This window comes from Streptomyces tendae (assembly GCF_014650435.1).
In the GTDB taxonomy this organism is placed as follows: domain Bacteria; phylum Actinomycetota; class Actinomycetes; order Streptomycetales; family Streptomycetaceae; genus Streptomyces; species Streptomyces tendae.
Genome location: NZ_BMUY01000002.1, coordinates 1 through 56,560, shown reverse-complemented (window position 1 = coordinate 56,560; position 56,560 = coordinate 1). Strand labels below are relative to the sequence as shown.

The 56,560-nt window shown below is 72.6% G+C and carries 52 protein-coding genes and 1 pseudogene (1 of these 53 cut by a window edge); 34 read left to right on the top strand and 19 right to left on the bottom strand.

All coding sequences use genetic code 11. The features are described 5' to 3' along the window. The 3 genes in view from IE258_RS05035 to IE258_RS05025 are tightly spaced (at most 56 nt apart) and all read left to right on the top strand, a layout consistent with a single transcriptional unit that may run on beyond the window. Positions 1-322, top strand: partial view of a sensor histidine kinase gene (locus IE258_RS05035; RefSeq protein WP_159327278.1) — the 3' portion only. It extends 884 nt beyond the left edge of the window; the window shows 322 of its 1,206 coding nt (coding positions 885-1,206); the start codon falls outside the window, past its left edge; the stop codon is at positions 320-322. Between the two features lie 56 nt (positions 323-378). Continuing rightward, on the top strand, positions 379-1,053 hold the full coding sequence (locus IE258_RS05030; RefSeq protein ID WP_003975444.1) for a response regulator: 675 nt from the start codon (positions 379-381) through the stop codon (positions 1,051-1,053). A 52-nt stretch (positions 1,054-1,105) separates the two neighbouring features. Continuing rightward, positions 1,106-1,738, top strand: a complete 633-nt coding sequence (locus tag IE258_RS05025) for an AAA family ATPase (RefSeq protein ID WP_189739453.1) — start codon at positions 1,106-1,108, stop codon at positions 1,736-1,738. 19 nt (positions 1,739-1,757) lie between these two features. On the opposite strand, the gene IE258_RS05020 is transcribed toward IE258_RS05025, so the two are convergent. Continuing rightward, positions 1,758-2,864 carry a DUF5937 family protein gene (locus IE258_RS05020; protein ID WP_189739450.1) on the bottom strand — a complete coding sequence of 369 codons (1,107 nt, stop codon included), beginning with the start codon at positions 2,862-2,864 and terminating at the stop codon, positions 1,758-1,760. Positions 2,865-3,022: 158 nt separating this feature from the next. Between IE258_RS05020 and IE258_RS05015 the strand changes: the two genes are divergently transcribed. Further along, complete coding sequence (locus IE258_RS05015; protein WP_189739447.1) at positions 3,023-3,238, top strand: hypothetical protein; 216 nt, start codon at positions 3,023-3,025, stop codon at positions 3,236-3,238. 480 nt (positions 3,239-3,718) lie between these two features. Here IE258_RS05015 and IE258_RS05010 read toward each other — a convergent pair whose 3' ends face one another. After that, positions 3,719-4,921, bottom strand: a complete 1,203-nt coding sequence (locus IE258_RS05010) for a threonine aldolase family protein (protein WP_189739444.1) — start codon at positions 4,919-4,921, stop codon at positions 3,719-3,721. 198 nt (positions 4,922-5,119) lie between these two features. Between IE258_RS05010 and IE258_RS05005 the strand changes: the two genes are divergently transcribed. The 10 genes from IE258_RS05005 (at position 5,120) to IE258_RS04960 (ending at position 13,572) form a co-directional block, all read left to right on the top strand. Beyond that, on the top strand, positions 5,120-6,094 hold the full coding sequence (locus tag IE258_RS05005) for a Rossmann-like and DUF2520 domain-containing protein (RefSeq protein WP_189739441.1): 975 nt from the start codon (positions 5,120-5,122) through the stop codon (positions 6,092-6,094). After that, positions 6,091-7,101 carry a pantoate--beta-alanine ligase gene (gene panC, locus IE258_RS05000; RefSeq protein WP_189739438.1) on the top strand — a complete coding sequence of 337 codons (1,011 nt, stop codon included), beginning with the start codon at positions 6,091-6,093 and terminating at the stop codon, positions 7,099-7,101. Before IE258_RS05005 ends, panC begins: the two co-directional genes overlap by 4 nt. After that, a complete protein-coding gene (locus IE258_RS04995; RefSeq protein ID WP_189739435.1) occupies positions 7,098-8,831 on the top strand; it encodes an L-aspartate oxidase in 1,734 nt (577 codons plus the stop codon). The genes panC and IE258_RS04995 overlap by 4 nt, the downstream gene beginning before the upstream one ends. A gap of 4 nt (positions 8,832-8,835) precedes the next feature. Continuing rightward, complete coding sequence (gene nadC, locus IE258_RS04990) at positions 8,836-9,825, top strand: carboxylating nicotinate-nucleotide diphosphorylase (protein WP_189739432.1); 990 nt, start codon at positions 8,836-8,838, stop codon at positions 9,823-9,825. Between the two features lie 5 nt (positions 9,826-9,830). After that, positions 9,831-10,628 (top strand): type III pantothenate kinase, encoded by a 798-nt coding sequence (locus IE258_RS04985; RefSeq protein ID WP_003975453.1) that lies wholly within the window; start codon positions 9,831-9,833, stop codon positions 10,626-10,628. A gap of 444 nt (positions 10,629-11,072) precedes the next feature. Then, complete coding sequence (locus tag IE258_RS04980; protein ID WP_229891935.1) at positions 11,073-11,660, top strand: hypothetical protein; 588 nt, start codon at positions 11,073-11,075, stop codon at positions 11,658-11,660. Positions 11,661-11,683: 23 nt separating this feature from the next. Then, positions 11,684-11,863 carry a hypothetical protein gene (locus tag IE258_RS04975; protein ID WP_127896852.1) on the top strand — a complete coding sequence of 60 codons (180 nt, stop codon included), beginning with the start codon at positions 11,684-11,686 and terminating at the stop codon, positions 11,861-11,863. A gap of 181 nt (positions 11,864-12,044) precedes the next feature. Beyond that, positions 12,045-12,443, top strand: a complete 399-nt coding sequence (locus IE258_RS04970) for a BlaI/MecI/CopY family transcriptional regulator (RefSeq protein WP_076974913.1) — start codon at positions 12,045-12,047, stop codon at positions 12,441-12,443. A gap of 9 nt (positions 12,444-12,452) precedes the next feature. Beyond that, entirely contained in the window at positions 12,453-12,962 is a 510-nt protein-coding gene (locus IE258_RS04965) for an amino-acid N-acetyltransferase (protein ID WP_061443278.1), read from the top strand. Positions 12,963-13,236: 274 nt separating this feature from the next. Then, entirely contained in the window at positions 13,237-13,572 is a 336-nt protein-coding gene (locus IE258_RS04960; protein ID WP_003975458.1) for a histone-like nucleoid-structuring protein Lsr2, read from the top strand. Here IE258_RS04960 and IE258_RS04955 read toward each other — a convergent pair whose 3' ends face one another. Further along, entirely contained in the window at positions 13,573-14,349 is a 777-nt protein-coding gene (locus tag IE258_RS04955) for an SCO3374 family protein (RefSeq protein WP_189739429.1), read from the bottom strand. A 441-nt stretch (positions 14,350-14,790) separates the two neighbouring features. Between IE258_RS04955 and IE258_RS04950 the strand changes: the two genes are divergently transcribed. Further along, complete coding sequence (locus IE258_RS04950; protein ID WP_127893381.1) at positions 14,791-17,316, top strand: ATP-dependent Clp protease ATP-binding subunit; 2,526 nt, start codon at positions 14,791-14,793, stop codon at positions 17,314-17,316. 135 nt (positions 17,317-17,451) lie between these two features. On the opposite strand, the gene IE258_RS04945 is transcribed toward IE258_RS04950, so the two are convergent. Then, a complete protein-coding gene (locus tag IE258_RS04945) occupies positions 17,452-20,040 on the bottom strand; it encodes an NACHT domain-containing protein (protein WP_189739426.1) in 2,589 nt (862 codons plus the stop codon). A gap of 15 nt (positions 20,041-20,055) precedes the next feature. Next, complete coding sequence (locus IE258_RS04940) at positions 20,056-22,647, bottom strand: NACHT domain-containing protein (RefSeq protein ID WP_189739424.1); 2,592 nt, start codon at positions 22,645-22,647, stop codon at positions 20,056-20,058. A gap of 398 nt (positions 22,648-23,045) precedes the next feature. Between IE258_RS04940 and IE258_RS04935 the strand changes: the two genes are divergently transcribed. After that, positions 23,046-23,732: a M23 family metallopeptidase gene (locus tag IE258_RS04935; RefSeq protein ID WP_189739421.1), complete on the top strand. Its 687-nt coding sequence runs from the start codon at positions 23,046-23,048 to the stop codon at positions 23,730-23,732. A 197-nt stretch (positions 23,733-23,929) separates the two neighbouring features. On the opposite strand, the gene IE258_RS04930 is transcribed toward IE258_RS04935, so the two are convergent. Then, on the bottom strand, positions 23,930-24,517 hold the full coding sequence (locus IE258_RS04930; protein WP_229891933.1) for a TetR/AcrR family transcriptional regulator: 588 nt from the start codon (positions 24,515-24,517) through the stop codon (positions 23,930-23,932). A gap of 159 nt (positions 24,518-24,676) precedes the next feature. Between IE258_RS04930 and IE258_RS04925 the strand changes: the two genes are divergently transcribed. Further along, entirely contained in the window at positions 24,677-26,272 is a 1,596-nt protein-coding gene (locus IE258_RS04925; protein WP_189739414.1) for an MDR family MFS transporter, read from the top strand. Between the two features lie 149 nt (positions 26,273-26,421). On the opposite strand, the pseudogene IE258_RS04920 reads toward IE258_RS04925, so the two are convergent. Further along, positions 26,422-26,697: pseudogene (locus tag IE258_RS04920) on the bottom strand (ATP-binding protein); the annotation flags it as partial. A gap of 158 nt (positions 26,698-26,855) precedes the next feature. Between IE258_RS04920 and IE258_RS04915 the strand changes: the two are divergent. Then, positions 26,856-27,704, top strand: coding sequence for a helix-turn-helix domain-containing protein (locus tag IE258_RS04915; protein WP_189739411.1), 849 nt, complete (start codon positions 26,856-26,858; stop codon positions 27,702-27,704). Further along, positions 27,664-27,861 (top strand): DUF397 domain-containing protein, encoded by a 198-nt coding sequence (locus IE258_RS04910; protein ID WP_189739407.1) that lies wholly within the window; start codon positions 27,664-27,666, stop codon positions 27,859-27,861. The genes IE258_RS04915 and IE258_RS04910 overlap by 41 nt, the downstream gene beginning before the upstream one ends. Positions 27,862-27,872: 11 nt before the next feature. Here the strand turns inward: IE258_RS04910 and IE258_RS04905 are convergent, their stop codons facing one another. Next, positions 27,873-28,325 carry a hypothetical protein gene (locus tag IE258_RS04905; RefSeq protein WP_189739403.1) on the bottom strand — a complete coding sequence of 151 codons (453 nt, stop codon included), beginning with the start codon at positions 28,323-28,325 and terminating at the stop codon, positions 27,873-27,875. A 31-nt stretch (positions 28,326-28,356) separates the two neighbouring features. After that, a complete protein-coding gene (locus IE258_RS04900; RefSeq protein ID WP_189739400.1) occupies positions 28,357-28,974 on the bottom strand; it encodes a LysE family translocator in 618 nt (205 codons plus the stop codon). 116 nt (positions 28,975-29,090) lie between these two features. Here IE258_RS04900 and IE258_RS04895 point away from each other — a divergent pair, with 116 nt between their 5' ends. Both IE258_RS04895 and IE258_RS04890 read left to right on the top strand, forming a co-directional pair. After that, a complete protein-coding gene (locus tag IE258_RS04895; protein ID WP_127895377.1) occupies positions 29,091-29,543 on the top strand; it encodes an Lrp/AsnC family transcriptional regulator in 453 nt (150 codons plus the stop codon). An 84-nt stretch (positions 29,544-29,627) separates the two neighbouring features. Continuing rightward, positions 29,628-30,461 carry an aminoglycoside phosphotransferase family protein gene (locus tag IE258_RS04890; protein WP_189739397.1) on the top strand — a complete coding sequence of 278 codons (834 nt, stop codon included), beginning with the start codon at positions 29,628-29,630 and terminating at the stop codon, positions 30,459-30,461. Positions 30,462-30,471: 10 nt separating this feature from the next. Here the strand turns inward: IE258_RS04890 and cseC are convergent, their stop codons facing one another. The 5 genes from cseC to IE258_RS04865 all read right to left on the bottom strand — a co-directional run bounded on the left by cseC (position 30,472) and on the right by IE258_RS04865 (position 35,330). After that, positions 30,472-32,043: a two-component system sensor histidine kinase CseC gene (cseC, locus tag IE258_RS04885; RefSeq protein ID WP_189739394.1), complete on the bottom strand. Its 1,572-nt coding sequence runs from the start codon at positions 32,041-32,043 to the stop codon at positions 30,472-30,474. 16 nt (positions 32,044-32,059) lie between these two features. Next, complete coding sequence (cseB, locus tag IE258_RS04880; RefSeq protein WP_159327300.1) at positions 32,060-32,764, bottom strand: two-component system response regulator CseB; 705 nt, start codon at positions 32,762-32,764, stop codon at positions 32,060-32,062. Between the two features lie 134 nt (positions 32,765-32,898). Beyond that, positions 32,899-33,582, bottom strand: a complete 684-nt coding sequence (locus tag IE258_RS04875) for a hypothetical protein (RefSeq protein WP_189739391.1) — start codon at positions 33,580-33,582, stop codon at positions 32,899-32,901. Beyond that, entirely contained in the window at positions 33,570-34,103 is a 534-nt protein-coding gene (locus IE258_RS04870; protein ID WP_189739388.1) for a SigE family RNA polymerase sigma factor, read from the bottom strand. The genes IE258_RS04875 and IE258_RS04870 overlap by 13 nt, the downstream gene beginning before the upstream one ends. A gap of 300 nt (positions 34,104-34,403) precedes the next feature. Continuing rightward, positions 34,404-35,330, bottom strand: coding sequence for an HhH-GPD family protein (locus tag IE258_RS04865; RefSeq protein ID WP_189739384.1), 927 nt, complete (start codon positions 35,328-35,330; stop codon positions 34,404-34,406). A 152-nt stretch (positions 35,331-35,482) separates the two neighbouring features. Here IE258_RS04865 and IE258_RS04860 point away from each other — a divergent pair, with 152 nt between their 5' ends. Continuing rightward, on the top strand, positions 35,483-36,331 hold the full coding sequence (locus tag IE258_RS04860; protein ID WP_189739382.1) for a hypothetical protein: 849 nt from the start codon (positions 35,483-35,485) through the stop codon (positions 36,329-36,331). 39 nt (positions 36,332-36,370) lie between these two features. Here the strand turns inward: IE258_RS04860 and disA are convergent, their stop codons facing one another. After that, the gene (gene disA / locus IE258_RS04855) at positions 36,371-37,495 is read right to left on the bottom strand and encodes a DNA integrity scanning diadenylate cyclase DisA (protein WP_030404779.1); all 1,125 of its coding nucleotides are present in this window, start codon (positions 37,493-37,495) and stop codon (positions 36,371-36,373) included. Positions 37,496-37,576: 81 nt separating this feature from the next. After that, the gene (gene radA / locus IE258_RS04850; protein ID WP_159327304.1) at positions 37,577-38,986 is read right to left on the bottom strand and encodes a DNA repair protein RadA; all 1,410 of its coding nucleotides are present in this window, start codon (positions 38,984-38,986) and stop codon (positions 37,577-37,579) included. Between the two features lie 548 nt (positions 38,987-39,534). Between radA and IE258_RS04845 the strand changes: the two genes are divergently transcribed. Continuing rightward, entirely contained in the window at positions 39,535-41,346 is a 1,812-nt protein-coding gene (locus IE258_RS04845; protein ID WP_189739378.1) for a BACON domain-containing protein, read from the top strand. A 26-nt stretch (positions 41,347-41,372) separates the two neighbouring features. Here IE258_RS04845 and IE258_RS04840 read toward each other — a convergent pair whose 3' ends face one another. Then, positions 41,373-42,206 carry a DUF3109 family protein gene (locus tag IE258_RS04840; RefSeq protein ID WP_189739374.1) on the bottom strand — a complete coding sequence of 278 codons (834 nt, stop codon included), beginning with the start codon at positions 42,204-42,206 and terminating at the stop codon, positions 41,373-41,375. Between the two features lie 71 nt (positions 42,207-42,277). On the opposite strand from IE258_RS04840, the gene IE258_RS04835 reads away from it, so the two are divergent. From IE258_RS04835 to ilvD, 4 genes are all read left to right on the top strand, one after another. Beyond that, positions 42,278-43,210, top strand: a complete 933-nt coding sequence (locus IE258_RS04835) for a Ppx/GppA family phosphatase (RefSeq protein ID WP_189739371.1) — start codon at positions 42,278-42,280, stop codon at positions 43,208-43,210. Between the two features lie 175 nt (positions 43,211-43,385). After that, a complete protein-coding gene (locus tag IE258_RS04830) occupies positions 43,386-44,255 on the top strand; it encodes a sugar phosphate isomerase/epimerase family protein (RefSeq protein ID WP_189739369.1) in 870 nt (289 codons plus the stop codon). Next, the gene (locus IE258_RS04825; RefSeq protein ID WP_159327309.1) at positions 44,252-44,863 is read left to right on the top strand and encodes a TetR/AcrR family transcriptional regulator; all 612 of its coding nucleotides are present in this window, start codon (positions 44,252-44,254) and stop codon (positions 44,861-44,863) included. Before IE258_RS04830 ends, IE258_RS04825 begins: the two co-directional genes overlap by 4 nt. A gap of 122 nt (positions 44,864-44,985) precedes the next feature. Continuing rightward, entirely contained in the window at positions 44,986-46,839 is a 1,854-nt protein-coding gene (ilvD, locus tag IE258_RS04820) for a dihydroxy-acid dehydratase (protein ID WP_189739366.1), read from the top strand. A gap of 26 nt (positions 46,840-46,865) precedes the next feature. On the opposite strand, the gene IE258_RS04815 is transcribed toward ilvD, so the two are convergent. Next, positions 46,866-49,019 carry a serine/threonine-protein kinase gene (locus IE258_RS04815; RefSeq protein ID WP_189739362.1) on the bottom strand — a complete coding sequence of 718 codons (2,154 nt, stop codon included), beginning with the start codon at positions 49,017-49,019 and terminating at the stop codon, positions 46,866-46,868. Positions 49,020-49,204: 185 nt separating this feature from the next. On the opposite strand from IE258_RS04815, the gene IE258_RS04810 reads away from it, so the two are divergent. From IE258_RS04810 to proC, 7 genes are all read left to right on the top strand, one after another. Further along, positions 49,205-49,534 (top strand): SH3 domain-containing protein, encoded by a 330-nt coding sequence (locus IE258_RS04810; RefSeq protein ID WP_189739359.1) that lies wholly within the window; start codon positions 49,205-49,207, stop codon positions 49,532-49,534. Between the two features lie 150 nt (positions 49,535-49,684). After that, positions 49,685-50,371, top strand: a complete 687-nt coding sequence (locus tag IE258_RS04805; protein ID WP_189739356.1) for a DUF4232 domain-containing protein — start codon at positions 49,685-49,687, stop codon at positions 50,369-50,371. Between the two features lie 41 nt (positions 50,372-50,412). Next, the gene (locus tag IE258_RS04800) at positions 50,413-50,916 is read left to right on the top strand and encodes an EamA/RhaT family transporter (RefSeq protein WP_189739353.1); all 504 of its coding nucleotides are present in this window, start codon (positions 50,413-50,415) and stop codon (positions 50,914-50,916) included. A 132-nt stretch (positions 50,917-51,048) separates the two neighbouring features. Then, entirely contained in the window at positions 51,049-51,873 is an 825-nt protein-coding gene (locus IE258_RS04795; protein ID WP_189739350.1) for a class I SAM-dependent methyltransferase, read from the top strand. Between the two features lie 151 nt (positions 51,874-52,024). Continuing rightward, the gene (locus tag IE258_RS04790) at positions 52,025-52,849 is read left to right on the top strand and encodes an ABC transporter ATP-binding protein (protein ID WP_189739348.1); all 825 of its coding nucleotides are present in this window, start codon (positions 52,025-52,027) and stop codon (positions 52,847-52,849) included. Then, positions 52,846-53,646, top strand: coding sequence for an ABC transporter permease (locus IE258_RS04785; protein ID WP_189739344.1), 801 nt, complete (start codon positions 52,846-52,848; stop codon positions 53,644-53,646). Before IE258_RS04790 ends, IE258_RS04785 begins: the two co-directional genes overlap by 4 nt. Before the next feature lie 233 nt (positions 53,647-53,879). Further along, the gene (gene proC / locus IE258_RS04780; RefSeq protein WP_189739341.1) at positions 53,880-54,692 is read left to right on the top strand and encodes a pyrroline-5-carboxylate reductase; all 813 of its coding nucleotides are present in this window, start codon (positions 53,880-53,882) and stop codon (positions 54,690-54,692) included. A gap of 191 nt (positions 54,693-54,883) precedes the next feature. Here proC and trpS read toward each other — a convergent pair whose 3' ends face one another. Further along, complete coding sequence (gene trpS, locus IE258_RS04775; protein WP_189739337.1) at positions 54,884-55,894, bottom strand: tryptophan--tRNA ligase; 1,011 nt, start codon at positions 55,892-55,894, stop codon at positions 54,884-54,886. Positions 55,895-56,560 lie beyond the last annotated feature (666 nt).

Sequence of the window (56,560 nt, the reverse complement as noted above, 5' to 3'; positions counted from 1 at the left end):
GCAGCTGCCCAGCGGCGTGGAGCTGACCGCGTACCGCATCGTGCAGGAGGCGCTGACCAACACGCGCAAGCACGGCGGCGAGAACGCGGGCGCGAGCGTGCGCCTGGTCTACTTCGACGACGGACTCGGGCTGCTCATCGAGGACGACGGCAAGGGCGCCCCGCACGAGCTCTACGAGGAGGGCGGCTTCGACGGCCAGGGCCACGGGCTGATCGGCATGCGCGAGCGGATCGGCATGGTCGGCGGAACCCTGGACGCCGGCCCGCGTCCGGGCGGAGGATTCCGCATCAGTGCGCTGCTGCCGCTGAAACCGGCACCCTGACCACCGCGCCCTCACGCACGTACGGCGTTGACACCTGTAAGGAAGAAGAGGCCCCGATGGCGATCCGTGTGATGCTCGTCGACGACCAGGTGCTGCTGCGCACCGGGTTCCGGATGGTGCTGGCGGCCCAGCCGGACATGGAGGTCGTCGCGGAGGCGGGCGACGGCGTCGAGGCGCTCCAGGTGCTGCGCTCGACCGCCGTGGACGTCGTCCTGATGGACGTCCGCATGCCCAAGCTCGACGGCGTGGAGACCACCAGCCGGATCTGCGTGGACCCAAACGCGCCGAAGGTACTGATCCTGACCACCTTCGACCTCGACGAGTACGCGTTCTCGGCGCTGAAGGCGGGCGCCTCCGGCTTCATGCTCAAGGACGTGCCGCCCGGCGAGCTGCTCGCCGCCATCCGCTCCGTGCACAGCGGCGACGCGGTGGTCGCACCGTCCACCACCCGGCGGCTCCTGGACCGGTTCGCGCCGATGCTGCCGGCCACCGGGCAGGAGCCCCGGCAGAAGGAGCTCCAGCGGCTCACCGAGCGGGAGCGCGAGGTCATGGTGCTGGTGGCGCAGGGCATGTCCAACGGCGAGATCGCGGCTCGGCTCGTGCTGTCGGAGGCGACCGTGAAGACCCATGTGGGCCGCATCCTGACCAAGCTGGGCCTGCGCGACCGCGTGCAGGTGGTGGTCCTCGCCTACGAGACCGGGCTGGTGCGGGCCGGCGGCGGACAGGGCTGACGGACCTGTGCGCAGTGCCCCGCGTCGGGCCGCTCGTCGGTAGGGTCTGCGCATGCTCCTGTGGATCAACGGCCCCTTCGGGGGCGGAAAAACACAGACCGCGCACGAGATACGGCGCAGACTCCCCGGCAGTGTCGTCTGCGACCCCGAACACGCGGGCTTCGGGCTGCGCCGCATGCTGCCACCCGAACTGCGGGACAACTTCCAGGACCTGGCCTCCTGGCGGCAGGGCGTCGTGGAGGTGCTGGACCTGGCCCTGACCAAGCACGACGGCGTGGTGATCGCGCCGATGACCGTCACCGACCCGGAGTACTTCGCCGAGACCGTCGGCCGGCTGCGCGAACTGGGCCACGACGTCCACCACTTCAGCCTCCTCGCCGAACGCGAGACCGTCCTGCGGCGGCTGCGCGAGCGCGGCCTCGGCCACGCCCTGCGGTACGTGACGGGGAAGGGGAGCGGGCCGCGCCGGGAGAGCTGGGCCGTGCGGCAGCTCGACCACTGCCTGGAGCGGCTGGCCGAACCGGAGTTCGCCGAGCACCTGTGGACGGACCACACGACCGTCCCGAAGACCGCCGACCGCATCGCCGTACTCGCGGGACTCACCCTGAAGCCCAACAACGAGGGCGCGCTGCGCACCCGGATGCGGCAGGCGGGCGTCGGGATCCGGCACATCAGGGTCGACTGACGCCGGCCCCGGACCGGCGTCAGCGCAGGATCCCCTCCAGGAAGTCGCTGCCCAGCCGGGCCACCACCGTGACGTCCAGCTGGTGCAGGACGTACCGGCCGCGGCGCCGGGTGGTGATCAGCCCGGCCTTCTTCAGCACGCCCAGGTGCCGGGATATCTCCGGCGCCGTCATGCCGTGCACCTGGGCCAGCTCGCCCGTGGTGTACGCACTGCGGGCCAGATACCGGCAGATCCGCATCCGGACGGGGTGGGACAGCGCGGTCATCCGCATCGTGAGCTGCTCGACCGAGGGTGGTGAGGCCAGCTCGGGGGAGCCGACCGGGTAGTGCAGCACCGGCTGCCAGCCGTGCCGGTGCAGGACCATCAGATGCGGCCAGCCCAGGCTGGTCGGGACCAGCAGCAGGCCGCCGTCCGCCGTCGCGGAACGCCCGTCGCCCAGTTTGTCGACGGTGATCCTGGCGGCCCCCTCGTCCAGCGTCACCGCCGGGGAGACGGCGGCCAGCGCCTCGGCGAGGCCCTTGTGGCGCAGCAGGTCCGTCTTGCGCCGGGCGTCCGCCGCCAGTTGGTGGCGCAGCCGGGACCAGGCCTCCGCGAAGAACGCCTCGTCGCAGTCCCGGGCGAACTGCCGCAGCCAGTCGCGGATCCGCGGCGGATCGGCCAGCAGCCGCTCGCTGAAGCGCAGCTGCTGCGGTCCCCGCGCGGCGGCCAGGTCCAGCGCGCGCCGGCGCGCCTCGGGGTCGTCGAGCGCCGAGGCGCCCGCGGTGCTGTACGGCAGCGCGCAGGTGAATTCCAGGGCCGCGTCGACGAACTGCTCGTCGGACAGCTTGTCGAGCAGGTCCAGGTCGTCGGCGAGGGAGGCGCCGGGCAGGGTGCTGCGGCCCGGCACCCCGGCGAACGGCATGAACAGGTCCGAGAAGGTCGTCCGCCACAGGAAGTCGGCCTCGCACATCCGGTCGGCCAGGTGCGAGTCGAGCCGGGCGGTCACGCCCGTCACCCAGCCCTGGAGCCCCGGGTGGTGCCCCGGCTCGGACAGCGCGTGCAGCGCCATGCCCAGCTCGGCCAGGGGCGAGGGCACGACGGCGACCCGCTCCGGCCGCAGCCCCGTGATGTCGATGCGCACGCTCATGCCCCCATGGTGCACGCCACCACCGACAACGCCGCCGCCGATTGACCGCCGCCGTCAATCGGCGCGACCGCGGGGCGGGGACCGGCGCAGTCTGGGGTCACCGGGGCAGCCGCGGAGCCCGTACCCACATCTACGTCTCCTCAAGAGGGCGATCCGCCATGAGCATCACGCAGCAGTACCTCCTCGACACCTACCGGGCCCGGCAGCTCGGCGAGCCCGGGCCGCCCGCGCCCGGCGCCCACGACTGGCAGGTCGTCCGCGAGTGGCACGACCGCCGCCAGTTCCAGGCCGTGCTCGCCGGCCGCCCCGCCCGGGGCCGGGTACGGCGGGCCCTGCGCCGCTGGTGGTCCCGGTGGCCGCGCGCCCTGAACTGACCCGGCCGAGCGGCCCCCGCCCGCCCGGCCCGCCCGGCCCGGCCGCCGGCGGGAGGCGGGAGGCGGGAGGCCGGGCTCCGCGTCCGGCCGTCCGGCTGTCAGCGGGAGGCCGGGTTCCGTGCTGGGCCGTCCCGGCCGTCAGCGGGAGGCTGGGTCCGCGTCCGGCCGTCCGGCCGTCAGCGGCAGTTCAGGCACCGTGCTCGGCCGTCCCGCCGTCGGCGGGAGGCCGGGTTCCGCGCCTGACAGTCACGCCGTCAGCGGGAGTTCACGTCCCGTGCTCGGCCGTCCGGCCGTCAGCGGGAGGTCGGGCTCCGCGGTCGGCCGTCACGGCGTCAGCGGGAGGCTGGGTTCCGCGTCCGGCCGTCCGGCCGTCAGCGGCCGTTCAGGTCCCGTGCCTGGCCGTCCCGCCGTCAGCGGAGGTTCAGGTCCCGTGCCCGGCAGTCACGCCGCCGGCGGGAGGCCGGGTCCCGTGCCCGGCCGTCATGCCGTCAGTCGGGCGGCGAAGTCCGTGACCGCGGCTCGCACGTCGTCGGCCGTCCACTCCAGGCCCGACTCGCCCACCGAGACCTCGGTGAGGGCGATCCCGGGACCGGCCGCGTCCCAGGGCTGGGAGAACAGCATCGTCCCGGTCTCCTCGGCCTGTCGCAGCGCGGCCTCGCTCGCGGCCTCGGGGGTGCACGGCAGCCAGACCTGGAACTCGTGCGTGTGCGGCATCTCCGGGTGCACCCGCGCCCACGGCAGACCGGCCGCCGCGAGCCCCTCGCGCAGCGCGTCGGCCACCACGCGCGCGTGGGTCACGCACGCGGGCAGCCGGGGCAGCTCGCGCTCCAGGCCGGCCAGGGCGGACAGCACCGTGGGGAACTGCTGGAACACCTGGCCGCCGTACCGGTGCCGCCATGCCTTCGCCTCCTCGACCAGCGTCCGGGGGCCGGCTACGGCGGCGCCGCCGTAGCCCTTGAGGGACTTGTAGAACGAGACGTACACGCTGTCCGCCAGGCTCGCGATCTCGGCCAGCGGGCGGCCGAAGTGGACGGTGCACTCCCACAGGCGGGCCCCGTCGAAGTGCACCACCGCGTCGCGCTCCCGAGCGGCCTCGACCACCTCGGTGAGCTCCTCCCAGGTGGGCAGGAGATATCCGGCCTCCCTGAGCGGCAGCTCCAGCATCAGCGCCCCGAACGGCTCCTCGAAGCCGCGCACCTCGTCGGCGGTGGGCTGGCGGGGCTCGTCGGTCAGCCGTACCGGACGCAGCCCGGCGACCCGGCTGAAGGCGTTCCGCTCGTGCACCTCGGGATGGCCGAGCCCGTGCAGGGCGACGACCGGGTTGCCGGTGCGGCCCGCCCAGCAGCGCAGGGCCACCTGCTGGGCCATGGTCCCGGTCGGGAAGAAGGCGGCGGCCTCCATGCCGAGCAGGGCGGCGGTCCGCTCCTCCAGGGCCGCCACGACGCCGTTGCCGTAGAGGTCGGACGGCTCGTCGAGGTCGTACAGCTCCTCGACCCCGTCCAGCAGGGCGAGGCGCTCCCGCAGGGTAGTGACGAAGCCCGGGCGGGCGAGCGCGCGCCGGGCGCCGCGGAGAGCGGCCACGCGCCGCTCGCGCGTCCGCGCGTCCCGCGCGCGCCGTCCGTCCTGCCCCTCCTCCTGCTGCTGCTCCTCCTGCTGTTCTTCCTGCGCTGCCGTATCGCTCATGCGGGGATCATGTCGCGCGGGCCGGGCGCGCGGCACCCGGTTTCCGCACCCGTTCCGGCCCGCGCCCCGTGTGTGCTCCGGCGCCGCACGGAAACCCACAGCCTGTGGACAACCGGACGTCGCCCGGACCGATCGCGTTAACATGACGAGAAATCGTCCGGTACCCCGAGCGGACTGGAACGGGAAGGCCGTCGTCGCGTGAACACAACCCCACAGCCAGACCCCAAGGACCGCCCCGCGCGGCTCACCGTAGGCGTCGTCGGCGCCGGACGGGTGGGCCCCGCGCTGGCCGCGTCCCTCCAACTCGCCGGGCACCGTCCGGTGGCCGTCTCCGGGGTCTCCGACGCCTCCAGGCGGCGTGCCGCGGCCCTCCTCCCCGACGTGCCGCTCACGACGCCCGCGGAAGTCCTCCAGCGCGCCGAACTGGTCCTGCTGACCGTCCCCGACGACGCCCTGCCCGGCCTGGTGACCGGGCTCGCCGAGACCGGTGCCGTGCGGCCGGGCCAGCTGCTGGTGCACACCTCCGGGCGGTACGGCGCGAAGGTCCTGGAGCCCGCGCTGCGGGCCGGCGCCCTGCCGCTGGCCCTGCACCCGGCGATGACCTTCACCGGCACCCCGGTGGACGTCCAGCGCCTGGCCGGCTGCTCCTTCGGCGTCACCGCGCCCGAGGAGTTGCGCCTGGCCGCCGAGGCCCTGGTCATCGAGATGGGCGGCGAGCCGGAGTGGATCGCCGAGGACAGGCGCCCGCTGTACCACGCGGCGCTGGCCCTGGGCTCCAACCACCTGATCACCCTGGTGGCGCAGTCGATGGAGCTGCTGCGCACGGCCGGCGTGGCGGCCCCCGACCGGATGCTCGGCCCGCTGCTCGGCGCCTCCCTCGACAACGCCCTGCGCTCCGGCGACGCGGCCCTCACCGGCCCCGTCGCGCGCGGGGACGCGGGCACGGTCGCCGCACACATCGTGGAGCTGCGCGCCCACGCCCCGCAGGCCGTCGCCGGCTACCTGGCGATGGCCCGCGCGACCGCCGACCGCGCCCTGGACCACGGGCTGCTGAAGGCCGAACTCGCCGAGGACCTGCTCGTGGTCCTCGCCGACGGCGCCGCGTCAGCCACCGGCGGCACGGACACGGACGGAAGGCCCGGCACCGAAGGCCCCGACGAAGGCGCCCGATGACCCCCACCCCGCCCGTCCTGCTGCGCACCGCCGACGAGCTGCACGCGCGCGTACGGCACGGCCGCCGGGCCGTCGTGATGACCATGGGCGCCCTGCACGAGGGCCACGCCACCCTGATCCGCACGGCACGCGACCTCGCGGGCCCCGACGGCGAGGTCGTCGCCACGGTCTTCGTGAACCCGCTCCAGTTCGGCGCCGGCGAGGACCTCGACCGCTACCCGCGCACCCTGGACGCCGACCTGAAGATCGCCGGGCGGGCGGGTGCCGACGCCGTCTTCGCCCCCGCCGTCGACGAGGTCTACCCGGGAGGCGAACCCCAGGTGCGCATCACCGCCGGCCCCATGGGAGAACGCCTGGAGGGCGCCTCCCGCCCCGGCCACTTCGACGGCATGCTCACCGTCGTCGCCAAGCTGCTCCACCTCACCCGCCCCGACCTCGCCCTCTACGGTCAGAAGGACGCCCAGCAGCTCGCGCTGATCCGCCGCATGGTCCGCGACCTGAACTTCGGCGTGGAGATCGTCGGCGTCCCGACCGTGCGCGAGGAGGACGGCCTGGCCCTGTCCAGCCGCAACCGCTACCTCTCCACGGCGGAACGCCGCACCGCCCTCGCCCTCTCCCAGGCGCTCTTCGCCGGCCAGGACCGGCACGCCGCCCAGGAGGCGCTCTGCGCGCGGGCCCGCGAAGTACCCGCGACCAGGGCGCGCGCCGAGGCGCTGGGCGCCCTGGGCGAGTCCCGCGCGGCGGCCGACGCCCACGCCGTCGCCACGTCCGCCCCCGGCAGCGCCACGGCCGTCCGGGACGCCGCCCGCCTGGTCCTGGACGACGCCGCCCGCGCCACCCCGCCCCTGGAGCTGGACTACCTCGCCCTGGTCGACCCGTCCGACTTCACCGAGATCGGTGACGACCACACCGGCGAGGCGGTCCTCGCCGTCGCCGCCCGGGTCGGCGCGACCCGCCTGATCGACAACGTCCACCTCACCTTCGGACCGTTCGGAGCCGCCTCGTGACCAGCACAGGCATACGACTGCACGCCCCCGCGCCCGGCTGGGCCGTCGACGCCGACGTGGTGGTCGTCGGCTCCGGTGTCGCGGGCCTCACCGCGGCCCTGCGCTGCGAGGCCGCCGGGCTGCGGACCGTCGTCGTCACCAAGGCCCGCCTGGACGACGGCTCCACCCGCTGGGCGCAGGGCGGCGTCGCCGCGGCCCTCGGCGAGGGCGACACCCCCGACCAGCACCTGGACGACACCCTGGTCGCCGGAGCCGGCCTGTGCGACGCGGAAGCGGTCCGCATCCTGGTCACCGAGGGCCCCGACGCCGTACGCCGCCTCATCGCCACCGGCGCCCACTTCGACGAGTCCACCGAGGGCGGCCTGGCCCTCACCCGCGAGGGCGGCCACCACCGCCGCCGCATCGCCCACGCGGGCGGCGACGCCACGGGCGCCGAGATCTCCCGCGCCCTGGTCGAGGCGGTCCGCACGCGCGGCATCCGCACGGTCGAGAACGCCCTCGTCCTCGACCTCCTCACGGACGCCGAAGGCCGCACGGCGGGCGTCACCCTGCACGTCATGGGCGAGGGCCAGCACGACGGCGTCGGGGCGGTGCACGCCCCCGCGGTCGTCCTCGCCACCGGCGGCATGGGCCAGGTCTTCTCGGCGACCACGAACCCGGCCGTCTCCACCGGCGACGGTGTGGCCCTCGCCCTCCGCGCGGGCGCCGAGGTCAGCGACCTCGAGTTCGTGCAGTTCCACCCCACCGTCCTCTTCCTCGGCCCGGACGCCGAGGGCCAGCAGCCCCTGGTCTCCGAGGCGGTGCGCGGCGAGGGCGCCCACCTGGTGGACGCGGACGGCGTGCGCTTCATGCTGGGGCAGCACGAACTCGCCGAACTCGCCCCGCGCGACGTCGTCGCCAAGGGCATCACGCGCCGCATGCAGGAGCGGGACGCCGACCACATGTACCTGGACGCCCGCCACTTCGGCAGGACGATGTGGGAACACCGCTTCCCCACGATCCTCGCCGCCTGCCGCGCCCACGGCATCGACCCGGTCACCGAGCCGATCCCCATCGCCCCGGCCGCCCACCACGCCTCGGGCGGCGTCCGCACCGACGACCACGGCCGTACGACGGTCCCCGGTCTGTACGCCTGCGGAGAGGCCGCCTGCACCGGCGTGCACGGCGCCAACCGCCTGGCCTCCAACTCCCTCCTGGAGGGACTGGTCTACGCCGAGCGCATCGCCGCCGACATAGCGGCGGGCCACACGGCAGGCACCCTCCACGCGCGCGTGCCGGCCCCCCTCCCGCACCCGTACCACCCGGAGCACCCCCTCCTGCCGCCCGAGGCCCGCCTCACCATCCAGCGGATCATGACGGACGGCGCCGGCATCCTGCGCTCGGCCGACTCCCTCACCCGCGCGGCCGACCTGCTGGACGGCCTGCACACCGAGGCCCGCGAGGCCCTGCACGAGAACGGCAAGACGTCCGAGCCGGGCGTCGACACCTGGGAGGCCACCAACCTCCTGTGCGTGGCCCGGGTCCTGGTGGCCGCGGCGGCCCGGCGCGAGGAGACCCGCGGCTGCCACTGGCGCGAGGACCACGCGGACCGCGACGACACCACGTGGCGCCGCCACATCGTCGTACGGCTGAACCCGGACCGCACCCTCGCCGTGCACACCACGGACACGCCAGAATTCCCCCCGACCGTCCACGGCGCCCAGCCGACGCACCGTCCCCAGGAGCAGTGACCCAGTGAACCCCTCCGACCCCAACGAACTCCCCCTCGCCTCCACCGGAGGCTGCGGCGACGGCTGCGCCTGCGGCGCGGACACCGACGAGGACACCTACCTGGAGTGCGGCCTCGACCCGGCCCTGGCGGCGCTCCTGCTGGACTCCGGCCTCGATCCGGTCGAGGTCGAGGACATCGCGAACGTCGCCATCCAGGAGGACCTGGCGGGCGGCGTGGACGTGACGACGGTCGCGACCATCCCCGAGGACGCCGTGGCCACGGCCGACTTCACCGCCCGCGAGGCGGGCGTCGTGGCGGGCCTCAGGGTCGCCGAGGCGGTCCTCTCCATCGTCTGCACGGACGAGTTCGAGGTGGAGCGCCACGTCGAGGACGGCGACCGCGTGGAAGCGGACCAGAAGCTCCTCTCCGTCACCACCCGCACCCGCGACCTCCTCACCGCCGAGCGCAGCGCGCTGAACCTGCTGTGCCGCATGTCGGGCATCGCGTCGGCCACGCGCGCGTGGGCGGACGCCCTGGACGGCACGAAGGCCGAGGTCCGCGACACCCGCAAGACGACGCCGGGCCTGCGCAGCCTGGAGAAGTTCGCGGTCCGCTGCGGCGGCGGCGTCAACCACCGTATGTCCCTCTCGGACGCCGCCCTGGTCAAGGACAACCACGTGGTCGCCGCGGGCGGCGTCGCCGAGGCGTTCAACGCCGTGCGCGAGAGCTTCCCCGACGTGCCCATCGAGGTCGAGGTCGACACCCTCCACCAGCTCCGCGAGGTGGTGGACGCGGGCGCCGACCTGATCCTCCTGGACAACTTCACCCCGGACGAGTGCGAGGAGGCGGTCGCCCTGGTCGCCGGCCGGGCCGCGCTGGAGGCATCGGGCCGCCTGACCCTCACCAACGCCAAGGCGTACGCGGCCACGGGCGTCGACTACCTGGCCGTGGGGGCCCTCACCCACAGCTCCCCGATCCTGGACATCGGCCTGGACCTGCGAGCGGCGGAGTAGATCCCATGCTGCTGACGATCGACGTAGGCAACACGCACACCGTCCTCGGGCTCTTCGACGGCGAGGACATCGTCGAGCACTGGCGCATTTCCACGGACTCGCGCCGCACGGCCGACGAGCTGGCGGTCCTCCTCCAGGGCCTGATGGGCATGCACCCGCTGCTCGGCGACGAGCTGGGCGACGGCATCGACGGCATCGCCATCTGCGCGACGGTCCCCTCGGTCCTGCACGAACTGCGCGAGGTCACCCGCCGCTACTACGGCGACGTCCCCGCGGTCCTGGTCGAACCGGGCGTCAAGACCGGCGTCCCGATCCTCACCGACCACCCCAAGGAGGTCGGCGCGGACCGCATCATCAACGCGGTCGCGGCCGTCGAGCTCTACGGCGGCCCGGCGATCGTCGTGGACTTCGGCACGGCGACGACGTTCGACGCGGTCAGCGCGCGCGGGGAGTACATCGGCGGGGTCATCGCCCCCGGCATCGAGATCTCGGTCGAGGCGCTCGGCGTCAAGGGCGCCCAGCTCCGCAAGATCGAGGTGGCGCGTCCCCGGAGCGTGATCGGCAAGAACACGGTGGAGGCGATGCAGTCCGGGATCGTGTACGGCTTCGCCGGCCAGGTCGACGGCGTCGTCAACCGCATGGCGCGGGAGCTGGCCGACGACCCGGACGACGTGACGGTCATCGCGACGGGCGGACTGGCGCCGATGGTGCTGGGGGAGTCCTCGGTCATCGACGAACACGAGCCGTGGCTGACACTGATGGGCCTGCGACTGGTGTACGAACGGAACGTGTCCCGCATGTAGCCGACGCGGGGGTGGGTCGCGCGTCCCGGCGCTGCCGGGGTGCCGCTGCGCCCACCCGTGCCGCCCCAGCGGCACGACTGCCCGCAGCGGCGGGAGAGCCGCGTACGGCGGGAAGGGGACGTGTCGGGGGGTGTTCGCCCGCAGCGGTTGGCGCGTCAACGCCCCGAGCCTCTGTCAGCACCCGATTCCGCGCCGTTCCGAGGACGAACACCCCCCGGCGCGGCCCCGACCCACAACCGCACCCACCGCGCTACGCGCACCCCCACCGAACCCGCACAGGCGCCGCAGGCACCCCGCACCCCCACCATCCGGCACAGCCGCCGCAGGCACCCCGCACCCCCCAAACCCGCACAGGCGCCGCAGGCACCCGCATACGAGTGGGTGTGTACGCCACACCCGTGCCCCCTATGCGGGGTTTGTCTGATTAGCGCGTATCGTCGCCCCATGCCCACGCCCTACGGACCCCGCGGCGGCATGGCGTTCGGTGCTCAGGAGCTGTGCGTGCTCCGGCGAGCCCTCGCCCTCGCCCTGAACCCCAGCCCGGTCTCGCCCCAGGAGACCCAGGACTGCCTCCGGCTCGCCGAGTCGCTGGACGAGGCGATGCGGGAGGGTGCCCGGCACCGCGCCTTCCTGGTGGCCGACCTCGCCCGGTACCGCGCCGCCCTCCCCGGCACCGCCACCGGCTACCTCGCGCTCCTGGGTGAGGCGCTGGACGCCGGTCACCGCCCCGGCGCGGACGACCTCGCCGCGCTGGGCGCCCTGCGCGGCAACCCGGCGGCGGCCGCCCTCCTGGCCCGCTGCCGCCCCACGCTCCCCGTCCCCGCCGCCCGCACCCGCCTCCACGCCCTCCCCGGCGGCCGGCAGCCGGACAAGGAGCCCGCACAGAAGCCCGCCCCGAAACCGGCCCCCCAGCCCGCCCCCGCCACCCCCAAGCGCCCCGTCCCCACCCCCGGCGAGGTCTTCCCCCGCCGCAAGCCCGCCCCGCCGGCGCCACCCGCCCCGGACTCCCGGCACCACCTCGCGGCCGGCTGACGGCGCCTGGCTACCCTGGTCGCATGGACTACGTCTCCGCGCTCCTGCCCCCGGCCGTCATGGCCGTCTTCTTCATCGGCTTGATCCGGGTGATCGTGAAGACCCAGGGCGGCGCCAACAAGGCCAAGGAGGACGCCGTCGTCGACGCCGCCCTCGCCCGGGCGGAGGGCGCCCGGCAGCCGTCCCCGCACCCCAAGGCCTGACCACACCGGCCGGCCCGCCCAGCCCGATCCCCGGCCCGACCGGCCAGGCCCGGCGGCGGCGTACGGCTCCCGCCCCAAGGAGCCGTACGCCGCCCCTTTCGTGCCCGTTTTCCAGCGAAAGCGCACGTCCGGCACGCGATCGTCCCGATCTCCCACTATCGTTCGAAGCGTGCCTCGCCCATTGGGAGAACTCGAAGACGCGGTCATGACGAGGGTGTGGAAGTGGAACCGCCCCGTGACCGTTCGAGAAGTCCTGGAAGACCTGCAACAGGAACGGTCCATCGCGTACACCACCGTGATGACCGTTTTGGACAATCTCCATCAGAAGGGCTGGGTGCGCCGCGAGTCCGAAGGCCGGGCCTATCGATATGAGGCGGTCTCCACTCGCGCCGCCTACGCCGCCGCCCTCATGAACGACGCCTGGTCCCAGAGCGACAACCCCGCCGCGGCCCTCGTCGCCTTCTTCGGCATGATGAGCGAGGAACAGCGGCAGGCACTCGGAGACGCCATCCGCATCGTGCAGGGACCGGAAACCCCGGCGCCGGGACCCGGCGCGGTACCGGACGGCGGCGAGCGATAGCGTCCCCACATGCCAAATGCCATCAGCGTCCGGCGGGCCCGCACCAGGGATGTCCCGGACGTACGCCGGCTCCTCGACGCGTACGTCCGTGACCGTATCCTGCTCGACAAAGCGATGGTGACGCTTTACGAGAGCATCCAGGAGTTCTGGGTCGCGGAACGGGACGACAACGCCGAGGTGGTCGGCTGCGGCGCGCTGCACGTGATGTGGGAAGACCTCGCGGAAGTGCGGACTCTCGCGGTGAAGCCCGGTCTCAAGGGCGCGGGCGTCGGTCACAAGCTGCTGGAGAAGTTGCTGGACACGGCCCGCTGGCTCGGTGTTCGCCGCGTTTTCTGTCTCACCTTCGAAGTGGACTTCTTCGGCAAGCACGGCTTCGTGGAGATCGGGGAGACACCCGTCGACACCGATGTGTACGCGGAGCTGCTGCGTTCCTATGACGAGGGCGTTGCGGAGTTCCTCGGGCTCGAACGAGTGAAACCGAACACCTTGGGCAACAGCCGGATGCTTCTGCATCTGTGATCGCCGGGCAGCGCCAGGCGCCCACAGCCCTTCCGCGGTCCTTCGCACGTTCGCAGGTTTATTCCACCGAGGTGCCCTTCACGGGTTCCCTATGTCCGAAACGCGCACGTTTCCGGCCCGGAGTCAGGCTACCGGTCTCCGCCGGGGGTTTGTGTTTTTCCGGCAAAAGCGGTTTGCTTTCCGGCGTACTGCAGTACTGCATATAACAAGGGACGGCGATACGGCGGACGCCGGCGGACTCCCGCCCCTCAAGTTATCGATGAAAGGAAATCCGGTGGCACAGAAGGTTCAGGTCCTTCTTGTCGACGACCTCGACGGCGGCGAGGCAGACGAGACCGTGACGTTCGCACTGGACGGCAAGACCTACGAGATCGACCTCACCACCGCCAACGCGGACAAGCTCCGCGGTCTTCTCGATCCGTACCTGAAGGGTGGCCGTCGTACCGGGGGCCGTGCCTCGGGCGGCCGCGGCAAGGCGCGCGCCGCTTCCGGCGGCAGCCAGGACACCGCGGCGATCCGCGCCTGGGCGAAGGAGAACGGCTGGGACGTCAACGACCGCGGCCGGGTCCCCGCGAAGGTCCGCGAGGCGTACGAGCAGGCCAACGGCTGATTACCCGACCCGCGCCACGGGCCGTGCCCGGGGTGGGTCGCTCGCGGCGAGTCGGACACGGTGGCACTGCGTGGCCAGCGTGTGGACCAGCCGGGCGAGATCGAGAGCGGTCCCGGCATGCCCGGGGACCGACAGGGCCGGCAGCGAGGACCCCACCTCGCACCCCGGCACCGGGGGTCGCAGCCAGACGGCGGCCCCTCGCAGGCCGTCGCGCTCCGGGGGACGCGGCGGCAGCCCGGCCGGGCCGGGCTGCGGGGCAGGGGGCGCGTCCATGAGGCCGCCCGTTCCGACGGCCGTCAGGTCGAGCGGCAGCGAACCCCACTCCAGCCACTCCAGGAGTCCCGGCAGTTCCTCCGCGGCACCCGCCGCCACGAGCAGCAGCATCCGCCCGCCCTGGACGGCCACCGGAAACCCCGGCACCGGCGAACCCGCACCGTCTGCCCTGGCCGACCCGGCCCGCCCGGCTCGCTCTGCCCGCCCCACTCGCTCTGCCCGCTTGGCCTGCTCGGCCCGCCCGAGCCGCTCCAGCGTCGCGTACCCGGCGCCGGCCGGCACGTCCAGGACGTCGAAGCGCACGCCCGTGCGCAACCGCACCGGCTCCCCGGGTGCCGTCGGCCATCCGAGCACGCTCTCGTACCACCACCGCACCCGCTCGGACGCCGAGCCGCCGTCGTTCTCCGTGGGCCGGCGGGGCGACGGCACAACGGGGGACGCGGCAGCGACGGACGACGGGGGGAGGCCGGGGACCGGCGGGACCGGGTGCGAGGCGCCAACCATGCCAAGTGCAACCGTCCGAACTGCCTCCGGGTTACGCTGGGTACTGATCCGAATGCGCAGAGTGTCGAACGAAGGCGGCAAGAGGGGGCGTGCGGGGGTGCGGGGTGGCGCAAGGTTGTTCGCCCGTAGCGGAGGGAACCGGTGCGCGCGGCATGGAGTGTCCGCCCCAGCGGGTAAGACATCCCTAGTGGGAGGGGGCGACATGCAGATCGGGCCGTCTCGCGTTCGCCATCGGCGTACTGGCGAGTGGGGTAAGTGCCTGGCCTGCGGGAACATCGTCTCGCACCATCGGGTTGTGGCAGATGTCGGCGTCAGGGGTCAGGAGGCCATCGACGGTGTCGGCAGTTGGAATGAGCGGTCCCCGCTTGCGGGACTAAGCTGCGGAAGGACAGGGAGGGGAAGTTCCCCCCACTGCCTGACCGCTCTGAGGAGCGATTAACGATGTTCGAGAGGTTCACCGACCGCGCGCGGCGGGTTGTCGTCCTGGCTCAGGAAGAAGCCCGGATGCTCAACCACAACTACATCGGCACCGAGCACATCCTCCTGGGCCTGATCCACGAGGGTGAGGGTGTCGCCGCCAAGGCCCTTGAGAGCCTCGGGATTTCGCTCGAGGCGGTCCGCCAGCAGGTGGAGGAGATCATCGGCCAGGGCCAGCAGGCCCCGTCCGGGCACATCCCCTTCACCCCCCGTGCCAAGAAGGTTCTGGAGCTGTCGCTCCGCGAGGCCCTCCAGCTGGGCCACAACTACATCGGCACGGAGCACATCCTGCTCGGCCTGATCCGCGAGGGCGAGGGCGTCGCCGCCCAGGTCCTGGTCAAGCTGGGCGCAGATCTGAACCGGGTGCGGCAGCAGGTCATCCAGCTGCTCTCCGGCTACCAGGGCAAGGAGACCGCCACCGCCGGCGGTCCTGCGGAGGGCACCCCCTCCACGTCCCTGGTCCTCGACCAGTTCGGCCGGAACCTCACCCAGGCCGCTCGTGAGTCCAAGCTCGACCCGGTCATCGGGCGCGAGAAGGAGATCGAGCGGGTCATGCAGGTGCTGTCCCGCCGTACGAAGAACAACCCGGTGCTCATCGGTGAGCCCGGCGTCGGCAAGACCGCCGTCGTCGAGGGCCTCGCGCAGGCCATCGTCAAGGGCGAGGTGCCCGAGACCCTCAAGGACAAGCACCTCTACACCCTGGACCTCGGCGCCCTGGTCGCCGGCTCCCGCTACCGCGGTGACTTCGAGGAGCGCCTGAAGAAGGTGCTCAAGGAGATCCGCACCCGCGGCGACATCATCCTGTTCATCGACGAGCTGCACACGCTGGTCGGTGCGGGTGCCGCCGAGGGCGCCATCGACGCCGCGAGCATCCTCAAGCCGATGCTGGCCCGTGGCGAGCTGCAGACCATCGGTGCGACCACGCTGGACGAGTACCGCAAGCACCTGGAGAAGGACGCGGCCCTGGAGCGCCGCTTCCAGCCCATCCAGGTCGCGGAGCCGTCGCTGCCGCACACGATCGAGATCCTCAAGGGCCTGCGCGACCGCTACGAGGCGCACCACCGCGTCTCCATCACGGACGAGGCCCTGGTCCAGGCGGCCACCCTCGCCGACCGCTACATCTCGGACCGCTTCCTGCCGGACAAGGCGATCGACCTGATCGACGAGGCCGGTTCCCGGATGCGCATCCGCCGGATGACCGCGCCGCCGGACCTGCGCGAGTTCGACGAGAAGATCGCCGGCGTCCGCCGCGACAAGGAGTCCGCGATCGACTCGCAGGACTTCGAGAAGGCCGCCTCCCTGCGCGACAAGGAGAAGCAGCTCCTGGCCGCCAAGGCCAAGCGGGAGAAGGAGTGGAAGGCCGGCGACATGGACGTCGTCGCCGAGGTCGACGGCGAGCTGATCGCCGAGGTCCTCGCCACGGCGACGGGCATCCCGGTCTTCAAGCTCACGGAGGAGGAGTCGTCCCGCCTGCTGCGCATGGAGGACGAGCTCCACAAGCGGGTCATCGGCCAGGTCGACGCCGTCAAGGCGCTGTCCAAGGCGATCCGCCGTACCCGTGCCGGTCTGAAGGACCCGAAGCGTCCCGGTGGCTCGTTCATCTTCGCCGGTCCGTCCGGTGTCGGTAAGACGGAGCTGTCCAAGGCGCTCGCCGAGTTCCTCTTCGGCGACGAGGACGCGCTGATCTCCCTCGACATGTCGGAGTTCAGCGAGAAGCACACGGTCTCGCGCCTCTTCGGTTCGCCCCCCGGCTACGTGGGCTACGAGGAGGGCGGCCAGCTGACGGAGAAGGTCCGCCGCAAGCCGTTCTCGGTCGTCCTCTTCGACGAGGTCGAGAAGGCCCACCCGGACATCTTCAACTCGCTGCTGCAGATCCTGGAGGACGGTCGCCTGACCGACTCCCAGGGCCGGGTCGTGGACTTCAAGAACACGGTCATCATCATGACGACCAACCTCGGCACCCGGGACATCTCCAAGGGCTTCAACCTCGGCTTCGCCGCCGCGGGTGACACCAAGTCCAACTACGAGCGCATGAAGAACAAGGTCCAGGACGAGCTGAAGCAGCACTTCCGGCCCGAGTTCCTCAACCGTGTCGACGACGTGGTCGTCTTCCCGCAGCTCAGCCAGGACGACATCCTGCGGATCGTCGACCTGATGATCCAGAAGGTGGACGAGCGCCTCAAGGACCGGGACATGGGCATCGAGCTCTCCCAGTCCGCCAAGGAGCTGCTGTCCAAGAAGGGCTACGACCCGGTGCTGGGCGCGCGTCCGCTGCGCCGCACGATCCAGCGCGAGGTCGAGGACACGCTGTCGGAGAAGATCCTCTTCGGCGAGCTGCGTCCCGGTCACATCGTGGTCGTGGACACCGAGGGCGAGGGCGACACCAAGACCTTCACCTTCCGGGGTGAGGAGAAGTCGGCCCTCCCCGACGTCCCGCCGATCGAGCAGGCGGCCGGCGGCGCCGGCCCGAACCTGAGCAAGGAGGCGTAGCCCTCCGGGGGTGAGCCTGAAAGGGGGCCACCCGGGACCGAAGTCCCGGGTGGCCCCCCTTTTGCGTGACCGGCGTCAGGACGACTGGCTGTTCCGTCTTGTACTCGGCGAAGTCATCCGTCCGACCTGCGGCGGCTACGCCGTGATCTCCACCCCGTCCGGCACGTTCCGCACCCGCGGCAGCCGGGGATTGACCCGCAGCACCCGCAGCCGGGGGAAGCCGGACAGCCACGAGACGTCCGTGTCGGGCAGCTCCGCGTTCAGCCACAGGTGGGTCAGCTGGTCGGGCAGCAGCCCCGCCAGCAGCTCCTCGGCCCGCATCACCCCGGCCACCTGGATCCGCGGCCGCCCGCCGAGTTCCCGCAGGGCCGCCAGCTCGGCGGTGTCGGCGACCGGGAAGTGGAGGCCGTCCGGGTCCAGGTGGGCGATGATCTCCTGGGCGTACCGCTCGGTGTCGAAGTGCCGCCAGCCCCGGGCCAGTTCGGTGCGCACCGGCAGCGCGGCACGGGTGCGCAGCCGGGCCAGGTAGTCGATCGCCGCGTCGTCCTGGACCCGGGTCGCGGTGTAGGCGAGCAGCAGGGCCTGCCGGTCGTCGGGGACCTGGCCCGGGTCGGGCAGCAGCTCCAGGACGATGGGACCGACCCAGCCGAGCCCCCGGGCCGCCAGCTCCGTCGTCGGACGCACCAGGTTCTTCGTGCGGTCGTGGACGAGGCGCTGGACGGCCGGGTCGAGTTCGGTGACGTGGTCCAGGCAGGCCGCGGCCATCAGCCGCCGGTGGTTGATCTGCGGGCGGCGCAGTCCGGGGGCGGGCGCCAGCAGCCGTTCCAGGAACTGGGCGCACTCCTCGGGGCGGGCGTGGGCGGCGGCCATGCGGATGACCTCCTCCCACTCGGCCTGGTGGGCGTGGTCCACCAGCGTCGGGAAGCCGCCGCGGGCGACTATCTCCTTGGCGGCCAGGTAGTCCTGGAAGGTGCGGTGGACGAAGTCGACCGACTCACCCGACCGTTCGCGCAGCAGGCCCGTACGGTGCAGGAGATGCCGGAAGATCTTCGCGCCGTCCCCCTGCGCGCGGGCGGCGGGCATCGCGGGCAGCGCGGCGTCCAGGATGCCGACCGCCCGCTCCCGGGTCAGCTCGGAGGCGTCCTCCTCCAGCATGGCGTGGGCCAGCTTCTGCAACAGCCGCTCCCTGGTGCTCTGCTGGAGCCGCACGTCGTCGGCGTACAGCACGTCCCGTTCCGGGTCGCGGCGCTGGAGCAGCATCTCCAGGGCGGCGTCGTACAACTCCTTGCGGCCGCTGGGCAGGGAACCGGCGCGGTCCCGGTTGAGGGCGCAGATCAGCCCGCACATCAGGGGGTTGGTGGCGAGCTGGCGCAGCTCGCGGTAGATCCGCACGGAGTGCAGCAGCCGCTGTTCGTACTCGTCCAGCGTGCTGCGCTCCCGCTCCCGCTCGCGGGGCCCGGGGGAGCGGCTCTGCTCGTCGAGGCGGGCCGCCGAGTGCCAGTCCCGGATGAACCGGGTGACCTGGTCCCGTGACATGGGCGCCAGCGACAGCTCGACGAAGTCCTCCTCGGCCAGTCCGCCTCCCGACAGCCAGCCGTCCGAGACCGCGGAGGGCCGGGAGGTGACCAGGCAGCCGTTGCCGGAGAAGACGCGCAGCAGTCGGCGGAGCCGGTCGCGCAGCTCGCCGCGGGTCTTCTCCGGCGCCTCGTCGATGCCGTCGACCAGCAACAGCGCCCGGCCCGCGAGCAGGGTGCGCACCACCCACCCCTCCGGAGCCCGGTCGGCGAGCGGGTGCCGGACCGCGTGCAGGAAGTCGTCGGGGGCGGGGAAGCCCTCGCGGGCGAACCGGCGCACCGGGAGGACGAAGGGGACCCGGGAGCCCTCGCGGGCGGCGGCCACGGCCAGCCACTGCACCAGGGTCGTCTTGCCCGAGCCGGCGCCGCCGCGCAGCAGGACCCGTTCGTGGTCCACCAGGGCGCGGTCCGCGAGCAGCACGGTGCGCTGCTCGTCCTCGGCGCCGCCCACCCCGCCGCTGCGCTCCTCCGCCTCCAGGCTCAGGTAGGTCTCCTCCAACGGCCAACGGTCGGGTGCGTTGGGGAAGTCCACGCCGACGATGGTCAGCCAGCCGTGCCGCCGGGCGACCCACTGGGCGTACTCCGCCTCGAACGCCACGTCCTCCTCCGGTCGTTCGGCGTGCCGTGCCGCCGCGGCCTCGGTGTCGCCCTGGTCGACGAGCTGGGCGATCCGGCTGGCCCGCCCCGGCAGTTGCCGCTGGAGGTAGGCGGAGCGCCGCACCAGGTGGTGCAGGACGTGCAGGCACACCGAGACCAGCAGCGCGTCGTGGAACCAGGCCGCGTCCGGCGACAGTTCCCGGTCGGCGCCCTGCACCGCGCCCCGCAACCGCCGCGCGTAGTCCTGCGGGCCCAGCCGTACGGCGTCGGCGTCGGTGACGTCGACCTCGGCGATGGCGAGCAGGGTTCGGGCCAGGACGTCGACGACCGGGGCCAGTTCGGCGGTGGGCGAGGCATGCCGCTCGGCGGCGAGGTGCACCAGGTCGGCGGCGGTGCGGTGGACGTCGTCCGGGGTGGCCGTGGCCCTGACGCCCCGCCAGGTGACGAGGCCGGGGACCGGCTCGGAGAACACCGGTGGCCGGGCGGGGTCGCGGAAGAGCCGGTGGACGAGTGGGGCGGCGAGACGGGAGGGCGTGCGGACGACGGCATCCATGAAGGTGGGTTACCCCTATAGGTAGGTGCGCTCTGCGTGCGACGGTGTCTCGAACTCCTCCACCCAGGCCGGGACCTGCCCGGCCACGGACCTGTCCACGTCCGTGCCGACGTAGAGGGACGTCAGGCGCGGGAAGGCGGACAGCCAGGACAGCCCCTCGACCGGGTGCGGTGCGTCGAGCGCCAGGTGGGTGAGCCGCTCGGGCACGATCAGGGCCGTCAGGTCCTCGACCCGGTAGGAGCCGCGGACCGTGAGGCGCTGCCAGCCGCCCAGGGGGACGAGCGTGCGGAGGTCCTCGGGCGTGCTCACCACGAGGTACGACTGGTAGGTCAGGTGGGCGAGGATCTCGTGCGCGTACCGGCCCCGGTCGAACCGGTCCCAGGCGCCGGCCAGCGCCCGCTGGACGTCCTCGCTCGGATGGTCCCTGAAGCCGCTCAGGAAGTGCAGCGCCGCCTCGGTGCCGACCTCGATCGCGGTCTGCACGGTCAGGTACGCCGTCCGCTCGTCGGCGTCGTCCGGGCCGGGCAGCATGCCCAGCACCAGATCGCCCCCGGCCTGCGCGACCTCGACCGCCGCCTCCAGGCCGGCCGGCGGGACATGGGCCGCCAGGCCCTCCTCCACCCGCTCGCGGACCCCCGGCTCCACCTCCGCCGCGTAGCGCAGCCCGGCCGCCGCGAGCAGTGAGCCGCGCGGGGTGCCCGGTTCGGTGAGCCGGCGCAGGATGTACTCCGCCTCCTTGGGCCGGGCGTGCGCGAGGGCGAGCAGGATCACGTCCTCCCACTCGTCCCGGTGCGCGTGGTCGACCAGCAGGTCGAAGTCCATCTCCTGCACGGCCAGCCGGGCGCCCAGGTAGTCCTGGAAGGTGCGGTGCAGGAAGTCCACCCGCCCCTCGGCGGGCTCGCGCAGCAGCCCGGAGCGCAGCAGCAGCGCGTCGTAGACCTCCTGGTCTTCGGCACCGGACAGGTTCAGCGCGGGAATGGCCCGGCCGATGATCTGGAGTGCCTCGTCCCGGTCCATCTCCGCGCGGCCGTTGCGGATCAGCCACCACGCCAGCTTCTGCAGCAGCTGCACCTGGGTCGCGTACGGCAGCGCGGCCCCGGCGGGGGAGTGCAGCTCCCGCTCGCGGTCCCGGCGTTCCAGGAGCATGGTCAGGGCCGCCTCGTACAGGGACCTGCGGTCCTGCGGGAGGAAGCCGCGCCGGTCCCGGTGCAGGGCGCACAGCATGCCGCACATGAGGGGGTTGGTGGCGAGGCGGTTCAGTTCGGAGGTGGTCCGCACGGAGTGCCGCAGCGCCTCGCCGACCGATTCCTCGGCCCCGGCCGCGCGGTGCCAGCGCCGTATGAACGTGTCGACCTCCGCGCGCCCCATCCGGGCGAGGTCCAGTTCGTGGAAGCCCTCGGCGGCCAGCCAGTCCTGCGGTACGGCCGAGGGGCGCGAGGTGACCAGCCACAGGTTGCCCGGGAAGGCCCTTACCAGTTCGCGCAGCCAGCGGCGGACCGCGGCGCGGCGGTCGTCCGCGATCTCGTCGATGCCGTCGACCAGCAGTACCCCGCGCTGGGCCCGCAGGACGCGCTCGGCCCAGCCGGGCGGCTGTTCGCCCGCGACGGGTGCGCCGACCGCCCGCAGGAAGTCCCCGGGCAGCGGCAGCTCGGCATCCGGCCGCACGATCCGGCGCATCGGCAGCACGAACGGCACCCGCCCGATCAGGTGGGGCATCCCGTGGTCGTAGACGCGGGCGGCGGCGGTGACCGCCAGCCACTGCACGAGGGTGGTCTTGCCGGAACCGGCGACACCGCGCAGGAACACCTGGTCGTGACCGGCGAGCACCTGCTCGGCGGAGAGGCGGAGCGGCCCGGCGCCTGAGGCGCCCCCGGGGCCGTGCCGCCCGTGCCGCGGCCGCGTCGCCTCCAGGCTCAGGTACGCCGTGTCCAGCGGCCACTCGCGGGTCCCGGCGTCCAGACCGTAGATGGTGAGGGTGCCGTACCGGGCGGCGACGTGGTCCGCGTAACGCTCCTCGAACCCGGCGTCCTCGGCCGACTGGGACGGCAGCCGCTCCAGCAGTACGTCGACGCCCTGGACCAGCCGGGCCAGCTGCTGCGTCTGGACGGTCTGCCGGCGGGCCACGTAGGTGGAGCGCTGGGTGAGGAAGTTCAGGATGTGCAGCGAGGCGGTGTGCAGCAGCCGCTCGTACAGCAGCGTGCCGTCCTCGCCGAGCCCGTACGGGGCCAGGGGCACACCGGCGCTCAGCTCGCGGGCGAAGCGCTCGGGGCCGAGCCCGACGGCCTCGTAGTCCTCGACGGTGATCTCGCCGAGCCGGGCGAGCGTGCGGGCCAGGGCGTCCTTGACGGCCGCCGCCTCCGCGGCGTCCACGGGCTCCTCGCCGGGTCCGGCCGAGGTCAGCGCCCTGCGCACCAGCTCTGAGGCGATCTTTTCGAGGTCCTTGGGCGTGACGCTCCGCTTCTCGCCCCGGAAGGACACCAGTGCCGATATCCGCACCGGCCGGTCCACCAGACCCGCTCCCGGCCCGTCCCGGACGAAGAGCCGGCGGACGAGCGGCGCGACCGCGCTGGACGCGACACGGGCCCCGAGTGCTGTGACGTCGACCATGTTCCGAGCCTAGGTGAACGCCCTTGTGCGGGGGGCGGGTTAACCGGGACGGGAGTAGCCCCCGTCACATTCACCGCCCCTTCGATCATGGCCGCCGGTGATGTGCCGCACAGGCCGATTGCCGTGTACTACGGGGAATAGTGGCCGCCACAAGAACTACGAAAACGGACATACCGGAGCACCCGGCAGGGGGTTTTCCGGGGCTCTGAGCTGGTTTTGTCCAGAATGGCCGCTCTGGTGAGGGTCATGAAGTTTCGCTCTGAAGTACTAAATAGGGTCGTAGGTCACACCTTTGTGCGGTTCGGGGTCGCCGGGTTACCAAGGTTGAGCCCGCCCGGTGAGCGCCTTGTGCGTCCCGCCGGTGGGCATTCCTCTGCACCCGTCCCCATGAGGTTCGAATGTTTCCGCGTGTCACGTCCCGTTCTTCCCGTACGACCATCCGCACCCGCGCCGCGGTGATGGCCGCCGGCCTCGGAGCCTCGGTCGCACTGGGAGCCGGGGTCGCGGCCGCCACCGGCACCACGGCGGCGGCCAGCACCAACGCCGCCGCGAGCGCCGTAGAGGCCCAGGCCGCGGCGCAGGCCAAGGCGGCGAAGGCCGAGAAGGCCGCCGCGAGCGCCAAGAAGAGCACCACCGCCAAGAAGACGGCCACCAAGAAGAAGGCCGCCTCCTGGGTCGACCCGGTCAAGAAGTACGAGCTGAGCGCCAGCTTCGCCCAGAACGGCGGCATGTGGGCGCACAAGCACAGCGGCCAGGACTTCGCCGTGCCGATCGGCACCAACGTCGTCGCCGCCCACGGCGGCACCGTGGTCAAGGCCGGCGGCAACGGCGCCGGTGACGGCCCCGCCTACGGCAACGCGATCGTCATCAAGCACGGCAACGGCACGTACTCCCAGTACGCGCACCTGTCCAAGATCAACGTGAAGATCGGCCAGATCGTGAAGACGGGCCAGTCGATCGCCAAGTCCGGCAACACCGGCAACTCCAGCGGTCCGCACCTGCACTTCGAGATCCGCACGACCCCGAACTACGGCTCGGCCGTCGACCCGGTCGCCTTCCTGCGCGGCAAGGGCGTGACGGTCTAAGGACCGCGGCTTAAGGGGGTGTCGTTTGGATCTTGCCGAGGTCGCGGGGCCTGGCACGCACATCTGCGGCGTTGTCGTCGGTTGCCAACGCTCCGCGTTGTCGCCCTCCTCCGCCTTGCAGCTGCACGCACCAGGCCCCGCTCGGGTCGGCCACAAGGCACCGTAGGCTGCGGCCGGCCTGATCCAAACGACACCCCCTACCCGCCCGCCGCTCCCCGGTGGGCCTGGGTCACCAGATCGATGGCGACCTCGAGAACAGCAGCGCGCTGTTCCTCGGGGTCGCCTTCGAGGTCCCGGAGCACGAACATCCCGGCGTGCAGCGTGAACAGCGCGGTGACGCAGCGGACCTGGTCGACCATGTCCGCCTCGGGATCCATCAGGATGTCGCGCAGGCCGAACATCCGCGTCTTGAACAGCTCGCCGATGCGCAGGTCCCGCACCGTCGCCTGGTTCTCCTGCATGAAGCGGAACAGCGGCGCCGCACCGGCCAGTGCCCCGCTGTAGCGGCGGATGATCTCCTGCTTCGTCTCCAGGGTGTGCGGCTGCTCCCGCCCCCAGGCGATCAGGTCCTCCAGCGGCCGGGAGAGATCCTCGAAGATGCTGACGAGGATCTCTTCCTTCGTCTTGAAGTGGTAGTAGAGCGCGGCCTTGGTGACGTCCAGGCGCTCGGCGATCTCGCGCAGGGAGGTCTTCTCGTACCCCTGCTCCGCGAAGAGCTCGAGCGCGACGTCCTGGATGCGCTGGCGGGTGTCCCCGCGGCGTCGCTGCTGCTTGGTGCCGTTCATTGTGCCGCCCATCCTCCTACGCACCTCCTGCCCCGCGCACTTTCCGAAAAACTTACTTGACGCCCGGCTAGTTACGCTACTACCTTCCCCAGTGTAGGCAGCTTGCCGGGCGGCAAGTAAGTGGCAAGTGGCACAGCGGTAGCTGGGGGAGTAGGGGACATGCCCGAGAAAACGGAGGCGGCGGCCGGGGCCGACGCCGGAAAGCAGCCGAGGAGCGTGCGGGTCGTCCTGCTCGCCCTCATGATCGCGATGATGCTCGCGATGCTCGACAACATGATCATCGGCACCGCGATGCCGACGATCGTGGGCGAGCTGGGCGGCCTGGAGCACCTCTCCTGGGTCGTCACCGCATACACCCTGGCGACCGCGGCCTCCACCCCGCTGTGGGGCAAGCTCGGCGACATGTACGGGCGCAAGGGCTCGTTCATGACGTCGATCGTGATCTTCCTGATCGGCTCCGCGCTCAGCGGCATGGCCCAGGACATGGGCCAGCTCATCGGCTTCCGCGCGATCCAGGGCCTGGGCGCCGGCGGTCTGATGGTCGGCGTCATGGCGATCATCGGCGACCTGATACCGCCCCGCGAGCGCGGCAAGTACCAGGGCATGATCGCCGGTGTCATGGCGCTCTCGATGATCGGCGGACCGCTGGTCGGCGGCACCATCACCGACAACTGGGGCTGGCGCTGGTCCTTCTACATCAACATTCCCCTCGGCGTGATCGCACTGATCGCCATCAGCGCCGTGCTGCACCTGCCGAAGAAGCGCAGCAAGGCGCGGATCGACTATCCGGGCGCCGCACTGCTGACCATCGGCATCACGGCCATCGTGCTCGTCACCACCTGGGGCGGCACCGAGTACGCCTGGACCTCGGCCCGGATCATGGAGCTGATCGGCATCGGCGTCGCCGCGCTGGTCGGGTTCGTGTTCTGGCAGACGAAGGCCGCCGAGCCGATCATGCCGCTGCACATCTTCCGCAGCCGCAACTTCACCCTCATGTCGATCATCGGCTTCATCGTCGGCTTCGTGATGTTCGGCGCCACCCTCTTCCTGCCGCTGTACCAGCAGTCGGTGCAGGGCGCGTCCGCCACCAACTCCGGGCTGCTGCTCCTGCCCATGCTGGGCGCGATGCTCGTCACCTCGATGGTCGCCGGGCGGGTCACCACCAACACCGGCCGCTACAAGATCTTCCCGGTGGCGGGCGGCGCGCTGATGACGGTCGGCCTGTTCCTGCTGTCCACCATGGACACCGACACCACCCGCTTCACCTCCGGCCTGTACATGGCCGTCGTCGGTCTCGGCATGGGCTGCCTGATGCAGATCACCATGCTGGTGGCGCAGAACAGCGTGGAGATGAAGGACATGGGCGTCGCCTCCTCCTCCACCACCCTCTTCCGCACCCTCGGCTCCTCCTTCGGCGTCGCGATCATGGGCGCGCTGTTCAACAACCGCGTCCAGGACGTCATGGCCGAGCGGGCCCCGGCGGGCGGCTCCAAGGCGACGGAGCAGTCGGCGACGCTGACCGCGGACGCGCTGAACGCACTGCCGGCGGCGGTCCGCGACGCCTACCAGCACGCGGTGTCCTCCGGCACCCACGGCGCGTTCCTGCTCGGCTCGGTGGTGGCCGTCCTCGCACTGGTCGCGGCGGTCTTCGTGAAGGAGGTCCCGCTCAAGGGCGCGGGCCCGAAGGCGGCCGACGGTCCGGCCGACGGTGACGCCCCGGCCTCGGCGAAGGAACCGGTGACCGAGACGGTCTGACCTCGCGGCGGCCCGCCTGCCCCCTCACCAGGCCCCCGGACGGCTTCGGCCGCCCGGGGGCCTTCCTTGTCCGCCGTACCGGCGCACTCGAACCACACCGTCTTGCCCCGCCGGTCCGGGTACGGCGTGACGCCCCACCGGTCGGTGACCGCGGCGACGATCACGAGACCCCGCCCACCCTCGCCCAGCGCGTCCCCGGCGGCCGGAACCGGCAGCTCCGGGCACCCGTCGGCGACCTCCACCCGCACCCAGCCCGGCCGCAGCAGGAAGCACACGCGACCACGCCGTCCGGGCACGTGCCGTACGACGTTGGCGACCAGCTCGGTGAGCGCCAGCTCGGCGGCGTCGGTCACCTCGGACAGGCCCGAGCGGACGAGGTACAGCCGCAGCACGCGGCGCAGATGACGGGCCGAGTGCGCGCCCATGGCGAACTCGGCGTGGTACTGGCTCTCGACGTCCGCCGCCCGCGGACCGGTTACGTGATTCACGCCACAACTCTGCGACGCGCTGCGTACGCTCGACTACGCACAGAAACGAACGCCAGGAGCTGTTGCCGTCCGTAGTCCCGGAGTGAGGTGCCGCAGTGGCCAACATCCAGTCCCTCGACCCGACCGCGTCCCCGCTCGACTACTACGGCTGGGAGCTGCGCCGCCAGCGCGAGGCCCACGGCCTCAAACAGGGCCAGCTCGGCGACATCATCTTCTGCACGGGCTCCCTGGTGGGCCAGATCGAGACCACGAAGAAGGTCCCGACGCGGGACTTCTCCGAGCGTGTGGACGCGGCGCTGGGCACGGACGGCCTGTTCTCACGGCTGATCGGCCTGGTGCTGCGCAGCCAACTCCCCACGTGGTTCCAGCCGTACGCGGAGATGGAGGCGAAGGCGGCGTACATCTCGACGTACCAGGCGCAGTTGGTCTACGGGCTGCTGCAGACGGAGGAGTACGCGCGGGCGGTGTTGGCCACGGGTATGCCGGACGACTTGGAAGGCCTGCTGGCGGCCCGGATGGAACGCCAGCGCATCCTGGAGCGTGAGCGGCCGCCGTTGGCCTGGGTGGTGCTGGACGAGGCGGTGCTGCACCGCCCCGTCGGAGGACACGAGGTCATGCGGCGGCAACTGGCCCGGCTGTTGGAGTTCGCCGGCCACCGCTGGATGCAGGTTCAGGTGCTGCCGAACGAGGCGGGTGCGCACGCCAGCCTCGCAGGATCGTTCACCGCCATGCGCTTCGACGACGACCCGGACATGATCTATACGGAAGACGTCATCTCCGGTCACATGACGGCTAATCCGGAGACCATCAGGGAAGCCGCGCTCCGTTACGCTCGCTTGCAGGCCGCCGCCCTCTCCGTGGAGGATTCAGCGGAACTGATCATCCGTGTGATGGAGGAACGCTATGGACACTGCTTCCAGCCCGAGGAACACCCAGTGGCGTAAGTCCAGTTACAGCGGAAACACCGGCGGCGAATGCGTCGAAGTCGCCGATGGATGCCCCGTTGGCGCTGTCCCGGTCAGGGACAGCAAGGACCCGTCCGGACCGGTCGTCACCGTCGGGGCCGGTGCCTGGCAGGCGTTCGTCGACGGTCTGCGGTAACCAGCTGACCGCTACTGCTCACCCCGCGCCGCCTGCCGGGCGAGGAAGTCCTCGAACGCCGCCTTCTGCTTGGGGTCCATGAAGCCCTGGCGGACATTGCGGGCCTGCTCCTCCAGCCAGTGCGCCTCCGCGGGGTCGAGCAGCTCCGCGACCACCGCGCCGTCGCGGGCCACCGCCGTACGTCCGCCGACGCGACGGCGGAAGAGCGTGAAGGGGCCGAACTCCTCGGGGTGCGCCAGCTCGGGCCCCTCCGCCCGGTCGCCCGCCGGGTAGGCGGTGGGCGACCAGTGCTCCCAGAGCGCCAGCGTCGCCGCGGGGACCAGCACCCCGTGCAGCAGGGGCCGGCCCCCCTCCCACTCGAACGTGACCGTGACCGGCTCACCGACCGTCTCGGCCATCCCCAGCACCCGCTCCACCTCGTCGTTGGCCGGGAAACTGACCTCTGCCTCGATGCGTATGCCCATGGCGCCACAGGCTACGGGCCGGCCCCGGGGCCTAGACCAGACGCTCCACCAGCAGCAGCGCGCCGACGAGGATCATCGCCGCGCCCGAGACGCGGGACACCGCCGTGGCGACGGCCGGGCGGGCGCCCAGGATCCGGCGTGCCGTGGCGCCGACGCCCGTGTAGACCACGGCGCAGTTGGCCGTGTGCACCAGGCCGAGGGCGACGATCTGCGCGGCGAAGGGCCAGTCGGCGTCCCGGGCGGCGAACTGCGGCAGCAGGGCCAGGAACAGCAGCAGCGCCTTGGGGTTGAGGCCGCTGATGCCCAGCCCGCGGACCGCACGCCCCACCCACGAGCCGGAGCCGTCCCCCTCGCCGCCCGCTTCGGCCCGGGGCGCCGCGGGGCGGGCCAGGGTCGTGGCGCCGAGCCAGATCAGATACGCCGCCCCGGCGCCGGTCAGCACGGTCAGCACCGTCGGTGAACCGGCGACCGCGGTCGCAAGCCCCGCGGCGACCACGGCGGTCAGCAGGACGTATCCGCTCAGCATGCCGCCGACGGCGGGCAGCACCGACCGGTGGCGCAGCCCCGCCGTGATCGCGTAGGCCCAGTCCGCTCCCGGGACCAGCACCAGCAGGAAGGACACCGACCAGAACGCTCCGATGCCGGCCATCTCCACCGTCTCCACCTCACACTCTTCCGGCTCTCCTGGGCAGATTAGGAAAGATTGCCCGAAAGGTGCTTTCAAGAATTCTCCGGTGTGCTGCCGTGCGTGGAAAGATTTCCTCCATGGACGACGTGGACCGGAAAATCCTTGCCGAGCTGCAGAGGGACGGTCGGCAGACCCTGACCGAACTCGCCGAGCGGGTCCGCCTCAGCGTCTCCCCCTGCCACCGGCGCCTGCGCGCGCTGGAGCGCTCCGGGGCGATCACCGGCTACCACGCCGCGCTGAACGCCCCCGCGCTCGGCCTGGGCTTCGAGGCCCTGGTCTTCGTCACCATGCGCTACGAGGACCGCCAGACCGTCGCCGCCTTCGAAACGGCCGTCGCCGAGATCCCCCACGTCCTCCAGGCCCAGCGGCTGTTCGGCGACCCCGACTACCTGCTGCGGGTCGTCACCCGCGACCTGGAGGCGTACCGGCGGCTCTACGACGAACGCCTCGCCTCCCTGCCCGGCGTCCAGCGCCTCAGCTCCACCCTCGTCATGGCCAACCTGGTCGAGGCCCGGCCCCTGCCCCTATGACCTCCGGCCGCCGGGAGCGAAAACCTCTCGACCGGGACCACTCGCACCACAATCATGGGCACCGACCCCACAAAGGAGGACGGTGTGGAGCCAGCGGAACTCCGCCGCGCAGTCGAGGCCGGCCGGACGGCCGCTTCAGAGCAGGGCCTCCGGGCCGACGAGGTGGTCGTCGTCCACAACTCGGACCGCGTCGTACTGCGTCTGCTGCCCTGTGACGTTCTGGCCCGGGTCGCGCCCTCGGGACATCTGGCAGAGGCCGCGTTCGAAGTGGAGGTCGCCCGTCGGCTCGCCGACGCCGAGGCTCCGGTGGGGGAGCTGGACCCCCGGACCGAGCCCCGGGTCCAGGTGCGGGACGCCTTCGCCGTCTCCCTCTGGACCTACTACGCACCGGTGGGACCCGAGATCGCGCCGGCCGACTACGCGGACGCGCTCATGCGGCACCACGCCGCCCTGCGCCGGATCGACGTGGACGCACCGCACTTCACCGACCGGGTGGCCGTGGCGCTGGACGGGGTGGAGGACCGGGAGCGGTCACCCGAGCTGTCCGACCCCGACCGGGCGTTCCTCCACGACACACTCGCCGGTCTGAGCGCCGAGACCAGGGCCGACAGGGCGCGCGACCAGCTGCTGCACGGCGAGCCGCACCCCGGAAACCTCCTGAACACGCGCAGAGGCCCGCTCTTCGTCGACCTCGCCACCTGCTGCCGCGGGCCGATCGAGTTCGACCTCGCCCATGGTCCGGAAGAAGTCGCGGAGCACTACCCGGGTGCGGATCCCGCACTGCTCCACCGGTGCCGCGCGCTGAACTGGGCGCTGTTCTCCGCCTGGCGCTGGCGCCGGGACGATCAGATGCCCGACCGGGACCACTGGAGGGCGGAGGGACTCGACCGGGTCCGCGCCGCACTCGACCGGATCTGACCGCCGGGCGTCACCGGTTCCGGGACGTCCCCTGGACGGCTTCCCGGGACGCGTTCCCGGAAGACGACGTGCCGCCGCCCGACCGGTCCGGCAGCATCGGGTAGCTCCCCGTGTTGGTCGGGGCGTGCTCCGGGAGCCACAGGACGGCGACCGCGCCCTCGGCCGGTATGTGCTCGGGGGCGCCGGCCGGGCGCACGTTGCGGAAGGTGAGCCGGGCGCCCAGGACCCGGGCCTGGCCCGCGGCGATGGTCAGGCCGAGCCCGTGCCCGCGACCGGCCCGGTCCGTGCTGCCGGTGCGGAACCGGCTCGGGCCCTCGGCCAGCAGGTCCTCGGGGAAGCCGGGGCCGTGGTCGCGGACCCGGATCACCCGGCCCTCGACGCTGACCTCGACGGGCGAGCGGCCGTGCCGGGCGGCGTTGGCGAGCAGGTTGAACAGCACGCGCTCCAGACGGCGCGGGTCGGTGGTGACCTCCGACTCGTGGATCACCCGTACCTCGACGGCCGGGTCCTTGGCCGCCACCCGCCGGGTCACGAAGTCGCCCAGCATGATGTCCTGCAGCTCGGCCCGCTCCGAGGCCCCGTCGAGCCGCGCCACCTCCAGGACGTCCTCGACCAGCGTGCGCATCGCCTTCGCCCGGTCCAGGACCAGCTCGGTCGGCCGGCCCGGCGGCAGCAGCTCGGCGGCCGTGAGCAGCCCGGTCACCGGCGTGCGCAGCTCGTGCGCGATGTCCGCGGTGACCCGGCGCTCGGCCTCGATGCGCTGCTGCAGGGCGTCCGCCATCGCGTCCACGGCGCGTGCCACGTCGTCCGTCTCGTCCCGCACGACGCCGCCGATGGCCTCCCGCACCCGGACCTCGGCCTCGCCGTTGGCCACCTGGTTCGCGGCGGCCGCGGCCTTGCGCAGCCGACGCGACAACTGACCGCCGATGAGCACGCCCAGCGCGCTGCCACCGAGGACGACCGCGATGGAACCGATGACCAGGGCCTGGTCCAGGTCGCTGAGGATGTCCGCGCTGCGGTCGGTGAAACCGGAGTGCAGGGACATCACGTGCCCGTCCTTGAGCGGCACCGCCGCCCAGATGTCCGTCACCCCGTCCGGCCGCTCGGCGACATACGTGGCCCGGCGGCCCGCCTCGACCTTGCGGCGCAGCTCGGGCGGCAGGTCGGGGTCGTCGATCTGGGCGTTCGGGAAGTTCTGCCGCCCGGACAGCTCGTAGTTGCGCTGGGCGATCAGGACGCGGTCGTCGGCGAGGTCGCGGGCATTGTCCAGCATCGAGACCCGGGCGGCGTTGTGCACGACCAGGCTCAGCGCGATCGCCACCAGTGCGCCGACCAGCGCGATGGCCGCGCTCAGCTTCCAGCGCAGCCCGGTGCGGATACCGCGGGCACGCAGCCCGCGCACACCGATGCCGCGCACCCCGGTGCCGCGCGCACGCCCGCCCGGCCCCCTGCGCCCACCGGGTCCCGCGTGCTCACCGGGCCCGGTGTGATCGCCGGGTCCCGGCTGCTCTCCGGGCTCCGTGCGGTCGTACGGGTGCCCCGGCGGCGAGACGCTCCGGCGTGGTCGGAAGAACCCCCGCATATCCCTGTATCCCCGCTCAGGCCTTCAACTTGTAGCCGAAGCCGCGGACCGTCTCGATCCGGTCCTGGCCGATCTTGGTGCGCAGCCGCTGCACGTGTACGTCGACGACCCGGGTGTCCCCGCCCCAGCCGTAGTCCCACACCCGCTCCAGCAGCTTGTCGCGGGAGAGCACGGTGCCCGGAGCGGAGGAGAACTCCAGCAGCAGCCGCATCTCGGTCGGAGTGAGCCCCACCGGCCGCCCGGCCCGGCGCACCTCCATGCCGTCCGTGTCCACCTCCAGGTCGCCGAAGGTGAGCACGCCACCGGTGTCCGCGGCCCCGGACGCCTCGGCCCGGTCGCCGCCCCCGGCGTGCCCGAAGCGGCGCAGCACGGCCCGGATCCGGGCGACCAGCACCGCGCCGTCGAACGGCTTGGTCACGTAGTCGTCGGCGCCCGCCTCCAGGCCGAGCACCACGTCGATGGAGTCCGCCCGCGCCGACAGCATGATCACCGGCACCGTGGACTCGTCCCGGATCCGGCGGCACAGGCTGACGCCGTCCAGGCCGGGGAGCATGACGTCCAGCAGGGCGATGTCGGGACGGTCGGCCCGGAAGGACTCCAGGCCCGAGAGCCCGTCGGGCATCGCGGTGACCGCGAAGCCGTCCCGCTCCAGGGCGAGCTGCGTGGCCTCGCGGATGACGTCGTCGTCCTCGACGAACAGGACGTGGGTCTGGTCTGCCATCCCGGTGCTCTCAGTCCTCATGGTGTGGTCGGTCGAACGGGTCGGTCGCCGGATCGCCCAAGGCGCCTTCACCCGGTCATCGGTACGAGCGGCCCGATCGGTTCACGCGGGCCGGCCCGGCCGGGCGGAGCGGTTCAGCTGTCCGGCTCCGGGACCGGGGTGGGCGCGTTCCCCGCGGCCTTGCTGTAGTCGTTGTGGGTGCGGTACTCCTCGGCGAACCGGCCCGACGTCCAGCTGTACGTGATCACGTTCTCGCCGGACGGACTCGACACCGGGTCCCCCTTGTCGTACACCTGCTTCGTCACCACCAGGTCGCCGCGGTCGATCTCCGCGTAGACCGGAGGCTCCTCGGCCTTGAACACATTCTGGTACGCGCCGTCCTCCTCGCGGTACACGTAACTGCCCACACCCACCGCGTCACCGCACGTCAGCACGTTGACGACGACGTCGTCCGCCGAGCCGTCCGTCAGCTTCCCGTACGACACGTCGATCGGGTACTCGTCGGCGACGCACGGCTTCAGCTCGCGCTTGACCTCCGGGGACACCTTGGGGTCGGCCTTGACGAGCCGCACCGCGTCGACCCGGTCGGGCACCTTCGAGGGCGAGGGGGACGACTTCGCCGCGGGCGCGGGCGACGGCGAGGCCGCGCCGCCGACCGTGTCCGCGTGGGCCGGCCCCTCGTCCCGGGCGCCGGTGCCGCCGGTCCCGCAGCCGGACAGGGAAACGCCGAGGGCGACGAACACGGCCACCGCCGTACTCGCCGCCTGCGTGGTTCTCCGGGTCTCCCCGGGAGTCCGACCGTCGGTCAGGCCGCGCAACGCTCCCGCTCCTCACGCTCCAGCGCCCGTGCGTCCAGATCGCGGGCGACCAGCTCCTCGCGGAGCCGGGCGAGCGCCCGGTGCAGCGTGCTCTTGACCGTCCCCGCCGACATGCCGAGGGCGGCGGCGGTCTCCTCCGTTGACATCTGCTCCCAGTGTCGCAGCACGACGACGCTGCGCTGCTTCGGGGCGAGCACCTTCAGGACGTCCATCAGCAGGGCCCGGTCCGCGTGCTGCTCGGTGGCGTCGTCCATGGGCGACTCGGGGAGCTGCTCGGTCGGCACCTCCTCCAGCTTCCGCGCCCGCCACCACTCGGTCCGGGTGTTGATCATCACCCGGCGCAGGTAGGCGTCCGCGAGCCGCTTGTCCTCGATGGTCTCCCAGCGCCGGTACGTCCGCGCCAGCGCGGTCTGCAACAGGTCCTGGGCGTCGACGGGGTCGGGGACCAGGCGCCTGGCGCTGCGCAGCAGCGCGTCCTGCCGGGTGCGGACGTACTCCTCGAACTCGAGCACCTCGCCCATGTCAACCGCCCTTCCGATCCCCGTACCCCGACGGTGGTCACCGTCGGCCCACTGCCTGTGGTCTGTTGTCGTGCCATGCCCTCTGGGCACGCAAACGAAGGTAGGGAAGCGTTGTCACGGCGCTGTGCGAAGCAGCCTGCGGCAAACCCTCGGCTGTCCGTCGGTTGTGTAACGGAAGGAGGAACCGGGAAAATCGACGCACCACTTGATGGTGACATCAGGCGATTTGCGCAATATAAGAGCCGTCACAAAGACGTCGCGGCAGCCGTCGTGTGCCAGCTCAGCGGCAGCCGTCGCGCGTCAGCTCAGCGGCAGCCGGTACAGCCCGTCCGCCAGCGGCTCCACCAGACCGTCGGCCACCAGCCCGTCCAGGGCGCGGGCGCGCTGCACCGGTTCCTGCCACACCTGGTCGAGGGCCGCCTGCGGCACCGGCCCGGCCGCCTCCCGCAGTACCGCGAGCAGCCGCCCGCGCACCTGCCGGTCGGTGCCCGCGTACGTCTGGCCGCGTCGCGGCGGCCCGTCGTGGGCGGGCTTGCCGGCCAGCCGCCAGGCGCACTGGGCCGCGATCGGGCAGCGGTGGCACGACTCGTTCTTCGCCGTGCAGACCAGCGCGCCCAGCTCCATCGAGGCGGCGGCCCAGCGGGCCGCACTCGCCTCCTCGGCGGGCAGCAGTGCCCGCGCCAGCTTCCGCTCGGCGGCGGTGGTGGCGTTCGGCGGGTACTGCACACCGCTGACCGCGCGGGCGAGGACCCGGCGGACGTTGGTGTCCAGTACGGCGTGCCGCTGGCCGTACGCGAAGGAGGCGACCGCCGCGGCCGTGTACTCGCCGATGCCGGGCAGTGCCAGCAGTTGGGCGTGGTCGGCGGGTACGTCGCCGCCGTGCCGTTCCGTTATGGCCGCGGCGGCGCCGTGCAGCCGCAGGGCGCGGCGCGGGTAGCCGAGCCGGCCCCAGGCGCGCACGGCCTCGCCCGGTGCCTCGGCGGCGAGGTCGGCGGGGCGCGGCCAGCGGGCCAGCCACTGCTCGTAGACGGGCTGGACACGGCTGACCGGGGTCTGCTGGAGCATGAACTCGCTGACCATCACGCCCCAGGCACCGGCCTCGGGGCGACGCCACGGCAGATCGCGGGCGTGCTCGTCGAACCAGTCGATGACGGGGGCGTGCAGCGGCACACCGGACGCGGCGGGGTCGGAGGGTCCGCCTGGCGAGGGCTTAGTGGGCGCAGTCATGACCCTCCGATCCTGCCACGGGAGGACCACCGCACGACAAACCGCCACCGGGTGCGTTCCGGACGGTCTGCGGAATGATGATCCGTAAAAGTTGCGGGCCGGAACGGCGGGTGGGACAAGGGAACGCGCCGATCTCTCGTACAGTTTGCGCCGTGGGATCTCTGCGCAATCCGGTCGGGCCGCTTCCCTCCTCCATCTACTGGCGACGGAGGGCCGTACTGCTGTCTCTTTTCGCCCTGTTGGCGCTGTTGATCACGTGGATCGTGGTCTCCGGCGGCGGGGGAGGCGACAAGGGCCGCGAGGACGGGGCCAACGGCAAGAACCCGGCACCGTCGATCACCCCGGGCCCCTCGGGTTCCGGCCCGGCGATCAGCCAGGCACCGGGCGGACGCGACGAGTCGGGCGACTCCAACGGCTCGGGCTCCGGATCGAGTTCGGGCGGTGACGGCTCCGGTGACGGCTCCAGTGACGGTTCCGGGTCCGGCGACGGCGAGTCGGGTGGCGGCGACGGATCGGGCAGCGCCGGTGGCCCAGGCGGCGGAGGCGGCGCGGTGACCGGCGTCGGCGCGGGCGACGCGCTGCCGGCCGGGTCGGCCCTGCCCAACTGCACCCCGGGCGCCGTGAAGTTGAGCCTGCGCAGCGTCCGCAACAGCTACTCGCCCGGGCAGACCCCCGCCTTCGAACTGACCGCGCGGAACACCTCCGGCAGCGACTGCAAGGTCGATCTCGGCCCGAAGAACGCGGTGTTCACCATCACCCCGGCCGACGGCGACGACGCCTACTGGGCCTCGGACGACTGCGTCAAGGGCACGGGCAGCCTGCGCTACCGCGTCGCCGCCGGCAGCGGCATCACCTACACCACCAAGTGGGACCGCAAGCCCAGCGCCCCCGAGTGCGGTACGCCGCCGGCGGGTTCGGCCAAGGCGGGCACCTATCTGGTCGAGGCAAAGGCGCCCGGCTTCGAGAAGGTCCAGACGTCCTTCGTCCTGAAGAACGACTGACCGGGGGCGCGGCCGCGCCCCCGGGGCCCGCCGCGGACGTCAGACGTAACGCTCCAGGATCGACGACTCCGCCAGCCGCGACAGCCCCTCCCGCACGCTGCGCGCCCGCGCCTCGCCGACACCGTCCACCGTCTGGAGGTCGTCCACACTCGCCGCGAGCAGCTTCTGCAGACCACCGAAGTGCTCCACCAGCCGGTCGATGATCGCGCCCGGCAGCCGCGGCACCTTGGCCAGCAGCCGGAACCCGCGCGGCGACACCGCGGAGTCCAGCGTCTCGGGCGACCCGGTGTACCCCAAGGCCCGCGCCACCGTGGACAGTTCCAGCAGCTCGGCGTGGCTCAGCTTGTCCAGCTCGGCGAGCGCCTCGTCGACCGTACGGGAGCGCTTCGCGGTCGGCTCGGGCACGTAGTCCCGCACGACCAGCTCGCGCTCGGGCTCCACACCGGCGATCAACTCGTCCAACTGCAGCGCGAGCAGCCGCCCGTCCGTCCCCAGCTCCACCACGTACTCGGCGATCTCGGTGGCGATCCGGCGCACCATCTCCAGCCGCTGCGCGACCGCCGAGACGTCCCGCACCGTCACCAGGTCCTCGATCTCCAGGGCCGACAGCGTGCCCGCGACCTCGTCGAGCCGGAGCTTGTACCGCTCCAGGGTCGCCAGCGCCTGGTTGGCCCGGGACAGGATCGCGGCCGAGTCCTCCAGCACCCGCCGCTGCCCGTCCACGTACAGGGCGATCAGCCGCATCGACTGCGAAACCGACACGACGGGGAATCCGACCTGCTTGCTGACCCGGTCCGCCGTACGGTGCCGCGTACCGGTCTCCTCCGTCGGAATGGTCGGGTCCGGGAGGAGCTGCACCCCGGCCCGCAGGATCTTCGACAGGTCGGACGACAGCACGATGCCGCCGTCGAGCTTGCACAGCTCGCGCAGCCGCGTCGCGGTGAACTCGACGTCCAGCACGAAACCGCCCGTGCACATCTGCTCGACGGTCTTGTCGGAACCCAGCACGATCAGACCGCCGGTGTTGCCGCGCAGGACCCGCTCCAGGCCGTCGCGCAGGGACGTGCCGGGCGCCACGGCGCTCAGTGAGGCGCGCATCAGGCCATCGGCACCGGCACTCCCACCGGACTTTCCGGGAGCTGCTGCCCGGTCGTTGGCTGCCACTGCACTCCTCCGGTCGCAGGTTCTTCCGGCCCTCCCCCGTCGCACACTCGGTCGTACGGACGGGCGAGACCAGGGCAAAGTCTACCGGCGGTCCTCCTCATCCCGTGGGGCCTCTCGCCGACGCGAGCGCGGAAGCACCCGCAGGGCGTCCCCCATGTCCGCGACTTCCAGCACCTTCATGCCGTCGGGGACCCTGCCCGGATCGGCCGGTACCAGGGCGTGCGTGAAGCCCAGCCGGTGCGCTTCGGAGAGCCTGCGCTGCACCCCCGTGACCCGTCTCACCTCCCCGGCGAGACCGACCTCGCCGATCGCGACGAGGTTCTTGGGCAGCGGAGTGTCACTGGCCGCACTCGCCAACGCCAGCGCGACGGCGAGGTCGGCGGCGGGCTCGGAGAGCTTCACCCCGCCCACCGTCGCGCTGTAGATGTCCCTCTTCCCCAGCGCGCTGATGCGGCCGCGCTGCTCCAGCACGGCCAGCATCATCGACACCCGCGAGGTCTCGAGCCCCGAGGTCGTACGCCGCGGCGACGGAATCTGCGAGTCCACGGTCAGCGCCTGCACCTCGGCGACCAGCGGCCGGCGCCCCTCCAGGGTGACGGTCAGACAGGTGCCGGGCACGGGCTCGGCCCGCCGCGTGAGAAACAGCCCACTGGGATCGGCGAGCCCCGTGATCCCCTCGTCATGCAGCTCGAAGCACCCGACCTCGTCGGTCGTCCCGTACCGGTTCTTCACCCCCCGCACCAGCCTCAGCCGCGCATGCCGGTCGCCCTCGAAATGCAGCACGACGTCCACGAGGTGCTCCAGCAGCCGCGGGCCCGCGATGGCCCCGTCCTTGGTGACGTGGCCCACCAGCAGCGTGGACATGCCGCGTTCCTTGGAGGCCCGGATCAGCGCCCCCGCGACCTCCCGCACCTGCGCCATGCCGCCCGGGGCGCCGTCGATCTCGGGCGAGGCGACGGTCTGCACGGAGTCCAGGATCAGCAGCGACGGCTTGACGGCGTCCAGGTGCCCGAGCACCGCCGCGAGGTCCGTCTCGGCGGCGAGATACAGATGGTCGTCGATGGCGTGGATCCGGTCGGCCCGCAGCCGCACCTGGCTCGCCGACTCCTCACCGGTGACGTACAGCGTCCGGTGCTCGTCGCTCGCCGACTTGGCCGCGACGTCAAGGAGCAGCGTGGACTTCCCGACGCCCGGCTCACCGGCGACCAGCACCACGGCCCCGGGCACCAGCCCGCCCCCCAGCACCCGGTCCAGCTCGGGCACGCCGGTGGAACGGGCGGTCGCCTGCCGGCCGTCGACCTGCCCGATCGGCACCGCGGACGTGGTCACGCGCCCCGGGGTGGTCGTACGCACGGCGGGCGCGCCGTACTCCTCGACCGTGCCCCATGCCTGGCATTCGGGGCAGCGGCCGAGCCACTTGGCCGTCTGCCAGCCGCACTCGGTGCAGCGGTAGGACGGCCGTTCCTTGGCGGACTTCGTACGGGCAGCCATGCACGAACCGTAACGGCCCCCACTGACAGCGGACCCGGGGGACCGTCCCGTGGCCGCCCGGCGCGGGTGTGGCCGCGGGGGTGGGTCGCGCGTCCCGGCGCTGCCGGGGTGCCGCTGCGCCCACCCGTGCCGCCCCAGCGGCACGACTGCCCGCAGCGGCGCGCGGCCGGCGACTGCCCGCAGCTAGGGCCGGTGGCGACGCGGCGGGAGAGCCGCGTACGGCGGGAAGGGGACGTGGCGGGGGGTGTTCGCCCGCAGCGGTTGGCGCGTCAACGCCGCGAGCCTCTGTCAGCACCCGATTCCGCGCCGTTCCGAGGACGAACACCCCCCGGCGCGGCCCCGACCCACCACCCCACGCACCGCGCAACGCGCACCCCCACCAAACCCGCAGCGGCGCCGCAGGCACCCCGAACGGACGACGCGCACCCCGCCCCGGCCACGGAAGAACAGCTTCCTGTCCCCTTATGAGGGATCGTTTCACCCGTACGGATTAAAAGTGCCCAACGCGCCAGTTCGCGCCACCCATAGCCCCCTACGGTCGCCGAGTGATGAGGAGCAGTCCGGAAACCACGACCCGCACGACCGGCGCACACCGGGCGCACTCGCACCGGGAAGCGCGTGACCGCGCCGCGGCGAGGGCGCTGGCGCAACCGCCGGTGCAGCGTCCGCCCGCGCGGTACGCCGCGTACGACGCGTATCTGGACGGCCTGTTCACGTACTGCCTGTCCGTGCTCTGCGACCACGACGCCGCGACCGCCGCCCTGGCCGACGTCCTGGCCCTCGCCGAGCGCCGCGGCCACCGCGCCCCCAGCTCCGCGGCCGACCGCAGGGCCTGGCTGTACGCGCTGGCCCGCTGGTCCTGCCTGCGCAAGCTGGCCGAGGCCAAGCAGAAACGTCCGAGCAGCCACGCGGCAGGCCGCCCCGCCAGGCCCGCGACAAACACCCCCACCACCTCCACCACCTCCACCTCCACCACCTCCACCACCGACGAGACCCACCAGCGCCACCGCACCGAACTCGCCCTCCTGGCCTGGCCGGAGGCCGCCGGCACCACCCCCGAGCAGCGCGAGGCCCTCGAACTCGCCGTGCGCCACCACCTGGCCCCGCACGAGGTCGCCGCCGTCCTCGGCATGGACCTCGCCACCACCCGCGAACTGCTCGCCTCGGCCGCCTGCGAGGTGGAACGCACCCGCGCCGCCCTGGCCGTCGTGGAGACCGGCACCTGCGCCGGAGTAGCCCGCCTCACCGGCGACAACCGCTACGTCCTGAGCAGCGCCCTGCGCCGCGAGCTGGTCCGGCACGTCGACGACTGCCCCCGCTGCCGCCGAACCGCCGAGCGCGCGGTCCCCGGCCGGTGGCCCGGCACCAGCGTCACTCCCGCCGAACTGCCCGTCCTGGAAGCCCCCCGCACCGCACTGCACGGAACCCCGGCCCACACCTCCCGCGCGCGCGGCAGCGCCCCCCGCTTCGACCGGCGCGGCTTCCCCATGGACCCCAAGGACCGCGCGGCCCGGCGCGACCGCCTGCGCGCCCGCGCCGTCACCACCACCGTCGTCGCCACCGTCGTGGCGGCCCCCGTGCTCGCCCTGTGGGCTGCCTACCGGGGCACCCCCGTCGTCGAGGGCGAGGAGGGCCGCTCGGCCAGCGCCAGCGAGAGCCAGGACCCGGACGGCCTGGAGGGCGAGTCGGGCGGCCGCTACGGGTACGAGAACGCCGGCAACGCGAGCACCACCCCGGGCACCGGCTTCGGCAAGAACGGCGACGCCGACGTCTCCGTGGAAGTCGTCGGCGTCCCGGGCGCCGCCGAGAAGGGCGCCGGCCACCTCAGGGTGACGGCCGGCCACGACGGCGACACCACGCTGGTCACGCTGACCGCGACCGGCGACGCCCCGGTGCGCTGGTCCGTGTCCGTCGGCGCCTCCTGGCTCTACCTGAGCCAGTCCTCGGGCACCCTGCGCCCCGGCGAGGCCGTGACGGTCCGGGTGTACGTCGACCACCTGCGCGAGCCGTCCGGCCACTGGAGCGCACGGGTGGCCGTGTCGCCCGCCGGGGCCGTCGTGACCATCGAGGGCTACGGCCCCGCGCTCACCCCGTCCCGCCCGGGCCCCCGCCCCAGCACGCCCGACGACACCACGTCCCCGTCCCACCCGGGCCAGAACCCGGATCCGGATCCGGACCCGGACCCGTCCACCTCGCAGCCCACCGATCCCGATCCGGACCCGACACCCACCGAGGACCCGCCGACGTCGCCCGACCCGGACCCGTCGACGAACGAACCGTCCCCGACCGGCGGCACAGGCGGCTCGTCACCACCGCCGAGCAACAGCGACAGCGGCGCCCCGAGCCCGTCCGGCTCCTAGACGGCGCCCGGGGCCCGGGCCCGGTCTCAGCGAGCCGGATCCGCCGGATGCGGTGCCAGCAGGGGCAGCTGCGAAGCCAGCCGCTCCTCGCACAGCTCGACCAGCCGGTCGTACCCCGCCTTGCCCATCAGCTCGATCAGCTCCGGCCGGTAGGACACGTACACCGGGTCCCCCGCGCCGTGCGCCGAGGTCGCCGAGGTGCACCACCAGTGCAGGTCGTGCCCGCCCGGGCCCCACCCCCGCCGGTCGTACTCACCGATCGACACCTGCAGCACGCGCGTGTCGTCGGGCCGGTCGATCCACTCGTACGTCCGCCGGACCGGCAGCTGCCAGCACACGTCCGGCTTCGTCTCCAGCGGCTCCCGGCCCTCCTTGAGCGCCAGGATGTGCAGCGAGCAGCCCGCACCCCCGGCGAAGCCCGGCCGGTTCTGGAAGATGCACGAGCCCTGGAAGGGCCGGGTCTGCCGGGAGCCCTCGTCGTCCTCGGAGATCCAGCCGTTCCGCGTGCCCTCGGCGTGGTGCTGCCAGAGGTCCGGCGTGAGCCTCGCCACGTGCTCGGCGACCCGCTTCTCGTCGTCCTCGTCGGAGAAGTGCGCGCCCAGGGAGCAGCACCCGTCGTCGGCGCGGCCCGCCTGGATGCCCTGGCAGCCGCTGCCGAAGATGCAGTTCCAGCGAGAGGTCAGCCATGTCAGATCGCACCGGAAGACCTGCTCGTCGTCCGCCGGATCCGGAAACTCCACCCACGCGCGCGCGAAGTCGAGCCCCTTCTCGTCGCCCGCGGCGCCCTGCGCTTCACCCAGAACGCGCTTTTTGTCCTTCTTGGCCGACTTTTCGTCCTTCGCCTTTTTCGTCTTTGGCACGGCTCCAGGGTAAGTCGCCGGAGCGCGAGGACGGGACCACGGCGGGTCCCGTCGGCAGTAGCGTTCCGTACATGAGACTCGGTGTTCTCGACGTGGGTTCGAACACGGTGCACCTGCTGGTGGTGGACGCCCACCCCGGCGCCCGCCCGCTGCCCGCCCACTCGCACAAGGTGGAACTGCGCCTCGCCCAGCTCCTCGACGAGGACGGGGCGATCGGCCCCGACGGCGTCGACCGGCTGGCCGCGGTCGTCAAGGAGGCGCTCCAGGCCGCAGAGGACAAGGGCGTCGAGGACCTCCTGCCGTTCGCCACCTCGGCCGTGCGCGAGGCGAGCAACGCCGACGACGTCCTCGCGCGCGTGCACGCCGAGACCGGCGTCGAGCTGACCGTCCTCACCGGCGCCGAGGAGGCCCGGCTCACCTTCCTCGCCGCCCGCCGCTGGTTCGGCTGGTCCGCGGGCAGGCTGCTGGTCCTCGACATCGGCGGCGGCTCCCTGGAGATCGCCTACGGCATCGACGAGGAGCCGGACGCCGCCGTGTCGCTGCCGCTCGGCGCGGGCCGGCTGACCGCGGCCCGGCTGCCCGACGACCCGCCCCACCCGGACGACGTCAGGGCACTGCGCCGCCACGTCCGTACGGAGATCGCCCGGACCGTCGGCGAGTTCAGCCGCCTGGGCGCCCCCGACCACGTGGTCGCCACCTCGAAGACCTTCCGGCAGCTGGCCCGCATCGCCGGCGCCGCCCGCTCCGCCGAGGGCCTCTACGTCCAGCGCGAGCTGAAGCGTGCCTCGCTGGAGGCGTGGGTGCCCCGCCTGGCCGCCATGACCAGCACCGAGCGCGCGGAACTCCCCGGCGTCTCCGAGGGCCGGGCGCACCAGCTGCTGGCCGGCGCCCTGGTCGCCGAGGCCGCGATGGACCTCTTCCACGTGGAGAACCTGGAAATCTGCCCCTGGGCCCTGAGGGAGGGCGTGATCCTGCGCCGCCTGGACCACATGGGCCAAGGGTGAACGCCGCCCCTGAAAGGGGCGCGGGGCTGTATCGATGTGCGGCTCCGCCGCGTGGGCACGACAAGCCACGACGCACCCGCACCCGCACCCGCAGCCGCACCCGCCCTATGGCCCTCACCACAACGGCGATCGGGCACCCCGCGACTCCCAGCGGGCACCCCGTACCCTGACCCCCGTGGCAAATCCCAGGGACGTGATCCGCACCCCGGACCCGAAGGTCGCCCTGTCGACGGCTTCCGTCTACCCGGAGTCGACGGCGACGGCCTTCGAGATCGCCGCGCGCCTCGGCTACGACGGCGTGGAGGTGATGGTCTGGACGGACCCGGTCAGCCAGGACATCGAGGCGCTGCGCAGGCTCAGCGACTACCACCGCATGCCGATACTCGCCGTGCACGCACCGTGTCTGCTCATCACCCAGCGCGTGTGGTCCACCGACCCCTGGGTCAAGCTCCAGCGCGCCCGTGCCGCCGCCGAGAAGCTCGGCGCGTCCGCCGTGGTGGTCCACCCCCCGTTCCGCTGGCAGCGCCAGTACGCGCGGGACTTCGTCCAGGGCATCTGGCGGATGGCCGACGAGACGGACGTCCGGTTCGCCGTGGAGAACATGTATCCCTGGCGCTACCGCGACCGCGAGATGCAGGCGTACGCCCCCGACTGGGACGTGACGAACGACGACTACCGGCACTTCACCATCGACCTCAGCCACGCCGCGACCTCCCGCACCGACGCCCTCGGCATGCTCGACCGCATGAGCGACCGCCTCGGCCACGTCCACCTCGCCGACGGCAAGGGCTCCGCCAAGGACGAGCACCTGGTCCCGGGCCGCGGCAACCAGCCCTGCGCCGAAGTGCTGGAGCACCTCACGCACACCGGCTTCGACGGCCACGTGGTCATCGAGGTCAACACCCGGCGCGCGATGTCCAGCGCCGAACGTGAGGCCGATCTCGCCGAGGCGCTGGCCTTCACCCGCCGGCACCTGGGGCAGTCGGCGGCCTCGGCGTCCGGGTCCGCCGGTGCCGCCGGTGCCGCGCGGACGGAGCGCCGGTGACCGACGCCGACGGGGCCGTCCGCCGCCGCGGCCGCCCGCCGCGCACGGCGTCCGGCGACACCCGCGACCGGATCCTCGCCACCGCCCGCGAGGAGTTCTCCGAACGCGGCTACGAGAAGACGTCCGTACGCGGCATCGCCAAGGCCGCGGGCGTGGACCCGGCGCTGGTGCACCACTACTTCGGCACCAAGGAGCAGGTCTTCGAGGCGGCCATCGAGGTCGCCTTCGCACCGGCCCTGAAGGTCCCCGAAGCGCTCGGTGACGGCCCCCTCGACGGCATCGGGGAGCAGCTCACCCGGTTCATCATGGGCGTGTGGGAGAACCCCACGACCCGCAAGCCGGTGCTGGCCATCGTCCGTTCCGCCGTGAACAACGAAACCGCCGCCGCCGTCTTCCGCCGCCTGATCGCCACCCAGGTGATGCGGCGGGTGGCGGCCCGGCTGGAGCGCCCGGACGCGGAGCTGCGCGTCGAGCTGGCGGCGGCGCAGCTGGTGGGGTGCGCGATGCTCCGCTACGTGATCAAGGTGGAGCCGCTGGCCTCCGCCGACGCGGAGCAGATCATCGCCCGCATGGCCCCCGTCGTACAGGGGCACCTCACGGGCCCCTGAGGACACCCGCCCGCAGGCGTACGGCGAGACGAACGTCCCGCATTCCGGACGCCCCGTCCCGACCCCTGGATGACCGGCGTACGCTCGACGACAGTCATAACTCTCCGAAGGAGCGAGCGACGATGCCCGAACTGAGGTCCCGCACTGTCACCCACGGCCGCAACATGGCGGGCGCCCGCGCCCTTATGCGTGCCTCCGGTGTACCCGGCGCGGACATCGGGCGGAAGCCGATCATCGCCGTCGCCAACAGCTTCACGGAGTTCGTGCCGGGCCACACGCACCTGGCGCCGGTCGGCCGGATCGTCAGCGAGGCGGTCGCCGCGGCCGGCGGCATCCCGCGCGAGTTCAACACGATCGCCGTGGACGACGGCATCGCGATGGGCCACGGCGGCATGCTGTACTCCCTCCCCTCCCGCGACCTGATCGCGGACAGCGTGGAGTACATGGTCGAGGCCCACTGCGCCGACGCCCTGATCTGCATCTCCAACTGCGACAAGATCACCCCGGGCATGCTCAACGCGGCGCTCCGCCTGAACATCCCGACGGTCTTCGTCTCCGGCGGCCCGATGGAGTCCGGCCGCGCCACCCTGGTCGACGGCACGGTCCGCACCCTGGACCTGGTCGACGCGATGTCGGAGGCGGTCAACGAGAAGATCTCCGACGCGGACATCCTCCGCATCGAGGAGAACGCCTGCCCCACCTGCGGCTCCTGCTCCGGCATGTTCACCGCCAACTCGATGAACTGCCTGACCGAGGCCATCGGCCTCTCCCTCCCCGGCAACGGCTCGGTGCTGGCCACCCACACCGCCCGCAAGGCGCTGTACGAGAACGCCGCCCGCACGGTCCTGGACCTGACCCGCCGCTACTACGAGCAGGACGACGACTCGGTCCTGCCCCGCAACATCGCCACCCCCGCGGCCTTCGAGAACGCCATGGCGCTGGACATCGCGATGGGCGGCTCGACCAACACGATCCTGCACCTGCTGGCCGCCGCCCAGGAGGCGGAGGTCGCCTACGGCCTCACCGAGATGGACGCCCTCTCGCGCCGCGTCCCGTGCCTGGCCAAGGTCGCGCCGAACGTCGCCAAGGACCGCACGTACTACATGGAGGACGTGCACCGCGCGGGCGGCATCCCCGCCCTCCTCGGCGAGCTGCACCGCGGCGGCCTGCTCAACGAGGACGTGCACTCCGTCCACAGCCCGTCCCTGGCCGACTGGCTGAAGACCTGGGACATCCGCGGCGGCTCCCCCTCCCAGGAGGCCGTCGAGCTGTGGCACGCCGCTCCCGGCTGCGTCCGCTCCGCCGAGGCATTCTCCCAGTCCGAGCGCTGGGACTCCCTCGACGACGACGCCCAGGGCGGCTGCATCCGCTCCGTCGAGCACGCCTACTCCAAGGACGGCGGCCTCGCGGTCCTGCGCGGCAACCTCGCCGTGGACGGCTGCGTCGTCAAGACGGCCGGCGTCGACGAGTCGATCTGGACCTTCGAGGGCCCGGCCGTCGTCTGCGAGTCGCAGGAGGAGGCCGTCCAGAAGATCCTCACCCAGCAGGTCAAGGAGGGCGACGTCGTCGTCATCCGCTACGAGGGCCCCAAGGGCGGCCCCGGCATGCAGGAGATGCTCTACCCGACCTCCTACCTGAAGGGCCGCGGCCTCGGAAAGGCATGCGCCCTGGTCACCGACGGCCGCTTCTCCGGTGGCACCTCGGGCCTGTCCATCGGCCACGCCTCCCCGGAGGCGGCGGCCGGCGGCACCATCGCCCTGGTCGAGGACGGCGACCGCATCCGCATCGACATCCCGAACCGCTCCATCGAGCTGCTCGTGGACGACGCCGAGCTGACCCGCCGCGAGCAGGGCCTGAACGGCGTGTACGCCCCGAAGAACCGCGACCGCAAGGTCTCCGCGGCCCTGAAGGCGTACGCCGCGATGGCCACCAGCGCGGACAAGGGCGCGGTGCGCGACGTCAGCAAGCTGGGCTGACCCCGGGCCGGGCGGGATCGAAGGGCCTACCAGGCCCCCGGGTCCCGCCCGGACACCCCGAACACCGTCCCGTCCGGCGCCCCGGCGTACACGTGCCCGCCCGCGACCAGCGGCGCCGGCAGCGACGCGGGCACCTTGTCGGAGTCGGCGCCGAGCCGGGGCCGGGTCTGCCCGAGGAGCCTGCCCTCGCGCGCGTCGACACCGAGGAGCCGCCCGTCGGGCGCGGTGACGTACACGTGCCGCCCGTCGGAGACCGGCGCCGAGCCCCGGCTCACGCCCGTCTCCAGCCGCCACGCCTGCTTCCCCGCCGCCGTGTCCACGGCGACCAGCGAGCCGCCCGCGCCCATGAGGTACACGGTGTCCCCGCGCACGCCCGCCGAGGCCGACGCCTGCTCGACCGGGATCGGCAGCGTCACCCGGCGGGTCGCCCCGGTGGCGGGCGTGTGGCGGACCACGGCCTTCACGTCGCCGTAGGTCGCCCCTTCGGCGACGAGGAACACGGAACCGTCCGCCGCTGCCACGGGCGTCAGCGTCCCCGCCAGGTCCGCGTCCCAGCGCACGTCCCCGCTCGCCGGGTCCACCGCGGTGACCCGGGTCCGCTTCCCGTCCGCGCTCGGGCTCGTCGCGTACGCCACCGGGTGCCGCTCCCCGGCGAACGAGGTGAAGTACGGCACCGCCTGCCCGGGGATCCGGCGCGACCACATCGTCCGCCCCGTGGCGCTGTCCACGCCGGTGACCAGCCCGTCGGCGCGGGTGAGCAGCAGCATGTCGCCGACGGTACGCAGCCCGTCGTACGCGGGCATGTCCTCCTGCCACTTGGGCTCGCCCGTCGCGGGGTCGAGCGCCTCCAGCGGGCCCAGCAGTCCGACCTCGGGCTGCACGAGCCCGCCCGACACGACCGGCGGTTCGTTGCGCACGGCCTCCTCGACGGGGTGCCGCCACAGCGTGCTCCCGTCGGCCGGGTCGAGCGCGAAGACCAGCCCGGGCCGGGCGCACAGCAGCCGCCGCGCCTCGTACGAGCACTGCGGCATCCCGCCGCCCTTCGCCGCGGGCAACGCCTCCCACGCCCCGAACCCGCCCGGCGCGCTCTGCGCGGTGGGCGTGCCCGCGGGCTCGGCACCGCCGAACGCCTGCACGGCGACCAGGCTCCCGATCACGGCGAGACCCACCGCCCCGGCGACGAGCGCCGACCGCTTCCCCAGCCGCCGCACGACCCGCCCGGCCCGTCCGGTCGGCCCGGTCGGCCCGGATGGCCCGGCGGAAGCCCGCGGGGCGGCTTCCGCCCCGGCCTCCGCCGGAGCCTCGGCCCGCTCCGTCCGCGGTGCCGGTATGAACACCTGCGTGTCATAGGCCGCCGCGACCGACCGCAGCTCCCGCATCAACTCGTCCGGCGTAGGCCGGTCCTCGGGCTCCTTGGCGAGGCACCGCAGCACCAGCGGCGCGAGCGAGTCCGGTACGCCGGTCAGATCGGGCTCGTCGTGCACGACCTGGTAGGCGACGACGTACGGGCTGTCGGAGTCGAACGGCCCTCGTCCGGTCGCCGCGTGCACCATCAGCGAACCGAGGGTGAAGACGTCGGCCGCGGGCCCCACCTCCCGGGGCCGCCGGAACTGCTCGGGCGCCATGTAGGGCGGCGTGCCGATCAACTTCCCGGTCTCGGTGCGCAGTTCGCTGTCCTTCGGCCGGGAGATGCCGAAGTCGATGACCTTCGGACCGTCCTCGGCGAGCAGGACGTTGCTCGGTTTGAGGTCCCGGTGCACGACGCCGACCCGGTGGATGTCGCGCAGCGCCTCGGCGAGCCCGGCCATCAGTCGGCGCAGCTGGGGCTCGTCCATCGGCCCGTTCCGCTTCACCTGCTCGGACAGGGTCGGGCCGGGGATGAACAGCGTGGCCATCCAGGGCCGCCCGGCATCCGGGTCGGCGTCCACGACCGGCGCCGTGAAGGCCCCGCTCACCCGCCGGGCCGCCGCCACCTCCTGCCGGAAACGCCCCCTGAACTCGGGGTCCCTGGCGTACGTGGCGTGCACGACCTTGACCGCCACGCGCATCCCGGAGGTGCTGCGGGCCAGGTGCACGACGCCCATGCCGCCCGAGCCGAGCCGGGACTCCAGACGGTAGTGACCGGCGTACTCCGGAAGTTCCGCTTCCGCGTCCGCTCCGGCATCCCGCTGCGGCGCCATGGAACCACCCCCCGAGCTGTTCGTTCGCGCGAGCGATGATCGGAGCCTAGTCGATGGGACGCAAGGGACGGAGTCGGCCTGCCGACCCGCGTGTGCGACTTGCGAACTGGTGTTTCATGGCTTGTTCTTGGGGTATCACCGGTGCCCCGCGACAGTCGTGGGGTGTTCAACGGGGGGAGTTCTTCATGTCGGTCGAGCAGGTCCAGAACATCGGCGGCGGGGAAGAGGGCGAAAGGACAGGGGGCGAGGGAGTCGTCGCGGCGGCGGCCCTGCGCTCCTACCCGGTCGCGCCGGGCTACCGCCTGAACGTGCGCAGCGGCCCGGGCACCAACTACTCCGTGGTGCGGGTCCTGGCCGAGGGCTCCAGGGTCACGATCAACTGCCAGCGCACGGGGGAGCGGGTCTCCGGCCCCTACGGCACCTCGAACATCTGGGACAACATCGGCAGCGGCCAGTACGTCTCGGACACGTACATCCTCACCGGCAGCGACGGCTACGTGGCCCCTCGCTGCTGACCTTGTAACAGGGCTGTCTTAGGGACGTACTAGGAGGTTGCCTAGGGGAACGGTGTGCCGGGCCGAGCGGGTCTTGGTGGACAGAAACGCCCGCTCGGACCGTTCGGTACGGGTGGCCCGGCACGCCAACCGATCCTGAGGTAGACAACGATGCGCGTTCGCAAGCTGACCCTCGCCGCCATGGCCCTCGCCGCCGGTCTCTCGCTCACGGCCTGCCAGAACGATGACGGCGGCTCGGACCAGGGTGCCGCCCCGCCGGCCTCCTCCGCGGCGTCCTCGTCGAACGGCGGCTCGGGCTCGGCCGGCTCGGACCAGCAGGACGGCTCGGACTCCGCGGGCAAGTCCCCCAACGGGACCGGCGGCACCGACGGGACGGGGGGTTCCGGCGGCACCGGCGGGGCCGGCGAGGACGGCAAGGCCGCCAAGTGCAGCACCGACGAGCTGGAGATCACGGCGATCGACGCCACCATCGGCGGCGACTCCGACGGCACCGTCGCGGTCGACCTGAAGAACGGCGGCGGCCGGGACTGCTCCCTCGCGGGCTACGCCGGCGTCGACCTGAAGACGAACTCGGGCACCGTGTCCGCCGAGCGCACCGGCGACCCGGCCCCCAGGATCGTCCTCGGCGACGGGGAGACGGTGACCTTCGGCATCACCTACCCGATCAACGACTCGGGCGGCTCCGGCGTCCGCATCACCGGCCTGGTGGTGACCCCGCCCGACGAGACCAAGTCGGTCACCCTCGACTGGCCGGGCGGCTCCTCGCTGCCCGTCACGGACGGCTCCGGCACCCCGGTGCGGGTCGGCCCGCTCGGCAGCGCCGGCCAGGGCGGCTGACCGCACGGCACGCCCCGAACGGCGCGCGCGATAATCGACCCGTGAGCGCAGAGAACGGCAAGAACGGCATCCCGGACACCCCCGCGGGCCCCCGCCCCGAACCCCTGCGGTTCTACGGCACGACCTGGGTGGACCACGACCACGGCTACACCGCCCGCCGGGTGGGTCTCGCCGTGGGCTCCCTGGCCGTGGCGGCCGCCGCCTGCTTCGTGCTCCGCGTCGCCTACCAGGGCCTGCAGATCGCCGACATCGGCAGCTTCGTCTCGCTGCTGATGATCGTGATGTTCGCGATCTGCAGCGCCCTGGCCTTCCGCCACACCTGGTCCGGCTTCGCCGGCCGCCCGGACCCGGACCGGCAGGCATCCATGCGCGGCCTGCTGGCCATCGGCTTCGTCGGCTCCCTCCTCGCCTACTTCTTCCGCACCTTCACCGAGGCACCGGGCGAGAAGCTGCACCGCGAGGAGTACGAGAAGGCCCGCGCGGAGTACGAGAAGCGCACCACCCGCCGCTCGGGCAACCCGTCGAAGAAGCGCCGCGGGAAGTAGCACGCCAGGGGCGGCGCCGGAACCAGCCCCGCGAAAGCGGCGCCGCCGGACACGCGAGCGGGGTGCGGGGACTCCAGCAACCCCTCCGGCAACCCCCTACGCCTACCAGACCCGTACGGCCACCATGGCCGCATGACGACACCGCTGACCCCGGACGACCGGGCCACTCCGAACGCCGCCCCCGCGCAGCCGGCCAACCACGGCGCCCGCGCCCACTCCTTCAACGCGGCCGCGGCCCAGTACGCCGCCAACCGCCCCTCCTACCCGTCCGTCCTCTTCGACGCGCTGGAGGAGCTGACCGGCCGCCCCCTCAAGGGAGCCCGCGTCGTGGACGTCGGCGCCGGTACCGGCCTCGCCACCGCCCGCCTGCACGAGCGCGGCGCCGACGTCGTCGCCGTGGAACCCGGCGCCGGCATGGCCACCGAGTTCCGCCGCACCCTCCCCGGCGTGCCCGTGGTCCGCGGCAACGGCAACGCCCTCCCCCTCGCCGGCCGCAGCGCCGACCTCCTCACCTACGCCCAGGCCTGGCACTGGACCGACCCCGCCCTGGCCGTCCCGGAGGCGCTGCGCGTGCTGCGTCCGGGCGGCGCGCTGGCGCTGTGGTGGAACACCGACGCCCTCGACGTGCCGTGGATCGCGGAGTCGGCGCGACGCGTCGACCGGCACTTCGAGGGCCTGAACCTCTCCGCCGAGAAGCGCAGGTTCGAGGCACGCTTCGCCGACCCCACCGGTCACCTCGACTTCGTCCACCGCGTGCTCCGCTGGACCCGACGCGTCCCCCTCGACACCCACCTGGCCAACCTCGGCAGCCACTCGGTCTTCCTGACCGACACCGAGGAACGGACCGCGGCCTTCTTCGCCGACGAGCGCCGACACCGGCTGACCGTGTTCCCGGACGGCATCGTCGAGGAGACGTACGACGTCCACCTCCTCGTCGCCAGGACTCCCACGGCGTGAGGACACTCGACGCCCCCTGACGAACGCGCCGGCGCGCGACGAACCGTGCCACCTCCTGACGCTTCCCGTCGCCGGCGCGTGACGCCCCCGTGGCCGTAGGGCGACCGCATGGCGCTTGACGCCACGGGCACCCGGGAGGAGTATTCATCACATGATGAATTACCCGCGGGAGCACTCCTCCCGGCCACCCGAAGGGCACGGCGACGACCCCGCCCCACCCGCCGTCCACGCCGAAGACCTCACCGTCGTCCGCGGCTCCCGCACCGTCCTGCGCGGCCTCGGATTCACCGTCCCGCGCGGCCGCATCACCGGCCTCCTCGGCCCCTCCGGCTGCGGCAAGTCGACCCTGATGCGGGCGATCGTCGGCACCCAGGCCAAGGTCGCCGGCACCCTGGACGTCCTCGGCCGCCCGGCCGGCCACCCGTCCCTGCGCACCCGCATCGGCTACGTCACCCAGGCCCCGTCCGTCTTCGACGACCTGACCGTCCGCCAGAACCTGGCCTACTTCGCCGAGATCCTCGACCCCGGCCGGGCGGCCGCCGACCGCCGCCGCGAGGACGTCACCCGTGTCGTCGCCGACGTCGACCTCACCACCCACGCCGACGCCCTGGCCGGGAACCTCTCCGGCGGCCAGCGCAGCCGCGTCTCCCTCGCCGTGGCCCTCCTGGGCGCCCCCGAACTCCTGGTCCTCGACGAACCCACGGTCGGCCTCGACCCCGTACTCCGACGCGACCTGTGGGCCCTCTTCCACTCCATCACCGCCGAGCGCGGCGCCACGCTCCTCGTCTCCTCCCACGTCATGGACGAGGCCGAACGCTGCCACCGGCTGCTCCTGATGCGCGAGGGCGAGGTCCTCGCCGACGACACCCCCGACGCCCTGCGCACCCGTACCGACTCCGAGACGGTCGAGGAGGCATTCCTCCACCTGGTCGACGAGGCGAAGGCGGCGGCCCGCACGAAGGAGACCACCCGATGACCACGCCCACGGCCCCCGCACCCGCCCGTGCGACGACGCTCCCGGCCCCCACCCGCCCCCTGAGCCTCTCGCGCACCACGGCCACCGCCACCCGGGTCCTGCGCCAGCTGAGCCACGACCCCCGCACCATCGCGCTGCTGATGCTGATCCCCTGCGTGATGCTCTTCCTGCTGCGCTACGTCTTCGACGGCAGCCCGCGCACCTTCGACAACATCGGCGCCTCGCTCCTCGGCATCTTCCCGCTGATCACGATGTTCCTGGTCACGTCCATCGCGACGCTGCGCGAGCGCACCTCCGGCACCCTCGAACGCCTCCTCGCCATGCCGCTCGGCAAGGGGGACCTCATCGCCGGCTACGCCCTCGCCTTCGGCGCCCTCGCCATCGTCCAGTCCGCCCTCGCGACGGGCCTCGCGGTCTGGTTCCTGGGCCTGGACGTCACGGGCAGCCCCTGGCTGCTCCTCCTGGTCGCGCTGCTCGACGCCCTCCTGGGCACCGCGCTCGGCCTCTTCGTCTCGGCCTTCGCGGCCTCCGAGTTCCAGGCGGTGCAGTTCATGCCCGCGGTGATCTTCCCCCAACTCCTCCTCTGCGGCCTCTTCACCCCCCGCGACAACATGCACCCCGCCCTGGAGGCCGTCTCCGACGTCCTGCCCATGTCCTACGCCGTCGACGGCATGAACGAGGTCCTGCGCCACACCGACATGACCGCCACCTTCATCCGCGACGCCCTGATCGTCGCGGGCTGCGCACTACTGGTCCTGGCCCTGGGCGCAGCAACCCTGAAACGCCGAACGGCATAAACCAGCCCGTCCGGCGCTTGAGGACGAGGCCCGTTCAGGGCTGAAAGCGGGGGTCCGGGGGCGGCAGCCCCCAGGGACGGGAAAGGGAAGGGGCGGCGGGGGCGAAACCCCCCACCGGCACCCACCACCCCCCGTCCCGCGGACTGGACGCAACACTCCACCCACCCCCCTGAATGCGAGGATGACGACAACGCACGCAAGAACGGACAGCGCACCGAAGGGCACCGAACCCCATGACCCAGAAAGTCGCCGTCCTCGGCACCGGCAAGATCGGCGAAGCCCTGCTCAGCGGCATGATCGGAGCCGGCTGGGCCCCCGCCGACCTCCTGGTCACCGCCCGCCGCCGGGAACGGGCCGACGAACTCCGCGCCCGCCACGGAGTCACCCCCGTCACCAACGCCGAGGCCGCCAAGAACGCCGACACCCTGATCCTCACGGTCAAGCCCCAGGACATGGGCACCCTCCTCGACGAACTCGCCCCGCACGTCCCGGCCGACCGCCTGGTCATCAGCGGCGCGGCGGGCATCCCCACCGCCTTCTTCGAGGAGCGCCTCGCCCCCGGCACCCCGGTCGTCCGCGTCATGACGAACACCCCGGCCCTCGTCGACGAGGCCATGTCCGTGATCTCCGCCGGCACCCACGCGACCGCCGCCCACCTGACCCACACCGAGGAGATCTTCGGCGCCGTCGGCAAGACCCTGCGCGTCCCCGAGTCCCAGCAGGACGCCTGCACGGCCCTCTCCGGCTCGGGCCCGGCGTACTTCTTCTACCTGGTCGAGGCCATGACCGACGCCGGCATCCTCCTCGGTCTGCCCCGCGACAAGGCCCACGACCTGATCGTCCAGTCCGCGATCGGCGCCGCGAAGATGCTCCGCGACAGTGGCGAACACCCCGTCAAGCTCCGCGAGAACGTCACGTCCCCCGCCGGCACCACCATCAACGCCATCCGCGAACTGGAGAACCACGGCGTCCGCGCCGCCCTCATCGCCGCCCTGGAAGCCGCCCGCGACCGCAGCCGCGAACTGGCCACCGGCACCAAGGACTGACCACCGCGACGGCGCCCGGGCAGGGTGCTCAGCGCACGCCGGTCAGCACCCGCCCGGAAGCTCCTCGAACGCCCCGGCCTGCCCATGCCGGAGGTCGTCCGCCGGGCGGGCTTCGGCAGCGAGGTCATGATGCGCCGACACCATGCGTCGGCACTTCGCCACACGCCTCGCCGCCAAGCCCAGCCCCGCTCCTACCGCACCGCGTTCACCGGCGGCAGCAACCCGATCGCCCGGTAGGCGGCGTCCACGGTCGGCCGCGCCATCGCCCGCGCCTTCTCGGCCCCCTCCCGGAGCACGCCCTCCACGTACCCGGGATCGGCGCACAGCTCCTGGTGCCGCTCCCGCACCGGCCGCAGCACCTCGACCACCGCCTCCGCGGTGTCCTTCTTCAGCGCGCCGTACGAGTCGTAGCCATCGGCCAGCTCCGCCGGGTCCCCACCCGTGCAGGCCGCGAGGATCTCCAGCAGGTTCGCGAGCCCCGGGCGCTCCGCCCGGTCGTACACGACGTCACGCCCGCTGTCGGTCACGGCCCGCATCACCTTCTTCCGCACCACGTCCGGCTCGTCCAGCAGATAGACGATCCCCGGCCCGACGTCGTCGCTCTTGCCCATCTTCGACGCGGGCTCCTGCAGATTCATGACCCGGGCCGCCAGTGCCGGACTGGTCGCCCGCGGCACCACGAACGTGTGCCCGTACCGCTGGTTGAACCGCACCGCGAGATCCCGCGCCAGCTCCACGTGCTGGGTCTGGTCGTCCCCGACCGGCACCTCGTCCGTCCCGTACGCCAGGATGTCGGCCGCCATCAGCACGGGGTACGTCAGCAGCGACAGCCGCACGCTCCCACCCCGCTCCCGCTCCCGCGCGGCCTTCTCCTTGTACTGGATCATCCGCCGCATCTCCCCGTCGGTCGCCACGCACTCCAGTACGTACGACAGCCGGGCGTGCTCGTCCACGTGGCTCTGCACGAACACGGTGCACAGCTCGGGATCCAGGCCCGCCGCCAGCAACAGCGACGCTCCCTGCCGGCTGAGTCTGCGCACCCGCGCGGGATCGTGATCCACGGTCAGCGCGTGCAGGTCGACGACGCAGAACAACGCGTCCGACCGGTGCTGGTCCACAGCGGCCCACCGCCGCATGGCTCCCAGATAGTTCCCCAGCGTCAGGTGCCCGGTCGGCTTGACCCCACTGAAGACTCGCGTCATCTCTCCACCTCCTGGTCAGGGCCGCCGCCACCGGCCGGCCGCCCCTCCTGGAGGGAGATACGAGAACGGCCGCCGAAGCGGCGGCCGTAGAGTGCATACGTGTGCGGCCGCCGTCAGGCGGCCCGCCAGAGCTGGGTACACGTACGCGTCGTCACGAGCCCCACAGTACGCCCGCGCGGCCCGCTCCACCCGGGATTTGACACGGCTGCCCCGCACTCCTAGTGTTCTCCGAGTTGTCCGACGTGAGCGCCGACCCCGGTCGGTCCCCGGACAGCGATTCCGCAAGTACCAACCACTCTTCGACGGACAGTCGCGTTGTCGGCGTCGTCGTCCTGTGGGTGCGCGTATTAACGGAATGAGGAATCCACGTTCGAAAGAACGCGGCCCCCGATTAGCTCGGGAGCCGGGAATCCGCTAGAGTCTCACCTCGTTGAAACGGCCCAAGGGCCGCGGAGACAACCCCTTCTGACGGGGAATCAGGGCCGAAAGGATCTGATAGAGTCGGAACCGCCGGAAAGGGAAACGCGAAAGCGGGAACCTGGAAAGCACCGAGGAAATCGGATCGGAAAGATCTGATAGAGTCGGAAACGCAAGACCGAAGGGAAGCGCCCGGAGGAAAGCCCGAGAGGGTGAGTACAAAGGAAGCGTCCGTTCCTTGAGAACTCA

Bases quoted from the DNA above. Each gene is read 5' to 3' on its own strand.
- IE258_RS05030 (WP_003975444.1), top strand. From the start codon at position 379: ATGGCGATCCGTGTGATGCTCGTCGACGACCAGGTGCTGCTGCGCACC.
- IE258_RS05025 (WP_189739453.1), top strand. From the start codon at position 1,106: ATGCTCCTGTGGATCAACGGCCCCTTCGGGGGCGGAAAAACACAGACC.
- IE258_RS05020 (WP_189739450.1), bottom strand. From the start codon at position 2,864: ATGAGCGTGCGCATCGACATCACGGGGCTGCGGCCGGAGCGGGTCGCC.
- IE258_RS05015 (WP_189739447.1), top strand. From the start codon at position 3,023: ATGAGCATCACGCAGCAGTACCTCCTCGACACCTACCGGGCCCGGCAG.
- IE258_RS05010 (WP_189739444.1), bottom strand. From the start codon at position 4,921: ATGAGCGATACGGCAGCGCAGGAAGAACAGCAGGAGGAGCAGCAGCAG.
- panC (WP_189739438.1), top strand. From the start codon at position 6,091: ATGACCCCCACCCCGCCCGTCCTGCTGCGCACCGCCGACGAGCTGCAC.
- IE258_RS04985 (WP_003975453.1), top strand. From the start codon at position 9,831: ATGCTGCTGACGATCGACGTAGGCAACACGCACACCGTCCTCGGGCTC.
- IE258_RS04980 (WP_229891935.1), top strand. From the start codon at position 11,073: ATGCCCACGCCCTACGGACCCCGCGGCGGCATGGCGTTCGGTGCTCAG.
- IE258_RS04975 (WP_127896852.1), top strand. From the start codon at position 11,684: ATGGACTACGTCTCCGCGCTCCTGCCCCCGGCCGTCATGGCCGTCTTC.
- IE258_RS04965 (WP_061443278.1), top strand. From the start codon at position 12,453: ATGCCAAATGCCATCAGCGTCCGGCGGGCCCGCACCAGGGATGTCCCG.
- IE258_RS04955 (WP_189739429.1), bottom strand. From the start codon at position 14,349: ATGGTTGGCGCCTCGCACCCGGTCCCGCCGGTCCCCGGCCTCCCCCCG.
- IE258_RS04950 (WP_127893381.1), top strand. From the start codon at position 14,791: ATGTTCGAGAGGTTCACCGACCGCGCGCGGCGGGTTGTCGTCCTGGCT.
- IE258_RS04945 (WP_189739426.1), bottom strand. From the start codon at position 20,040: ATGGATGCCGTCGTCCGCACGCCCTCCCGTCTCGCCGCCCCACTCGTC.
- IE258_RS04940 (WP_189739424.1), bottom strand. From the start codon at position 22,647: ATGGTCGACGTCACAGCACTCGGGGCCCGTGTCGCGTCCAGCGCGGTC.
- IE258_RS04935 (WP_189739421.1), top strand. From the start codon at position 23,046: ATGTTTCCGCGTGTCACGTCCCGTTCTTCCCGTACGACCATCCGCACC.
- IE258_RS04930 (WP_229891933.1), bottom strand. From the start codon at position 24,517: ATGAACGGCACCAAGCAGCAGCGACGCCGCGGGGACACCCGCCAGCGC.
- IE258_RS04925 (WP_189739414.1), top strand. From the start codon at position 24,677: ATGCCCGAGAAAACGGAGGCGGCGGCCGGGGCCGACGCCGGAAAGCAG.
- IE258_RS04910 (WP_189739407.1), top strand. From the start codon at position 27,664: ATGGACACTGCTTCCAGCCCGAGGAACACCCAGTGGCGTAAGTCCAGT.
- IE258_RS04905 (WP_189739403.1), bottom strand. From the start codon at position 28,325: ATGGGCATACGCATCGAGGCAGAGGTCAGTTTCCCGGCCAACGACGAG.
- IE258_RS04900 (WP_189739400.1), bottom strand. From the start codon at position 28,974: ATGGCCGGCATCGGAGCGTTCTGGTCGGTGTCCTTCCTGCTGGTGCTG.
- IE258_RS04895 (WP_127895377.1), top strand. From the start codon at position 29,091: ATGGACGACGTGGACCGGAAAATCCTTGCCGAGCTGCAGAGGGACGGT.
- cseC (WP_189739394.1), bottom strand. From the start codon at position 32,043: ATGCGGGGGTTCTTCCGACCACGCCGGAGCGTCTCGCCGCCGGGGCAC.
- cseB (WP_159327300.1), bottom strand. From the start codon at position 32,764: ATGGCAGACCAGACCCACGTCCTGTTCGTCGAGGACGACGACGTCATC.
- IE258_RS04870 (WP_189739388.1), bottom strand. From the start codon at position 34,103: ATGGGCGAGGTGCTCGAGTTCGAGGAGTACGTCCGCACCCGGCAGGAC.
- IE258_RS04865 (WP_189739384.1), bottom strand. From the start codon at position 35,330: ATGACTGCGCCCACTAAGCCCTCGCCAGGCGGACCCTCCGACCCCGCC.
- radA (WP_159327304.1), bottom strand. From the start codon at position 38,986: ATGGCTGCCCGTACGAAGTCCGCCAAGGAACGGCCGTCCTACCGCTGC.
- IE258_RS04845 (WP_189739378.1), top strand. From the start codon at position 39,535: ATGAGGAGCAGTCCGGAAACCACGACCCGCACGACCGGCGCACACCGG.
- IE258_RS04835 (WP_189739371.1), top strand. From the start codon at position 42,278: ATGAGACTCGGTGTTCTCGACGTGGGTTCGAACACGGTGCACCTGCTG.
- ilvD (WP_189739366.1), top strand. From the start codon at position 44,986: ATGCCCGAACTGAGGTCCCGCACTGTCACCCACGGCCGCAACATGGCG.
- IE258_RS04815 (WP_189739362.1), bottom strand. From the start codon at position 49,019: ATGGCGCCGCAGCGGGATGCCGGAGCGGACGCGGAAGCGGAACTTCCG.
- IE258_RS04810 (WP_189739359.1), top strand. From the start codon at position 49,205: ATGTCGGTCGAGCAGGTCCAGAACATCGGCGGCGGGGAAGAGGGCGAA.
- IE258_RS04805 (WP_189739356.1), top strand. From the start codon at position 49,685: ATGCGCGTTCGCAAGCTGACCCTCGCCGCCATGGCCCTCGCCGCCGGT.
- IE258_RS04795 (WP_189739350.1), top strand. From the start codon at position 51,049: ATGACGACACCGCTGACCCCGGACGACCGGGCCACTCCGAACGCCGCC.
- IE258_RS04790 (WP_189739348.1), top strand. From the start codon at position 52,025: ATGATGAATTACCCGCGGGAGCACTCCTCCCGGCCACCCGAAGGGCAC.
- IE258_RS04785 (WP_189739344.1), top strand. From the start codon at position 52,846: ATGACCACGCCCACGGCCCCCGCACCCGCCCGTGCGACGACGCTCCCG.
- proC (WP_189739341.1), top strand. From the start codon at position 53,880: ATGACCCAGAAAGTCGCCGTCCTCGGCACCGGCAAGATCGGCGAAGCC.
- trpS (WP_189739337.1), bottom strand. From the start codon at position 55,894: ATGACGCGAGTCTTCAGTGGGGTCAAGCCGACCGGGCACCTGACGCTG.